We start from the raw sequence: 57,671 nt of genomic DNA on the forward strand, positions 1-57,671 counted from the left end.
CATCCAAGTTTTCAGGAAGAAAGTGCCGCAGCACCTCCCACTCATCCTCGACCAAAGTTCGCGGTTGCATCAGCCAACATAGCCAGCTCAATGCATACTTCAACCTTTAGGTATATGCTTATGGGCTTGCAGCCTGTGGCTGTGACAGGCATTTTGCCTGTCATCCCGAACGTCTCCCCGCCCCCAACCCTCCCCACCCCTCAAAGAATAAAAATCATCGTAATCATCAGCTTCACCGAGAGCGCCCAGCACACAAACACCTGCATCTTCGTGTAACCCCGTTCCCCGCTAGTCTCCATCCTCCCCGGCGACTTCATCCCAAACCAGCTTTCGTGGTTCCTGATCAAAAACCATCCAAAGACCAACAATCCGATCAACGCACCAATAGCCGCAATTTTCAGCGGAAAAGTAGACAAGTGAATCATCTGCCACAGTGCCTCACATCCGCCACCTCCACCAGACACAGAACCGCCAATTGTGCACCTGCACAGATCATTCTAAGAGTTCACACAAGTGATCAAAATCTCGACGTCGAGAACCTCATTGCAACCGGCTGCGACATGCACAATCTCAACGAATGGTCAGCCAAATTGAACCTGACAGATATGCTGACACGGGTTTCTCCGTAAAGGACACGGCCCCAAAAATCAATGCGCTGATCTTCCACCGCATGATGCAAAAAACGCCAAGCGAGCGCATGCTCATGGGAATGGACATGTTGGCAACCGCCCGGCAACTCGTCTGGTCCACCCTGCCACCAGAACTGACCGATCAAGCCCGCAGAAAAGCCTTCTACGAGCGCTTCTACAACGAACCCTGCCCGCTCAAAAAGTAGAAGACTCGTCCCGAGCCTTGAGATGCTAGCCATCCATCAATCAAATCGCCCGCGCCTCACCCCAGCTTCCCTCTCAACAGCTCCCCCACCACCTTCGGATTCGCCTTGCCACCACTCGACTTCATGATCTGACCCGTCATCCAGTTCAGCATCTTCTCATTCCCCGACTTGAACTCCGCCACCTTGTCCGGATTCGCTGCAATCACCTGATCACACAACGCCTCCAGCGCCCCGGTGTCACTCACCTGCTCAAATCCCTTCGCCTTGATGATTGACCCCGGCGCATCCCCACTCTCAAACATCTCCGCAAACACTTCCTTCGCCTGATTGTTGGAAATCTTGCCCGATTCCACCGCGCCCACCAGCTCATTCAACGCCCCCGGCGTCACCCGACTCTCCGTCAATGTCGACCCCGCCTCGTTCAACTTGCCCAACAGCTCATTGATCACCCAGTTCGCCACCTTCTTGGCCGGAACCTTCGCGTCCGTTCCCGCTGATCTCTCAAACCAGTCCGCCAGACCAAGATCACTCGCCAGCACCCCCGCATCATAAGCACTCACCGCATACTCCTGCTCAAACCGCTCCCGCTTCTGATGCGGCAACTCCGGCACCAAAACCCGCATCCGCTCAACAATCGGCAACGTGCGGATCGGCAGCAAATCCGGATCAGGCAAATACCGGTAATCATGCGCATCCTCCTTCGTCCGCATCAACTGCGTCTCCCCGCGGTCGTCATCCCAACGACGCGTGCTCTGCACCAGTTTCTCGCCCTTGTCGAGAGCTTCCGTCTGCCGCTCAATCTCGAAATGAATCGCCCGACGCACCGCTGATACCGAGTTCAAATTCTTCAACTCAATCTTCGCCCCCAACTCCATCTGCCCCTCCGGCCGCAAACTGATGTTCACATCACAGCGCATCTCCCCCTTCCCCATGCCCGCACCCCCCCCCCCGCCATAAATCAAAATCTGCCGCAGGCTGTTTAAATAAGCCACCGTCTCCTCCGCTGAATCCAGATCCGGATCACTCACGATCTCCATCAACGGCGTCCCCGCGCGGTTAAAATCCACCAACGTCCCCGCCGCCGTGTGCGTGCTCTTGCCCACATCCTCCTCAAGATGAATCCGTGTCAGCTTCACCACCTTGCCGGGATTCTCAATGCGCTTCTGCCAGTCTTTCGGATAAGCCAGATCATACAACGGCACCCCGCCTCCCAAACACAGCGGCAGATCAAACTGACTCAACTGATAATTCTTCGGCATGTCCGGATAAAAATAGTTCTTCCGATCCCATTTGCTGATTTCCGGCGTCGAACATCCCAGCATCAACCCCGTCAAAATCGTTTTCTCAATCGCCGCCAAATTCAGCACCGGCAACGCCCCCGGCAACCCCAAACAAACCGGACAAGTCATCGTATTCGGCTCGGCCCCATACTCCACCGGACAAGCACAATACATCTTGCTGCGCGTATTCAGCTGCGCATGAACTTCGAGACCAATGGTGACAATATATCGGGGCATGAGAACCCCCAGCCTACCCAAAGACCGCCCGCATGCAACGTCCCGCTCATCTGTATTGCAAAAACCCTCCCCAATATTAGCCTTATCTCATGAGCGCGTGGCGACGCAAAGCTTCAGAATATCTGCCCGAACTGCAATCCACCATTGCCAGCCCGGTCATCGACAACCCGATGTATTTGTGGACAGAACTACAATCCCATTTTTCCCGCTTGTGCACCGAATCGCCTCCAAACATTGACCTCCTTACGCGCTTCTGGCATTACTCTCAATGGTGTCTTCGCCACCCTAATCCGAACATTCAAACCGCCGCTGCCATCGGATTCTGCGGGCACCTTCTCGACACCCACGATACACGGTCCATCCTTCCTAAAATCATCTCCCGCGAAGAATACATCTCACTGAAATCCCTGCTTCTATACCACAACACCGAAGCCGATCACCTTTCCACCCTAACCACATTCCCAGACAAATAGCCCTTCATTCGTCATTTCTTTAACCCGCTCCCGCCAGCTTTCGCGCATACTCCAGCGAATCAATCTCCTCCACCCCCTTGTCCGTTCGGATCGCCTTGATCCTCGGAAACCGTAGAGCCAGGCCGCTGTCGTGCCGCTTGCTCTCCTGGATCGAATCAAACGCGATCTCCAACACCACCCGCGGCGTCACCGTCCGCACATTTCCCTTCTGCGAGATTGTGTCTTCCACAAACACTGCCGTTAATTCCTCAATCTCCGCATCGGTCAGACCGGAATACGCTTTCCCAATCACCCGCAAAGCGCCCCGCTCGTCCCGCACTGCAAAGGTGTAGTCGCTCAACACATGACTGCGCTTGCCATGCCCCTGCTCCACCTTCACGACCACCACATCCAACGTCGAAAAGGCCTTTTTCAACTTCAACCACGTCTTCCCGCGCCTTCCCGGCGTGTAAAAACTGTTCCGGTCTTTCGCAATCAACCCCTCATTTCCCGCCCGACGCGCCGCATGAAACGCCTCTTCCACCGCCTCCGATGAACCTGCCTCCATCAAGGCAATTCGCTGCCACAACGACGGCAACACAAGCGCCTCCAACTGCCCCCTGCGCTTCTCCAACGGCTCCTGCAAAAAGCTCACGCCATTTCGCCACATCATATCAAACACCACATACTTCACGGTGATGTCCGAGGGCACAAAAAGATCCCCCTGCGACTTCCTTCCCAAGCGACGCTGCAAATCATGAAACGTCAGCTTCTTGTCATCTGCAAAAGCGATGATCTCCCCGTCCACCATCACCTCATCCTTCATCTTCAACGCCGCCTCCGCGATCTCTGGAAACTGACCCGTCACCAACTTCAAATCACGTGTAAAAATCTCCACCCGTCCCGCCCCCACATGCACCTGCGCACGAATCCCATCAAACTTGTCCTCCAGCCACACCGATCCCCGGTCCACCCCCGCTCCCAGCCGATCCCAAATCGCCTCGGCCGTCTCCTCAGGACTCGCCAGCATCACCTTGACCGGCACAAACAAGACCGGCTGCGCATCCTTCAATCGACCGCCCTTCGCCAGCAACGCCGCCCGGCCAATGTCGCCGCTCAACATCGCCGCCTCACGAACCTCCTCACCCGCGCACCCAAATGCCCGCGCCACCGCCTCTTCAATCAATCCCTCGCGCGATCCAATCCTTAACTCCCCCGTCAGAAGCCGCACCACATAACTCCCCTCCAGCGCTGACATTCCCATCAAACCCTCTTTCAGCACTGACGCCTTCGCCACCGGTCCACGAGCCTCACGCAACCTCACAAAAACCCCCGCCACATCAGTCAAAGCCACCCCGCCCGAATCATTGACTCCCTCCCGCCTCTGCAAGACCAAAAACGCCGTCCGACCCGTGTCATTCTGCGAACGTGCAATCTGCCGGTATTCCGCCTCACGCATTCCGCTCACACCCAACAACGCCTGCCGGATCGTCGCCCATCCCGTCTGCAACGGCGGGGCCTGCAAGGTCGGATCATCCAAGATCGCCGCAAACCACCTCACCGCCCGCTCTACTTCGCTCTCCGGCAGCTTCTGCAAATACTCCGCCAGCAACTCCTGCTTCTTCAACCGTGACGACTGCGCCGAAACCCGCTCACAAACCATCGCCCAAGCCGCAAATGCATCCACCGCCATTTCTCCCTCAACCTGCTCCACCACCTTCCCCACCTCATCTTCCTTCTTCACCTCGCCTCCCAATCCCAGCTCCAACTGATTGCTCGCAATCAACGACCACGCCTCCACTCCCCTCTCCCTCAAATCCCGCGCAAACTCCGTGGTCGATCCATGCACCGTGTAAACCAGCTTCGGCCTCACCCTTTCCACACAATCCAGCAACTCCCCATAATCCGCATGATCACTCAACGGAAAAACCTCATCCACCTGATACCGAAACTTCGCCCCCGGCGTCAATGCCCACCCGCTCAACATCGCTGTCCGACAGACCTTTAATTTCTTCACGACCAGCGAACGCGCCGCGCTCGGCGGAAAAATCAAAGCATGGCCCGCTGCCTCATCCGCCTTAAAAACCCGCCATCCCGGCAGCTCATACCCCAACTCCTCATACACCTTCGTCAGCTTCACCATCGACGCGTGCAACATCACCGGCACCCCCGCCCCATTCAGCGCCGCCAGCACCTCCTGCGCCTTGCCCAGAGAATACCCCAACAGCACCGGAATCCCCCGATCCTCAATCGTCTCCTGCACAAACGCCACCACCGATGCGATCACTTTCTCCGACGCTGGAAAGCGATACATCGGCAATCCAAACGTCGTCTCCATGATCAACGTATCCGCCTTGATCAACTCCGCCTGCTCGGAGGACAGCCCCACCCTCATCTTAAAGTCCCCCGTGTATAGCAGCGTCGCTCCATCGCGCAAGCGCGTCATATGCAACATCGCCGAGCCGAGGATATGCCCCGCCGGCAGCAACCTCAGCTCAAATCCGCGCTCCACCACCACCTCTTTCCAATCCGGCATCAACGCCACTTCCAACGACCCCTCCCCATACCGACTCCGACTCAGCATCCCTGTCACCGGACTGCACAAGGTCCACCCATGCCGGGCAAAATGATCGCTGTGCGCATGCGAAACAAACGCCCGATCTTTCCCCATTTGGGGATCGAGCCACAGATCCAGTTCCGGCAGGAAAATCCCCCGGTCATAACGCACCTCAATCACATCCAGCTTCTGCATCACCAATAGAAACGAACCAACCCCTCAACACGAACGCACACGATTCAAAGAAGCTATCTGTGTTTATCTGTGTCCATCTGTGGTTAAAGAGAATTCCAAAACCACCGATAACTCACCGGGCCACGTCTAAACAAAAAAGCGGAGCATCGCTGCTCCGCCTTTAAATTTTTCTATTTCGTTAGCCTGCCCAACCTAGCTGCGCTTCTGCTTCAAACGCATCCAGGTCGGCACATCAAGATCTTCTCCTTCAACGATGGTCTTGGTGGTTCCCTTGAACCGCCCGGCTTCGTCTTGATTCAGATTAAAATTGCCCTGTTTGAAACCCGCAGGGGTTCCCGCCCCCTGAATCGGGGCTGCCGATGCCATGGCGGGTTCACGCCCCCGCCCCTCTGCCGTCGGAGCCGCCGCTGCTGGTTTGGGAGGGTGAGCATACTTGTCTGCCCAGGGGGTGTCGCTGTCCTCAAGATCAGCTTCATGGCCCTGCTGATCTTCCTCCTCCTCATCATCATCGTCGTCATCAGCGTTGTCGATCACCGAGAAAATCGATTTTGCTGGCGCAGCAGGTGCGACCACCGACTGCTGCACGACAGGTGCCGCCTGCACCTGGCTTTCCACCACAGGAGCAGGAGGAGGCTCAACCACATGGGCTTCCATCTTGGGGGTCACCGGTTCTTCCACCGCTGGCTCCTTTTCGGCCACCTGTTTTGGAATGGTGATCCGCACCTGCGCATGCGTGGTGCTGACCACCGCCTGCTGCGGTTTGGGTTCCGTTGCCGGGGCAACCGACTCCACCAATTCAGCTCCGAAAAGATCACGCTCGACCATTGCCGACGTCACCACCTCAAACTTGGGAGCAGGTGCAGGCGCAGGTGCGGGTGTTGGCTCTACCGCTGCAACTGGAGCAGGAACAGGAGCAGGAGCTGGCGCAACCGCGACTGCCACCGGAGCAATCACCACCGCCGGTTCCTGCTTCACCTCAACCTCAGCTTCAACCTTCGACTCCGCCATTGGCAACGCAGGTGCTTCAGGCGCTTCTTCACGCTTCACCTCTGCCTCAACAGCCGCTTTTTCCGTCTCGAAAGGCAGCGCGGGAGCGTGATTCTCATTCCTCTCAGGCTGCGGCTGTGGTTGCTTCAACTCCTTCTGCCCAGCATCCGACTCGGTTGACATCTCCTGCGCACTCAGCGAGCTCACCAGAGTCACCGAAATGGCATCGCCCATGCGCGGATCAACGGCCAACCCGAACATGATCTGCGTGCTCTCCGGCACACATTTGCTCAGTTGCTTCATCAATGCTTCGACTTCCGAAAGCGTCAGGCTCTCGCCGCCAGCGACATGCACCAGAAGGTTGCGCGCATTCTGCAACAACTGCCCCTGGTTCACCAATGGACTCTTCAACGAACGCTTCAACGCATCCGCCACCCGGTTCGCCCCTCGGGCCTCACCAAATCCAAACAAACAACGCGCATTCGGACTGTTCAACGCCGTCATCAGATCGGCCAGCCCCATACGAACAATCCCCGGTTGCGTCACCATCGTCGCAATCGCACGGAGGCTGTGACCAATCAACTGGTCCGCCTGACTGAACGCTTTCTGAATGCCTTCTTTCGGCAGCACCAGTTCGCCCATGCGGTTGTTCTCAAACAGAATCAACGCGTCAACATGCCCCTGCAATTCGTCCATCGCGGTCTCCGCCTGTTTAAGCCGACGACGCCCTTCAAACACAAACGGCGTGGTCGCAAACACAAACACCAGCGCCCCGCTCTCCTTCGCAATGCGCGCCACCACCGGGGCCGCACCCGAACCGGTGCCACCACCGAGACCACAACAGATAAACACCATGTTGTGGCCGCTCACCACCGCGCGAATTTTTTCCCTCGAAGCGATCGCCGCCTCGCGCCCCAGTTCAGGATCGCCACCACTGCCAATGCCGCGCATGATTTCAGCACCCAGTTGAATCTTTGCCGCCGACATCGAATGGGTCAGCACCCTCACATCCGTATGCATCGCCACCACCGTGGCATCCAGCATCCGGTCCAGTGAGATGCGATCCAGGACATTGAGGCCACCGCCACCAATGCCTACCACGCAGATCTTCAAGTTGTCGGCCGGTGCGGGCTCGCGTTCAAGGGTGCGGTCGAATTCTACCATAGGAGTGCGGGGTTGAGGGTGGTTGAGGGATCCAAAAAGAGTTGAGTGAACCAATAAATCGTGACGAACTTAGAAAGTCCAGGTGCTGAACACTTCTGCCATGCGACGCCCCAACTTGGCAAGCGGAGAAAGCCACGGTTTTTCAGCATCCATCAGCTGCGCGTAGCGGATCAGTCCGATAGGTGCGGAATAACAAGGATTTTCATAAGTTGCCGCCACCCCGCCCGAGGCCGAAGAGCCCGAACGAGTGATACGCACCCCAAACACATCTTTCGCCACCTGATCAATGCCGCGCATCTGGCTCACCCCACCGGTCAAATAAACCCCTGCACCAAGTCGGCCCATGTGCGGAGCGCAGCGTTCATAGACCTGCTCAAGAATCTCACGCGTCCGCATGTGAATCACTTCATTCAACAAGGCACGCTCAATCTCTCCGACAAACATGCCGTTCTCATCGTCCACACGAATCATCTCCCCAGGCTCAAGCTCGACATCAGCCGCCGATCCCTCTTCCACCTTCAAACGCTCCGCCCTTGCATGCGGAATCTGGAAACAAAGGGAAATGTCATTGGTAATGTGATCCCCCCCCAGCGGCACCGAACCCGACGCCGTCAGCATGCCCTCCGCATACAGCACGTAATCTGCCGTGCCACCGCCGAAATCGATCATCAAAGCCCCATGCTGCTTCGCTTCCTTGGTGAGCACCACCTGCGCTGCCGCCAGCGGAAGAAACACCGCATCCTCCACCTCCAAGGGAACCTGACGCACCAGTCGGATCGAATTCTGCACCCGGCTGCGCACCCCGTGAATGATGTGAAACTCCGCATCCAATCGTTCCGCCGTGCGACCAATCAACGACCGCACCTGCTCCTGTCCATCCACGCCATACTTGCGCGCAATGCGATGGAGAAAAACATGATTCTGTGGAATGTCCACGTTGCAGGCAATCTCCCGCACGTCTTCCAAATCGTCTTCCGTGATCTGATTCTGATCCGGCGGCAGACGATACACCCCCGCATGATTCAGACTCTCAATGTGCGAACCTGTCACTCCAAGAAACACGTTGCGGATCATCACATCGCTGCGGTCCTCCGCACGCAGCAACGCATCGTTCAAACAAGTCTGCGCAATGTCAAAATCCACGATCTCCCCTTTGCGAATGCCGCGCGAAGGAGCCTGGCCAACGCCAAGAATCTTGATGGCACCATCCTTCTTCACTTCGCCAACAACGACGCAGATCTTGGAAGTGCCTATTTCTAGTCCCGCATAAATAGTGCTACGAGCCATGGTGTTTCAATCGAGAAGGTTGGAGTCTTGGGATTTGGTTGAGAGGAAAGCCGCTTAAGGTTCAGTTGCTGCGAGCCAGCGTTTCCCGACGCAACGCCGGTTTGTGCAGAGGATCATTCACCACCGAGCCATCATGAAAAGTCACCGGAACATTGAGCTGCACCAAAAGATTCACGCTCGCCAGATTCCAGTCCTTCTCTTCAGACAGCTCAACAATTCGCGCCATGCGCTGCATCTGGTCCTGCAAATCGTGACGTGGAAAAACCGCAGTCACCTGATTCTCAAAAACCGCCTTGAATGCATAGGCTCGCGAAGCATCCACCCGCTTCAAACGGATCAAATGACTCAGCCCGGTGACATGATGCTGTTGGATAAAGTTTAAAGCCGCCAGCACATCAGGCGAATCAATGCCCTGACCCGGAATCAAGCGTCCCACATCCGCCACCTCAATCACCGGCAAAGCCCGCTGCTCATCCGACAACTCACCACTGGGCACCACAAATCCTTCCGCATCAAGCAGACAACCCCGACCCGCCACTTTGGCATCGACATTCTTCCCTTTGCACTCCAACCAGGCCACCGGCGTGCGTTGCATCACCTCAAGAAACACAATGCCGGGATATCCGCGAGTCACTTTCGCCGACTTCACCTGCGGCAGCGCCGTGAGCTGCTCCTTCACCCGCACGAGCGAAACCGACAGCATGTTCACCCCCTCATGAAGACCGGAAGCCTCCACGATCTGACCCGCAGACAAACCCGCCGCTCCATCCGTCACCACCGAAATGTGTTTCAACTGAAACCTTTCGTTCTCCATGAAGGCCTGCTTCACCACAATCACCCCGGCGCTAAACAGTCCCATCACAAACAGCAATCCCGCCGCCACCTTAACGCCCGCACCTGCCGTGCGCAGACGCTTCTGACGCCGCGTGGCATCCGTCTCCGGGTTCAGCTCCATGCGATGCCGCACCTCCAGACGTGTCACCTTCGCTTTCTTGCGACGGAAAACGAAGTTGCCCTGCACCTTTTTGGTCTTGCGACGAATGTTGCCGGAAAAGAACATGGTTAAGCCAAAGTTACCTCCCTGGCACCCCGTGCCTGAAGGGACAATTCAACAATTCGCTCCATCAACTGTGGAAACTCAATCCCGGCCGCAAGCGCGGCCTTGGGCAGCAGACTGCTCACCGTCATCCCGGGGATTGTGTTCACCTCCAGCACAAACGGCTCGCCGTCTTCGCGCAGGATCACATCCACCCGGCCATAAACTTCAATCCCAATGGATCTCATCGCCGCCAGCGCAGCCGACTGCACCCGCGCTGTGGTCGCCTCATCAAGGTCTGCTGGACAATGATAAAGCGTTTTGCCCGTGCCACCCATCCAGGGATATTTGTTATTGATGTCGTAAAAACCGCTCACCGGCTCAATATGAATCACTGGCAGCACCTGCTCGCCGAGCACACCGACTGTCAGCTCTTTACCGTCGATCAATTCTTCGACCAGCGTTTCGTCTCCAAAGCGCTTCGCGTCGTCCAATGCCACCGCCAGCTCGTCTTCCGTGCGCACTAAATGCACACCCACACTCGACCCCTCACGCGGCGGTTTCACCACCAACGGCAACGACAGTTTCAACTCATCGCTGCCATTCAATTTTAAGGTCTGACTGCGCGGCGTCGGCACTCCAGCCGCCAAAAACTTCTCTTTGCTCAGCAGTTTATCGAACGCCACACGGCTCGACTCCACCCCGGCGCCAGTGTAGGCAACGCCTTGTTTTTCTAAAGCCTCCTGTAATTGCCCATCTTCACCAAATGTGCCGTGAATCATGTTCACCGCCACCAAAACTCCCTCAGGAACGACCACATCCGTCGAGGTAACATCCACTTCAACCACTTCTGCACCAAGCGATTGCAACGCTTCCGACACACTCTCCGCTGATTTCAGCGAGACCGCACGCTCTGAGCCAGGTCCGCCTTTCAAAACAGCAATAGTGTGATTTTTCAGATTCATGAGAACGAAATCGGCCTAACTTATCCCAAAAATTGCTCAGGATTATTGAAATCAAACTACCTAAGCAATCTAAAATATCAAGAATTTAAGAGACAAGTCGTCGCATTTTTTATAATCAAGAGGAATTTCAAGGCGGTTTCTATCAAAACTGATTGAACGAACACCCCCTGAAATTTTCGTTTCGCCAACATTGGCAGGAAATTCAGAAATCAATTCCCCCACTTCTCATTTTTCCGACGATCGGGGTCACCAAGGCCGATGAACCTGCCATCCGCCAATCTCCAATGCCAGTGGCTTATGAAGTGTGTGAGCCTGATTATCCTCATTAACAGCTTTCTCTAGCTTCCTTCCCAAAACGGCCCTCGCTAATTCCGTGCGCCGCAGCATTTTTTGCGGTTGAACAAGCAAAAAATGCGCATTTAAGCGCTACTTACACTTGATCTTTGCATCACTTTGGCTAATACATCCACTGAATCCGCTTAATGTTGCTTATCCCCCGGGGCGATCACATAGCAAATCTCAACGGACTCATGATCTCACAACGTGCACGAGGATTGGCTACGCTGCATGCGACCGCACAAGCGGTGGTGTCACTAATAATCTTCTGGTGTTGGGCCGGTCTCCATTTCGAGCTGCGTGCCTCAGCGGTGCAGCCCGACTACGCCCGCTATGCCCAATATTCATTGCTCGTAGTGCTCGCCCACTATCTCGATCTGGCGTTGTCCAACCGCAAGGACGTCAACCTTCTCTATCTGGACATGGCGGTCAACTCACGCATCAGTCTCCGCCAATGCGCCAACGTCTCCTTGGTCCTCATGGCCTACCTCGTTGCAGTGAAGGACAGCATGATTTCCCGCGCCTTTTTGTTCAGCTGGATTCCCCTCCTCTACTCTGCGCTCTTCATTACCAACAAATACCTGCCCCGGCTCCTTGCCTCTGCCGCTTTCTACACTGCCCGCCGCCACCGCATCCTGTTTGTGGGTTCCAGCAAACACACTGATCGTCTCAAAATCTGGGCCGACCGACGTGCGCTCTATGGGTTTGAAACCATCGGCATTGTGCCAACCGATGGCGAAGTTCCAGACGACTCCTGTCTCCGTATGCTTGGCAAACCGGAAGACCTTGCAAAAGTGCTTCTGCGTGAGCGCCCCTCTCATTTGATCCTGACCGAATTTTCCACCCAGTCAAACGAGGGCCGCAAAATCGCCGACCTCTGTGAGCGCAACGGAGTTCGGCTTCTGATCGTGAATGACCTTTCCGATTACCTCGGTCGTCCGGTGGCTGTGGTCGAGCACGATGAGTTTTGCCTCATGGGCCTGCGTCGCGAACCACTCGAAAGTCCATTCAATCGAGTCGTGAAACGTGCGCTCGACATCATCATCGCGATACCTGTCGTGTTTATCGTCATTCCCATCACCAGCGTGTTCGTCTGGCTCGGGCAACGTATTCAATCCCCTGGCCCGGTATTCCACCGTCAAACCAGATCCGGCATCAACAACCGCGATTTCACCATCATCAAATTCCGCACCATGCACGTGCATGACGGCAGTCAGGATCAGCAAGCCACCCGCGGTGATGCCAGGGTCTATCCTCTGGGGCGGTTCCTTCGCCGCTTCAGCCTTGATGAGTTGCCGCAGTTCATCAATGTGCTGAATGGCGAGATGAGTGCCGTCGGCCCACGTCCCCACCTGCCCGCCCACAACGACTGGTTCATGGAAGAGGTCAACCACTACAACGTGCGCACCTTCATCAAACCCGGCATCACCGGCCTTGCCCAGGTGCGTGGCCATCGTGGTGAAACCAAGTGCAAGGACCAGATCAACGCCCGTATCGACATGGACCTCCACTACGTGGAAAACTGGTCGCTCACCCTTGACCTGATGATCGTCCTCCGCACCATGCGCCACATGGTGCTGCCTCCCAAGTCGGCCTACTAACCGGCGAACGCCTTCTTCGGCTCACAGTCGTCGGAACCGGGGCCTCCTTCAGTCAACACCGGAGAGCTCCTTCAACGCCGCTTCAAATGGCGGCATCACCTGGACCGCTTCGAAACGCTCCACATATCGACGCCCCACGCGCCCCATCTCCTCTACTTGAGCGGGACTGGCCGCCAACTCCTCCAGCTTTGCCACCAAAGCAGCGGAATCCCTCGGTGGCACCACCACTCCGAAGCCCCCCTCCCGCACCGCACGCGATAGCACGCTCTCTTCATCCGCCACCGCCACCACTGCACGACCAAAAGCCAGCGTTGTGAGCAACTTGCTCGGAAAAAAACATGCACCTGATCCCGGTTGTTGCGTGATCATGCAGGCGTCCGCATCCACCAGCATCTCCTCATACTCACGTCGAGGCTGCAACGGCAACAACAGCAAATTTTTAAGCCCCTGCTTGAGCATCTCATCCTCCAGCTTCAACCGCCTCGCTCCATCCCCGCAGATCACGATTCGAATCCGCTCCGACTTCAATATACGAGCCACCGCATCCAGCACATCAAGCCCCTGTTTCTCCCCCAGATTTCCCGAATACAACGCGACAAATTCGTCATCACGAATCCCATGCCGTTTCCGAAAATGCCCCCGCCCGGGCAACGACTCCAGGGGTGGAATCACCGTGCTGTTGGGAAAACAAATCGTCTTGGACCTCGCAATCCCCTTGGCCACATAAGCATCCGTCATGGCCTCACTGATGCCACTTACGCGGGCAGCCGAGCGATACGCAAAGCTCTCAAGCCCATAAAGAATCTTCGTCAGCCATCCCGGCTTCAACAATCCCAACGCCACCGCCGCATCCGGCTGCAGATCCTGCACATGAAAGACAAACGGCGCACGTTTCATGAGCGACACCAGCCACGCGGAAACCCCCAGCACCAGCGGCGGGGAAACCACCATGTAAACATCCGCCCGAGGCAGCATCATCTGCTTCAAAAAAGACGTCTTCACAAACGACGCCTCATGCAGCATGCGCTTCACCACCGTTGGATGCTCCGGCACATAATGCCAGCAACGATGCACCTCCACCCCGTTCACCATCTCCTTGCTGGACCACCTGCCCCGGTCTTCCTCCCGCTTTTTCCACGACGGATAATAGGGAAACGCCGTCACCATCACCACATCGTGACCCTGCGCCTTCAGCCACTCACAAAGCGCCGTATTGCACGGCCCGATCCCAATCATCTCAGGAGCATAATTAATCCCACAAACAATCACTCTCATCACACATCAAGTCTTAAAATTTCACCACCTTCTTGCTCTGTAGCGCCTCATTTTTTCCACCTGTCCTTCACCGCCACACAAGGATTGCCCGAACAAACCATCGAAGACGGCAACGAATTGGTCACCACCGACCCCGCCGTGACCACCGCCTCTTCGGCAACCGTCACCCCAGGGGCCACCCAGACACAGGCACCAATCCAAACTCCATCCTCCACCACGATCGGACGATTCCGATAGCTGAACGCAGGATCGCGAAAATCATGATTCCCGGTGCAAAGAAACGCGCGCTGTGAAATGCAACAATGCGCCCCAATGCGGATCGGTTCAAAATTCAGCAGGAACACTTCCTCGCCCAACCAGCTATGCGCCCCCACCTCCAGCTTCCAAGGAAAATGCACATTCACTCTTGGCTTGATCACCACCCCCTCACCAATGTCCGCCCCAAACCATCGCAGCAGACGGCACCGCCAGGTTGATGGCCAGGGCAACGGACTCAGAAAAAACACGCACTTCACCAGATACCAACACGCCTCCAGCCACTTCGGTCGACCGCGATCCAACCCCTTGCTGCCATCAAACAAATCCTGTCGCATCCGCGTCATGATGATCTCGATGCCCCCTCCTGCAACGCCTTCATAAAACTCTCCGTCGCCCGGCCGATTTCAAACCTCTCCGTAAAACACTTCACCGCCCGAACCTTCATCTGAGTCCGCTCATCCACCGTCATCCCCAGCCATTCTTCCAGAAGCCGACGCGTCCCCTCCAAAGTGTCCGGTGCCACCAATCCAGCCCCATCGCCCACAATCTCCCGCCAGATGTTCACCTGATCCGAGATCAACACCGGCACTCCACACGCCAGCGCCTCCACCACCGCCACTCCAAAATTTTCCTGATGCGAAGGCAACACAAACGCCTCCGATGCATGCAACGCCCCCCACTTCAGATCCCCCGTCAACATTCCCGCCCACGTCACCCGCTCCCCTTCAAGACTTTTTAGCTCCTTCAAATACTCCTCGTCCTTGCACGGCCCCGCCATCACCAACTGCCAATCGGGTTCACGCAACGCCAACTCCCCAAAAGCCCGCAGCAAAAGATCGCATCCCTTCTTCTCGTGAATACGACCCAAAAAAATCAAACACCGACGACCTGCGCACTCCGGAAACGCCTGCAAAAAGGCCTCTTTTTGCAATACTGCATCTCCCGTCGGCGCACTTGTTCCATAATTGATCACCTGCTCCCGACATCGGTAAAGCCAGAACGATTCCCGCGCCAACCGACGCTCCTCTTCACAGGTGAACAATACTGACGTCGCATCCCGCAACACCCGATACTCCGCCCACGGCCAATACAGCCACTTCTTCAAGTGTTTCAGCGGATAAGTTCGCTTGAACCATGGATCCAGCATCCCATGCGTGAATACGTGATACGGCGTGCCCGATCCGCGTAACGCCTGCCACACCGCAAAGCTGTGATACTGCCACACCCCATGCACAATCACTCGGTCATACTTGCCAGCATGCTCACGCAACCAAGGCAACAGGTTATCACTATAACGATAAGACGTTTTCGCCGGTCCCAGGGCGTTCACCGGCGGATTCCAACCCTCCAACCACTCCTCACCGGGAGCATCCGTGCATGCCACATCCACCACATGACCCTGCTTCTGAAATAGGCTCCGATACTGCCTTAACCATTCCACCGGACCACCGGAAGCAGGATTCGCCGAAAAGATCACACTCAGCAACCTCATGCCCTTCATTGATTCGATGCATGAATCATCTGGTTTGAAACTTGCTTTTGCATAAGCTCCCATTATTCAATCACTCCTCCGATTCAATCTCCCAAGCAAGCTTTTTGACTCACCTTATCCATGAATTACCGCGGTCGTTTTTATCCTGAAAGCAAGTTTGGCAATTTCACCGATGTCGATGGCACGATCGCCTTCTACACCCGGGTTCATTCACTCCTCCAACCTAATGACGTCGTGATCGACGTTGGTTGCGGACGCGCCGAGTATCAGGACGATCAGGTGAAACTGCGCCGCGACCTGCGCATCTTCCAAGGCAAGGTCAAGACCGTCATCGGCATTGATGTCGATCCCGCTGCACAGACCAATCCCTTCATGGACGAGGTCCGCATGATTGAAGGCTCCAACTGGCCCCTCGAAGACGCCTCCGCCAACTTCGTGGTGGCCGACTTCGTCATGGAACACCTTCCCAACCCCAGCGAATTTTTCTCCGAAGCCTTCCGTGTGCTCAAACCCGGCGGGCATCTCGCCCTGCGCACCACCAACCGCTGGAACTACTTTACGCTAGCCGCCCGACTGATCCCCACCAACCTCCACATGAAGGTCCTTGGCAAGGTCCAGGAAAAACGCCTGGAGGAAGACGTGTTCCCCAAGCACTACCGCTGCAACACCGTTCCCGCGCTTCGCAATGCCATCAAACAACGAGGTTTCGATGGCATCGCTTATGGCTACGAAGCCGAACCTTCCTACCTCTCGTTCTCCGTCATCGCCTACTGGTTCGGCGTCCTGCACCAGCGTTTCGCGCCCAACTGGCTGCGCCCGGCGATTTTTGTCTTCGCCCGCAAACCCTAAGGTGAAGTTCGCCTACTTCACTACACCAGTCGTCCGCGTAAAATAAGCCGCGTCCGGTGGCAATGCCTTCAACGCCTTCGCCGGCACGCCGCCATACAACGTGTGCGTCGTCTCCAACCTGGATTGCAACAACGCCCGCGCTCCCAACACGCAAAAATCCGGCAACTCACTGCCCTTCAAAATCACCACCCCGGTGCCCACAAAACAATAAGCACCAATCGTAATCGGACCCGAAGTCTGACGCCCCTCCAACAAATCAATGCTGTGCGTCAGCAACTGCGAATTAAACCCCGCCAGCGTGCTGAACCGACCCACTCTCACACAGTTGGTGCAATCAATGATATGACGGGTCGTTACCGCCGCATGCTCCTCCACGATCAACGCCGACTTCCGCCCAGTCTCCCCCTCAAAATAACCTCCACCCCCGTTCTCCGGATGCCCACCGATCCAGTTGCCCGTGCCGATGGTCGCACGCTCGCGCAACTCCAACAAAGTAATGCCACGACACACCGTTCCGTGGCCAATGCGCGAATGCGGCCCCATCACCAGTCGCTGCGGATAAACCAACGCCAGCCCAATCCGTGCCGTGGGATGGATCTCATATCCAAAACACCAGCACAACACCCGGCGGCGCAGCCCCCAAGGCAGCACACAAGCCGCCACATGCACCATCAACGCCCCGATTTGTCGCATAGTTTTTGGTAAAGTTGCAGATAGTCATCCATCATCCGCTGCGCCAAAAAACGCGGTGCATTCTGCAACCCTCGTTTGATCAAATCCGCTCGCTGCGCCCCATCTTCCAGCTTTAACACCGCCGCTGCAACCGATTCCACCTCATCAATGTCCACCACCAACGCCGCATCGCCCGCCACTTCCGGCACCGAAGTCCGATCACTACAAATCACCGGGCAACCACAAGTCTGGGCCTCCACCACCGGCCAGCCAAAACCCTCAAAGCGCGACAAAAACAGCAGCGCATACGCCCGGTTGTAAAGTGCCTCAAGCACCTCATGCGAAGGTTTGATGATCTTCACCACCTGTTCCCCCACCCCAAGTTCATCCTTCAACTTCTCCAACCCCTCATCCAACGGTTCTCCGGCAATCACCAGCCTGCCATGCCAGCGCCCCTTCAAACGCGCCATCAGACGCAACATGCCATCGCGATTTTTGCGCCGCAGATTCCTCCCCACACAAAGCAGATACGGAACCTCTAGATCCAATCCCTCCACCTCTAGCAGCCTTTGCCGACTCTCCTCCTCCGTCAGCTTTCTGAACGGTTGATTCAACCCCAACAACACCACCGAAGACCGACTCACCCGATCCTCATCCGTCAATCGTCTTAAATCATCCTGCGTGTAAGTCGAGTCACACGCAATCCACGTCGCCTTCCGCAATCCCGCAAGAATCCAACGCTGTAAAATCCTCCCCGCATACGAGGCCGGACAGTCAGTGTCCTCGCCCAAGCCACCCCTCACCGCCAGCAGATCATGACACGTCACCAGCACCGGTGTGCTCCCTACATCCGCCGTGTAAAATGCATTGGAGTGATCGCACACATGAACCACATCCGCCCATCGCGCCGCCTTCCTCAAGCGCCACGGGAACAGCAGAAACTTGTCCAGATACCCCAGCCACTTGCCCACTCCATAAGCTGCCGGTTTCAATCGGCCAAACACCGGCTCCGGTCGGATCATCCGCACCTCAATGCCAACCCCCGACGCAACAAGACCGGCTTCCAGCAATGCCGCAAAACGCTGCATGCTTTCCTGCCGGTCCGTCCGGTAGTTACCAACCAGAAGAATCTTCACTTCAAAGTGCCTGTGCGCTCCTGCCGTCAGGTCCGATTGGTTCACCACTCACCACAAGTTGGGTATCATCCTCCACCTCCACCTCTTCCTTTTCCTCGTCTTCGTTCTCATCCTCCACCGTGTTCAAACTGGTCAAACAGAGCCCGCCCATGAGCACGGTAAAACCCAAGGTTGTGGCCGGACCAAACTGCCCGATCAACAATAGCAGAAACGCCGTCGACCAGATGAACAACGGCAGCAAGTGCCCCTTTCTCGCCGCCATCAACGAACTCCAGCCCAACCAACCGGTGAGCGCGATCCGCCAGAAGATAAAGGCCGTTCCAAAGATCGGCCCACTCTCCAGCATCACCCGGTCCCACTCCGCCTCCGCATACAAAATGAAGGCACGTTCCCCAGTCAAAATCTTCGCTCCCGCATTGGTTCCCATCCCCAGCCCATGCCCAAACAACGGTGCCTCAAAGAACAACTCCACCGGTCGCGTGAAGGCCACCATGATCCTTCCTGCCGTGCCCATGGCTCCGCCTTCCGACGCATTCGCCATCATAAACCGGTCACGCAAAACGTCATACCCCTCCTGAACCACAGGCACTTGAAATGCCACCACTGCCACTATGGACACCAACAATCCCATCTTGAAAAACTTGGCCAGCATCCAGGGCTGCCAAAGGGCCGCCAGCAATGCCCCAATCACCACACAGCCGCACGACGCAACCAGCGATCGACTTCCCGACACCGCAAGCGCCGCCACCAAGGAGGCAGCCGATGGCAGCAGCAGCCACATCGAATAGACCTTCGGCTTGAAGAAACCATACGCCAGAAATGCCGAGACGACCCCGTAAAACAGCGCCGGTCCGGTGGCAAAAGCAAAGGTCCCCGCTGGACGAATCCTGCCCTGCGCTGACCCGAGCTGAACCCCTTCCATCCCGCCCGCACCAATGTTTAAATAGGAAAACGGACCCGCCTTGAACTGCAGCACCATCAGCACCGCCATCGGAATGGCCAGTGCCAGGAAGAACGTGCCGATCGCTTTGATGTCCTTCATGTTCATCACCTTCGCCATCAGGAAGATGAACGGCAGGTGGAAGAAGTTGGAATGAGCGCCAATGATGGCCACAAACAGCGTGTTGAACTGCGGAATCAGCCCCACGAAAAAAGTCAGTCCGCCAAGAAACATCAGCGAACACACAAACGCATTCCAGGGAAACACCCCCACCCTGAAAGCAAACGCATAAGCCATCAGCACGACCGGTGCACGGATCGCAAAGAAGATCGCGGCCAGCTGCGGCAGCACCCATTTGCGCAGCGAACCTTCAAAGATCAATAGCAGGATATAAGTCCATATCAGCAGTTTGATGCCTTTGATGTAAGGGTTGTTGGGACTGATATACACCGGATAAGAAATGGAAAGTTTGACGCTAATTCAGGCCAGCGCAACTTCAATGAAAATGCCCACCAGCCGCATTGCTATTTTTTGATGCCAAGCAACGCCACATGACTGGCGGACCGGTAGGGATTGATGTCACCGGGCGTGGTATTAAGAAGATGCACACTCCGGCATTGCTGCTTGATCTGCCGGTAGTTGTTGAACACCGAATAAGAATAGGAGATCCCATCACCCGGCGTCTCCACATAGCCTTTGCCTTTCGACAACACCAGCGCAGCCAGCTTCCATAAACCCAGTGAGTTGATCGACTGCTTCATTAAACGCCCCAGCCGCGATCCACGCCCAAAGTTGTTCGCATCAGAGATGAAAATCGCCTTTCCGGCCACCCGCAGCATCTCCGCGATGGCCAGCTCTGGCTGGCGGATGTGATGCAGCACTCCGAACGCACACACCACATCAAACTCGCCCGCAGCATACGGCAGCTTCGTTGCATCCCCATCGAGCAGGCAATCCTTCGGAATGCCCTGGGCATATCCCACCTCGCGCAATTCCTGCACCGGCTCAATGCCTGCCACGCGCAGTCCCGGGCGATGCCTCATCAGATAACCCATCGCGCGACCAGTTCCCGATCCTACATCCAGCACCGAATCCGCCTTCAAATACTCCAGCACCCCCTCAAGAAATGACAGCCCAAAAAAATGCTCATCATCCTCATGAACATGTGCATCGTCATATCGCTCCGCCTTGTCCGCATAATAGCGACGCTGCATCTCCACCTCGTCATTCATATCGTTGATCTCCATCTCTTTAAATTCAATCGGTTCCCATGGTCGCCTCCAGCACCTTGCGACCGTATTCCTGCCAGGTGTAAAGCGCCGCCTTCCGTCGTGCGGCCTCGCGCATGCCCTTCAATTCATGCCGATGACGACAAAACCACTCTAGACGCTCCGCAATTTTCTCCGGCGCACGGATCGGCACCACAAAACCCGTCTCCCCTTCGTCAATCAAATCCTCACCCCCGGTATTTGGCGTGATGATCAACGGCAGACCACAACTCAACGCCTCCTGCTGCACCAGCGCCCGTCCTTCCACCAAGGAAGGCAGCACAAACACATCGCAATTCCGCATCAGCTCCAGCACCCCCTGGCGCGAACGGGTTGGCTCATGCCGAAACTGCGGACACTGCTGCTGGTAAAAACTCAACGGTGCCACCGGCTGTCCGAGCACCACCAACTCCACCTTGTCCCGGCCCAACAACTTCGCTGCCTCAAACAAATCCGCCAGCCCTTTGCGCTGCGTCATCGACCCCGCAAACAACACCCGCAACGGACGCCGCTCATTCTCATCCTCATTCTCATTCTCAGCGCGCTCCCCACCCGCAGCATCCTGATCCGAACCAAACTCCGCCACCACACAACGCTTCCCCTGCCTCGCCCACTCCGGCAGCGAATCCAAAACAAAACGGCTGCAACAAACCACCACATCACTCAACCTCAATTCGGCATCCTTGCGCTCCAGCTTCTCTCCCGAATCATGAACCCCCTGCATCGTCGGTGCCCAGTCCGGCCAGCGCTGCAGCTCCTCCCTCATCAAGCGCTGACTCAGCCCCCAATACGCGATGGGTAAATCATAAACACATTTCCAGCCACGCTGCTTCGCCACCGCGAACGTCTGCGAAGCGCAATCTTCATACGCATACGCCACGTCCACCTTCCCCGATTCTTCAACCCTCAAACTTCCAGCCACATGCCGGTCCAAATCCTTGCAAACCCGCGTCACCCATTCATTCGCCGTGCCAAACCCATGCCGCCCAATGCTCAATCGCATCAACTCAAGCCAAGGACGCTGCCGGATCTTCGTCGCAGGCACCGGAAAGGTCCGACGCCGCATCTGCGCCGCCAGCCGCTTCGGCAAATACGATCCACCACGCTCCGAATCCGCCGCCACCGTGGTGTAAAACTCATGCAAACACCCCGCCCGCTGAAACGCATCAAGCACGGCCCGGACATTCGCATTCCCCACCGGATGACTGACAACAACCATAACTCAACAACCCACAACCACACCCGCACCCGCTTACTTTGCCAGCCATCTCCCCAACCCAAAAGACTGCCAGCCCCGGGGTTCAATCAGCCTCTTCGCCCTCGCCACATCCGCCGTGGCGAGATAACACGGCGAATCATAAGAACGCCGTTGGTATTCCTCCGCCACCGGCTTCAGACCCACGCCGGACAAATGCTCTTCACAGGCAAAAATCGTATACCCCGCCTCCTCCAACAACCGGTGCGTGGCCGCCGGATACGCATCCCACTCCTCAAACACAATGTCCCGGACCATCTGCTTCGAAAGAAAATCTCCGAACCCCTGCAACACCGGTAACTCGTGTCCCTCCACATCAATCTTCACCAGCTTCACCTTCTGAAAATCCTGCGCAAAATGATCGAACCGTTCCATCTTCACCGAAATCTGCCGCGCTGCATTGGCAACATCCGCCTCCTTCAACTTCGACGTCCCGTTGTTCACCGCAAAATCCTCCTCCATCGCCAGCGCCGCCACCCCCGCACTGCTGCTCAACGCCAGCGGCATCGCCGTCACCGGTGCGGTGCCCGGAACGCCTTTCCAACGATCCACATTTGCCTGCAACACCTTGAAAACTTCCGGATGCGGCTCAAAGCTAAACACCTGCCCGCTCGAACCTGCCTTCTTCGACAGGATCGACGAAGTGTAACCAATGTTGGCACCAATGTCCGCCACCACATCGCCCGGCTCCACCAGCCGCCACAACACCTCCGTCACCACCGTCTCATGCACGCCCGTCTTGGCAATCGCCCTGCCAATTACCTCGCGCGGATCCACACAAAGCGGCAAACCCCATGGCAGTTTGATCACCTCCGTATCCCCCGCCTTGTTGCCAAAAAAATGCTGGCACAGACGCGAAACCACACGGTGCGGCTGAAACAAGTATTGGGGCTTCGCCAGCCCGTCCAAAATGCTGATGTCGTTCATGAGTTAGATAGCAGGAATAAGTTGTTAAGTTCCATAACCACGTTGTTGATGAGTTAGCTTCGATGCCCCGCCGTGAAACTCCGTCATCAGTTCACGATAGCTGTCCAGATACACCGACAGCGGCTGCAAATACTCCATCAGTTCCGCACGCGTCACTTCCGACAGCTTCACATACTCATCCTCCGGCATCGCCGCCGCCTGCTCCAACAGTCGCTGCAATCCCGCCACATCTCCCGGCTCGCAGATCAAGCTGTGCCGACCGCCCGCCTCAGGAAGTCCGCCATCCCGCGTGATGATCGCCGGCACCCCCACATGACGCGACTCAATCGGCGTCAGCCCCAGATCCTCCTTCGTGTTCGGCGGCGTCACCATCCACTTGGCGCGGCGGATCATGTCATTGCGCTCCGCATCACTGACGAACCCCGGCCGGATCACCCCGCGCAGTTGATGCTTGTCGATCAACGCCTGCACCCGGTCCTCCAACGGTCCAAATCCCACCAGGGTCAAGGGCCAGACCGCCGGATCCAACCCTGCTCGCGCATACGCCTCCAACAATTCTTCAAGGCCCTTGTTTTCGATCCAGCGCCCCACAAAAATAAATCCCCGGCGTTCATGCGGTGGAACGCTCTCCGAGGGCAGATTCGAGATGATCGGCATCTTGCCACTTCCCGTCCTGCGCCGACCCGGCTCCCAGGTCGACCAGACAAAATCCGAGATATACCAACGTCGATGGGCACAACGTGCCGCCAGCTTCCACAACACCCGGTGCATCCATCCGCCACGTCCAAATCGGTTGTAGATCGTCACCACCAACGGCTTGCCCGCCAGCTTGGCAAACAACGTGGCATCTGGTGTCGGATTATGCAGGTGCACCACGTCAGCCCCGGCAATCAACTGCTTCAACTCATCCGAACCACGATCAATAAAAGTCGCGTTGACCGGCGACGCTTCAATCGCCCCCGTCAGCGAATCCAGCAGCTTAAAGTTCTTTACCCTCTTGAATCCCACCGAAGCAAATTGCCCCTGCGAATGCAACTCCTCCGCCAGCCTCAAAGTAAAAGCTTCAATGCCACCAAATCCACCGTGACACGGTGCGACATGCAAAATTTTCAACGGACTCATCAAAATTCTTCGAAATTACCACGCCCACTTACAACTCCAAAGGTGCCACCGGCATCAATCGCCGTGCCCGAAGTTTGAACTCTGGATCATACCCATAAGCATCGATCAAATCTTGATGCTCATCCGTCCCCGCAAACACATTGGAAACCCGGAACGCCCCGTTTTCAGGTGGATAGAGACAGTGTTCCATGGAATAAAACTTCGTATACCCCGCCTCCCGCAATGGCTCCACCAGCTCACTCGGACGAATCCCTCGCTCCTCCAGCGCCGGCCGGTTCACTTCAAACACCAAGGGAGGTCGGCGCATCGCGAACAACGCTTTCGCTCCACGGAAAACCTCGCGCTCAAACCCCTCCACATCCACCTTCACCACCGCCGCATTCTGCCATTGCGTTTCTGAAATCAACGAAGACAGCCGGTGCACCGGCACCTTGATTTCCGTGCTCCCCGGCAGGGGTTGACCACCGCTGTAGGCAAGTTGCTCGGGATGAAAAAAGAAACTGATCTCCCCATCCTCCTCGCCCACCGCCACCGGATGCAGCCGCACCCGCTTCTCAAGGCCGTTGAGTTTTTGATTCTCCTCAAACCACCCCTTCAGTTCCGGCACCGGCTCAAATGCAATCGCCTCCCCCTCCGTGCCCATCAAGGTCGAAACCGTGATCCATCCCAGGTTCGCCCCCACATCCACCAGGACCGGACGCCCCGCGCAAGGACGCTGCATCGCCAGCTTCAAAAATCGCACGATGTCCTGCTCATAATCACCAAACGTAAACATGTGCAAACTCAACCAGTCCGCCCGCGGCACCCGCAGTCTGGCACCCGATTGCTTCATCATCGCGGTCACCAGATAGGCCCCCTTCGGCAACAACTGGTCGACCAGCCGAACCAGCCTGCTGCGTCCCTTCTCCCATGGATAGCGACGGCAAAAGAAAAGCAGAGCGTCAGCCACCACTCCAAGTGGCCGATCAGGCGAATTAGTTACTTCCATGGTCAGTGATAAAAGAAAAAATAAAACAGAATCTGACTTGTTGATCCACTTAGCTCGCCACCGCCGGAACCCTGTGTCCAGGCCTCAATCCCTCACTCATCTTCGCCGCAATGGCAGGCCAGGAAGCCGTCGACGCATGCCAGTCTCGCAGCGCTTGCGATCGTTCAATCAGCCTGCCGTCCAGGTCACCATCTTCCGCCAGCAACTCCTCCACTCCCGTCAGCCATGCAAAGGGCGCCCGCGTGTCCGATCCCGCGAAAGGCGACAAAATGTTCAGCCCATGGGCCGCATAAGCCATGAACGTCGTGGACTTCTCCACGCTCGACCAATCCTGTCCGGAAATCCCGAACTCCGCTCCGTCCAAAATCGCCGACAGCTCACCTTCCTCCACAAAGCCCGTTGCCTCCACCTGCTCCAATGGCAGCACCTCCTTCAACAACTCCCGCTCCGCCCTGCCGCCATCATCACTGCCACCCAGAATCACCAGCTTCTTCAAGCGTCCCGCCTCACTCAACCGCTGCAAACCGGCCAGCATCGGACGCAACGACATCAACCTCGTCCCTTGTTTCCCAAACACCACCATCACCCCGCGCTCCCGAACTTTCCCCGAAGACGCCGACGACGACACACTCACATTCGACCCCACCGGAGCCACCGTCACTGGCGTTTTTAAACCGAACTGCCGCAACCATCCCGCATATCCTTCCGTGTTGGTAAACACCGACTCCGATAGCGCAACCAGCCGCCGCACACTATGCCGATGCGCCCTCATGCGCAGCACCCGCGGGTCCCACCATGGTCTCAGGCTCCAGAGTTCATGAAACATGATCGCCAGCCGCCTGCCCCGGCCTTTCGCCTGCCACCGCTCAAAAGCATCGGGCATCCACAAGGGGCAACCACGCCGGTCAAAACCAAAGCCGCTGTATTGCATCATCACCAGGGAGGCACCCACTCGATCCAATGCCGCCTCCAGTCCATCCCCGCTCAACTCAAACCCCTCAACCACCTGTCCTGGAAATACCGCCCGGCTTTCTTCCACCCCCCTCGCCAGCAAAAAACAAAACTTCTCATCCCCGGGCCACGCCGCCACCAGCCTCGTCGTGTAGTCGCCGATCCCACAAACCGCAGGAGGCAGCTGCGGTGCGATCATGGTAATCGTCGAGTCCACATTCATCACTCAGCAGATCTTCGCCACCCGTCCCGCAATCCGTCCCCAACTCGCATGCTCCTGATACCACTCATGCAACCCCTTGGCCTTCGAAGCAAGAAACCCATCATTACCATCTCGCTCCCACAACACTTCCGGCTTCACCAAAAACTCCTGCGGCACCTCGCCGGAATCATCATGGCGGCTCGACACCACCACCATCTGATGGCTCGCAAATGCCATGAACGCCGTCGACTTCATCAAGCTCTCCACCGGCTGCGCCAGCAACGCGAATGCACAGTGACTCAATAACTCCGACACCTTGTCCGCCGCCAAAATTCCATGCATCTTCACTTGTCCCCCGGGCAGGAAATCCTTCAACAAGCGTTTTTCTTCCGCCGCCCAGCGCGGATCACTCGGACCAATAATGTGCACCTGTTTCAGCAACCCTTTATCAGCAAGCTTTCGCAACGCCTCGCCCATCTCCCGGAATAACTGAACCCGCCCGTATGGCGCGGTCAAGACTGCAAACTCACCCTTGGCGCGCTCCTCAAAACGCGGGAAACCATCCAACGCGGGAAGAATGTTCGAACCCACCGGCACACAGTCCATCATCTCGCCACCAAACGCCCGCTGCAACCTTGCTGCATGATGCGGGGTATTCGTCACCACTCCATCCGCCAGACGCATCAATCGCTTTGAAATCCATCGACTTGCAGCCTCGGTCAAAGCGAACTTGCTGGTCCAGGGCACCTCCCCCCACAACTCGTGAAAAAAGACCGTCAGCCTCCGCTCAGGATGTCGACGCCGCCACTCACGCAAAGCGCCCAACAACCAAAACGGACATCCCAAACGGTCATAGGCGCGCCCCGCATACTGCAACAAAATGTCCGCATCCGGATGCTTGTTCAACTGCTGCAACATCGACCGCTTCGTGCGCTCCATTTGCAGAATGTTCCCAAGTCCAAGATGCCGGGCCGACTCTTGAGCCTCTGCATCCACCAGATGAAAAACCCGGGTATCTTCCGGCCAGTAACGTCCAAGCATGGCCGTGTAACCTCCGATGCCACACGGACGTGGGGGCAGTGGCGTGGAGATGATGATCAATTCCCTTTCCATTTCATAGCTCGACCGTCTCACCCCCTTCAATACCAAACAGAACTAAGGTTCTGCCAGAGGTCGACTGATCGTCGTCCCTTCACCCAAATCCTCACCCGCTGCCTTGCGTTTGGCCTTTTCAGTAATCCTCTTCGACACCACCCGCCCCAAAGATCGCGCAGGTTTCTCAACAAAATTGAACACCACCACGGTGATGATTACCGTGAAAACCGACAACAACACCACAAACACCGTCAACATCACAGGGAATGACAAATCCTTGGGAAGATAACGCGTCATCACCCAGGCCGCCATCGCCATGCCAAACATTTGATACAGGTAAATTCCGTAAGTCCAGTCCGCCAGCAACCGAACCGCCCGTGTATCCGCCAGCCATTTGACCCCACGTGAAAAGTAACCATGATGATGGGTGGTCAGCATCACCACAATTGCAAAAGCGGTGCAGACCATCGCCGACCGCCAGGTGAACAGATACAAACCACCCAACAAGGACAACGCCAGAAGCATCCGGTTTTGGCTCGTATTGTCCAACACCGCCCGGCACAACATCGCCCCTATGCCAAACAGAAACAAACGATTGGGCAGGAACGACGGATAGAAATAGTCAAACAACAGCCCCGACTCACCAAACACCCCAAACAGCTTGTTCGCGACGAGGTTGACCACGAAATAGATGCCCAGTCCCACCAACGGTTTGTTCCTCAAGATCGGAATCAACAAAGGTGCCAGCAGATAATACTGCATCTCCAGACAAAGCGTCCAGGAAGGGGCGACAATTTTGATATTTTCCCAAGGAATGAAGCCATTCAAAAACAGGAAGTTCAGCACCACCGACCACGGTCCTATTTCCAGATTGACCCCGGGGATCTTATAGTCACTACCCAGCAGGCTTTCGATTTCGCCGAGGTTGGTGACGTAAAACTCCCGAAAACAAATGTAAAGAATCAGCGCCAGATAAAACGACGGGGCCACCCGAAAAAATCGTCTTACATAATAGGCCTTGATTGCCCCAGGCTTGCTCGCCCGTTCGTCCAAAAGGAGCAAATACATCAGGAACCCCGAGAGGGCGATGAAAATCTCCACCGCCAGCCAGCCCGCACTAATGAAGTAGATGGGCGTTCCGCAAATGAACGTGATGTGGGCGATCAAAACCCAAATCGTGGTAATGCCCCGGAACAAATCCAGCACTGGAAATTCTAGGGGTGCCTTTTTGGTGGGTGTCTCGTTCATGATGATTAAGTCAATGCTGGGCAAATATTGGGACTCTCAATTACAGAAAAGCAATCGCCGGGCTATCTTCCCTCGGTAAGCAGGATAGCGTTTCACCTAGCGTTCCGGTTCGCAGAGCAGGTTGCAGTAGATAGGCTCCGCCACGGGAGTCAGATCAATCAACTCCTGCATCTCCGCTGTTCTCAAGGTTTTGTTGGACTCGTCAAAATACAACACCTTCAACCCAATTTCACGCAGCAGCTTGAGATAGTCCATCGGATCCACCCCGGCACGCTTCAATCCAAAAGGCCAGAACTCGGTAAGCAATTTCACCTTTGGATTGGTTGCCAGCACCTTCTTCATCCCTTTGACGGCAAAAAACTCCGCCCCCTGAATGTCCATCTTGATCAAATCGATCTGCGCCTTGATTTCCGAGAAATAATCATCCAGCGCCACCGCAGGGATGGTTAGCTTCTGACGTCCATCTCCCGAATCGTAGATACGATGGTCCGCAGGACAGCCCGGTGAGACAAATAACTCAATCTCGCCACTTTTGTCGGTGACTGCCTTGTTCACCATGGTCACATTTTCATGCCCATTAAGTTTCAGGTTCTGAGTCAGCAGGGAAAAGTTGCCCGGATCAGGTTCAAAACCAAACACCGTTCCTGTCGGCCCCACTGCCTTGGCGAAAATCAAACTGTAGTATCCAATGTTTGCCCCCACATCCACAATGGTATCTCCCGGCTTGATCAGTTTCTGTAGAAGTTCCGTCTCCGCGGGTTCATAGATCCGGTTCAATGCAAGGTTCAGGGCATCATTGGTATCAAGCAGCATTCGTTGTCCGAGAATTTCCACCGGCTCCTTCCGCAAGCTCTGCACCAATCGGCCGCGCATGTTTTCAACAAACGAATAGTGGCGCATCTTCAATGTTGGCAGGAGCCGCTTTTTGGCCCGGTATAGAAAGTAAAGAATATTGCTCATAATTTGGATGCCGACGGAGATCGCGAATGGGACATTGAAACGGTTACAAAAAGATAGACAGGCCGGGCGATCAACAATGGTCGCTGCTCACTCGGTTTCACCCCGCAGCGTCAAGCGCTTTCCGTTCTCACCATCAAGCGCGGATTGAACAGCTTTGAACAGCGCCTCCCCGACCGCCTCCTGTCCGGCGGACGTGAGATGAATGTTGTCCTTGTAAGTCTCGGTGCCTGCTTCGCGAGTGGATGCCATTGCGGGTCCAAGTTGAATGACCTCGGTCCCACAGCTTTTTGCCACGTCTGCAATTACCCCATGACCCGGCATAGGTTTGTCCTCAAGCTCCCGCTTTTCCAAATGCTGGGCCACCATCACCTCCGCACCCGAGGCCTTGGCCAGTTCCAACAGTTCACGCAACGCTTGCATGGAGGTTTCCACGGACGACTTCATCAACCTCTCCAACTCTTCTGGATTGAGGGTATCCGGCTGTGGCAGATTTTTGCGCATGGCGGGAACGTATCTCGGCAGATAGCGGGTGAACAGTTCCTCTACTGCAAGGACGGGTTTGCGCGCTGGAAAATCGGGATGCACCCCAACAATGGGCATGAAGGTTGGCACATCGGCCACATCATGACTCGACACCACCACAATGCAGACATCGGCATCAAAAAATCCGTATCGCTTCACGTATTCAAGCATGTTGGGCGGCCCCCAGCTTTTCGCAGACGCATTGCCCACCAACACTGGAATCTGCGTGCCTTGCTGCAGCAATTTCCGTAAACGCTCCGTCGCAATATCCTTCTGATCCACCAACCCCCCGCCCTCCACCACGCTGTCACCGATCACCAAAACACGCAGCTCCTCACGCGCCGTTTTACGCTGCGAAAAATCGTCGCTCCGCATGGAATACTGATTGTAGCGCACTTCATGACCGAACCGCTGGTAGTTGCTTGACGGCTTGTAAAGATATTCAATTTTTGAATCCTCCATCATGAGTGGGGGATCGCCCAAACCCAAATGAAATCGGGCCACCAGTTCGGCCCCAATCCCGCCAAGGACCAAACACACCAAGCCCGACAGAACACCCTTTCTCAACCACTGTTTAGTCGGCTTGTTCATCGATTTATCTGATCCGAACTTTCTGGCCCCAACCTCACAGCGGACGCGCTGAACAAATCACATTCTCCGAGTGTTCCGTTGCGTTAAGTTCCTCCTCAGGTTGATTGAGAACCGTAAAATCGCCCCGGTAAAAATTCCGGTAACCCAATGCGCGCAACGGAGCCAGCAACTCCTTCGCGCCATAACCAAAGGCCTCCGTCCAGCTACGGTAAAATTCCAGGTGCAACACCGGTTGAAACTTGCCCAAGGTTTTTTCTCCACCACGCAAGGCAAGCAACTCCGCCCCCTCAATATCCATTTTGATAAAATCGAGCTTCTTCAATTCCTTCTCCGCCGCATACCCATCCATCGTCTTAACCCGGCAGGACACGGATTCCGTTTGATCCTTCGCCCACGACCCGGTCGAGTGCCTGCGCAACGAAGCCTGCCCGTGATCTCCAGCCGGAATGTGCATGACCATCTCCCCCTCGCTCTCCCCCATCGCCGCCTGGTTCAAAGTGACGTTGGCAAAGCGCTGCTCCTTTGCCAGCCTGTCTTTCAGCATATCCAAGGTTGAACGCACCGGTTCAAACGAATGCACCTGCCCGCGTGATCCGACAATATGCGAAAACAACACGGTATAGGAACCCTTGTTCGCACCAATGTCGAATGCCACATCCCCGTCTTTCACCAGTCGAAGGAACGTCTTCTTCTCAAGGTGCCTGCTGCGAACCACCTCCAGCAGCAGCCGGTAAAAGGCAGGTTGCCTTGCGAGAATATAATTGGCGTGATGTTTCATGAACAGTCGATAAAAAGCTACAGTTCCATGGGGGTCAGCGGGAAATGCCGATGCGGTTTGGGACGGAAATTCGCATCACAACCATAAGCCTGACGAAGCGATTCATGCGCATCGGTCGTGGCCACCACATCTACCAGATAACTAACTCCGTTCTCCGGCGGATAAAGCACATCGCCCAGCGCATGAAAATGCTTGTAGCCCGCCTGTCTCAGCGGTTCGGACACATCACGTGGCGTCTGCCCGCGCTCGGCCAGGGCGGCGAAATTCACCTCAAAAACCACCGGCGGCAGGGCGGTTTCAAACAAACCCGTAGCACCAAGGAACGCCTCGCGTTCATAACCTTCAATATCCACCTTCATCACTGCCGCCTGCAACCATTCATCACGGGAAACCATTTCGTCCAGCCGCTTGATTTGCACATGGACCTTCTGTGAATCCGGCGTCTCACGCATGCTGGAACTCGCAGGATGACGATGGTTCACATAGAAAAACGTTTCCCCCGAGCTGTCTCCCACCGCATGGGGAACCAGCCGCACCTGACTCTCCAACCCATTCAGTTTGGCATTCGCTTCAAGAAAATCCTTCACTCCCGGCTGAGGCTCCACCGAGATGGTCTTGCAACCCGTTTCCGCCGCCAGCCTGAGCGAAACCAAACCGATATTGGCACCGAGATCCACCAGCAGCGGTGCCTTCTGCGAAGCCGATTTCATCGCCAGACTGAGAAACCGAAATACATTCGGCTCCGCATCCGCCAGGGCATACAGCAGCACCCCGAGCTTGTCAGAACGACGGAAACTCAATCTCACCCGGCTGTTCTTCAACCGCGCATACATGATCTCGTCGCTCATTGGCAGCAAATGCTCCACCATGTCGACCAGCCGGTAACGGCCCTCAAGAAACGGCCACTGTCGGGAGAAAGTCGCCACACCAGCCGCCATCCATTTTCTTAACCGGTTTGTCATAAGTCAGTAAGTGATTCCTATCCCTGAATCTCAATCATCGATCTTCAAGCCACTTCAAATAGACGCTCTCAAGCTGACCAACCACCGTCGGCCATTGGAGTTGTTGCGCGCGTGTCCATCCTTCTTGAGCAAGCTTGATTCGAAGCTCGTCGTCGTGCAAAAGTTTCTCCACATGTTGTTGCATGGAAGCAACATCACGGAAATCGCATACCATCGCCTCATCTCCGTTCTTCAGTTCGCCGCCATATCCCGTTGGCGTTGTCACCGATGCACACCCACAAGCCATCGCCTCTGCCAATGCAATCCCAAAGCCTTCATACTGGGTCGGGAAAAAGAACACCTTGGCCCGGCCCAATCCCTCTGCGATTTCCGCATTGGTCAGTCGCGCATACACCTTGATTCTTGCCCGCAACACTTCGGGAAACAAAGGCAGGATCACCGCCTCCTTGCCCGCCGCTCCATAAATGTCGAGCACAAGCTTCTCGTCCTTCAGCATCAACGCCGTCATCACCTCGGTCAGCAACTCAACCCCCTTGCGCACATTCCAGGTCCCAGTAAAAGCGACACGATGTTCTCTTTCCAGCACCAATGGCCGCCCCAGATATTCCTCATCCAAACCCGGCGGAACCGTAGCGGTGCGTTTTTGAGGATACAAACCTTCGCCGACAGCATGCCGGCGATCCAAATCACACAGCGAAACAAACGCATCCGTTGATTCAAAAGCAATGCGCGCAAAACGCTCGTGCGTTTGCTTCACCGTGTATCTTCGCAACTTGTCCCGCACTCCGCGCGGAGGCGATGCCATGGCTTTCTTCCGCTCAATGTTCAACAGTTCAAAACCATTGGTGTGCGCCACGAGAAACGGCCTTTTCGTCTGCGACCTCAACCAGCGCGTCGCCAGCCAAAACTCATCGCCAAAGAACTCCACCAAATCGTAGTTCCCCTCACGCATCCGCCGCTTCAACATTTTCCATCCGCCAACGGCCTGCCGGAATTTTGGAGCCCTCCCACCACGCCGACCCAATTCAAATTCATCAGGTGCAACCACCTCCACCTCATGACCTAGATCTCTCAATCCCTGCGAATACATCATCACGGTCTTCCCCGAACCCGTCGTTGGATCCAATGCACAATTGGTAAATGATAGAATCCTCATTCGACACCCTCAACCCACCCCTTGCAACACCGGCACGACAACCGACTTCACTTGAGGTTCCGTATGAATCTCCTCACGCACCACATCAAGATACTGATGCCCAAAACGCCGGTCCGGTTCCAAATAGTTACCCTCCGCCCATTCGTTCCAGGATTTCACAAACACAATCCGCTCCGCCGCCGGCAATACTTCAGCATCCTCCAGCACCTCGTTCAAATGTTTGCGAAACAATTCCGGCGTCGAGTTATGCAAAATGGTCCGTCCTCCGCCCGACCTCGGCGAATGATCCCAGTTAGGGACCACCGATGGATAAACTCGAGGAGAACCACCTGCCATTCCCCGCAGATACGGCAAAGCCTCGGCGTAATCAAAGACCTGCAAAGGACGTCCCTGCGCCCTGCGAATCACTTTGCGCAAAGAATGCATCGTTGCCGATCTGGCCACGGTGGACTGATCAACCCCACCCGCAAGCTTCTCACCATTTTTCCAAAATTCACGTCGCAGAACCTGACGCAGCCCAAAGCTCGCAATCCGGTTTTCATGGGAGTATGTAAAAGCAGCGAACCCCTTGGAAAGCGACCTGGGCAGGGTGTATTCGAATTCAAACGAGCATCGTGCCACAAAATGAATGCCGTCCAGCCCATTCTTCACCGCCAGCTCCTGCCAAAATTCCAGAAATTCATCGGCATCAGGAAGCTCCCAAGCACTGAATACATAAAACAGCGGCTTGTTATCGACCCGAATGTAGCGCGGATCTTGAAAAGCAGGCAGCAAGTTATAAAAATGTGCCTCATAATCCGCCTTGCCAGGATAAGTCTGTTCAATCAGACAACCCTGCTTCCCATACCAACTGTGGTTGGCCCACGCAAGGCAGAAAGGGAAATCCGGCTCACCCGATTTTAATACCTCATTGAATGGCCTTTCCATGATCCGCCGCCCGCCAAACCAATAGTGCCAGTAACAAAAACCTTCGATCCCTGCCTTGCGCGCCAAGTCCGCCTGGGCAGCCCTGGTCTCCGGCAAACGAAGATCATAAAAGCCAAGGTCCGCCGGAATGCGCGGTTGGTAATGCCCTGGAAACAAGGGCTTGGCTTTGGCCACGTCCGTCCACTCGGTGAACCCCTTCCCCCACCACTCATCGTTCTCCGCAATCGGATGAAACTGCGGAAGATAAAAGGCCACCAGCCTCGCTCGTTTGTTTTCAGCAGTCATGCCGTCAGTGCTGGTTATCTCTAACATTTCCAAAAACCGTTGAATTATACCGACTGCTATTGTTCCTCAGCGGATATAGATGCTCATTTGACTCCATGCCGCTCAGTGCTGGGAAACGGCAACCACACCCTGCCTCGCCGTATGGCGGTTCAAGTGATTACCCCAACGTTTTCCCAGATCCATGCCAGGCTTCTCAATGTAATGGTTGAGGAGTGCCGTGATGATCAGAGAACTGATCAACGACGGTAGGAGCAAGAGGGGAAACATTCCCTCACGACTAATTTCTGGATACATCCGGTGAAGGACCCACTGGCAGACATAGATGCATGTCATGTGACTCAGATACATCGAGAACGAGGTATCCCCGAGATACACAAGGGTTTTCCTTTTCAACACCCAGGACATGCCCGAACCCAGCCCCCTCACCTGGTCCCTTTGACCGGCGAAGGTCGCCATCAACAGCACGAACCACATCGTCATGGCCGGAGACGACGTAAGGAAATACACCAAGGGAAAAAGCCAGATTAGCAGATCCGCACGAACCACCGCTTTTCCGTCCTCGCCACTCCAGCGCTCCCAAATGAACCACGAGAGAATACCCATCGCAAAAAACTGCACGCGGATCGGGAGAAATGACGGAGCGTAGTATTTGGAGCTAAATACATAGAATCCCACCATGGCCACCACAATCGTCAAAACCACCAAGGCTGCGGTCCACCAGCGGTTCTTCTTTTTTAGCAGCGCAAACACCACCGGGGCGATGAGATAGAACTGCCATTCCAACGAGATGCTCCAAGACGGGGCCAGCAATGCCAGCGTGCTAAACGGGAACTTGGCGTCCGGAATTACCCCATGGAGAAGCGTTAGGTGGGTTGCCAAATGCAGCCAGAACGATTCATCCTCACTCTGCATCATCGCGACCTGCATTCGTTGAGCACGTTCAACAGGGTAAGGCAGCTCTTGTAGCAACTCCCACATCAATGGTCTCACCGCAATGGCAAACGCCAAACACACCAGGAACACCGGAAACATCCGCATAAAACGGCGGACGATGTAAACACGATAAGGTTCCGATTTAAGACTCAGCAGCCTGAAAATCACAAAGCCACTCATGATGATGAACACGTCCACCGCCTCCTGTCCGTATAGAACCGCGCGATAGGCCGGATCGATGGTGTCCAGCAGATAGCCCGACAGATAGATGACATGCACAAGCAGCACCCACATCGACAAGATACCCCGCGCCCCGTCCATCTCGGCCAGGCGCCTGCCAGTGGAGGCCGCCCGCGCCAACATCGGAGGTGAGGATGCAACAGAATCGCTCATCGCGTATAGTCAAAGAACACCAACTCAGGCGGATCGGCGCCAGTAGGAAGACTGGGGATCAATCGTGATGATTTCGTCTTCGATCCCATGTTTCGCCCGATAATCATGGACTGCCTGCTTGCAGGCAGGAACCGCCTCGTAGTCGTCAATGATCACATATCCGCCCACCGACAGCTTCGGATACAGAGACACCAATGCGTCCATGGTCGACTCATACATGTCTCCATCCAGTCTCATCACTGCAAGACGCTCGATCGGAGCATGAGGCAATGTCTCGCTGAACCAGCCTTTGAGAAACTTCACCTGGTCGTCCAAAAGATCGTAACTCCTGAAGTTGGCCTGCACCTGTTCAAGACTGACCTTCAATTGCTCAAAGGTGTGAAACCGGTCACCGCGGTCCGCTGGATACTTCTCCTCGTCCGGTGCTGGCAGACCTTCAAAGGAATCTGCCACCCACACCTTGCGATCCGTCACTCCCCAGGCCTTCAGCACGGCACGCATCAAGATGGTCGCGCCTCCGCGCCACACTCCGGTTTCAATCACATCGCCAGGCACGCCCTTGACGATCACGTCCTCAATGCAGAACTGCACATTGTCGAGACGTTTCATGCCAATCATGGTGTGCGCTGTGGCAGGCCAGTCCAGCCCCACATCGCGTCCATTGGGACCTACGTGAATTTCTTTTACCAGCAGCAATCCGGCGCTTTTCACCGCTTTGGCGACCAGACGATTGACAGGATTCGCGCCGATCACCGGTCGGATTTCCACCTGACCATAGATCTTGTTGAGCAGGATGTTTTTCATCAACTGCAAGTAAGTCTCCCTCATGGTCGACACCTCCTGGTTGGGAACTTCAAGTGTATTCATTTCGTTCATAATTTTCGCATCATGAGATGGCATGGCCTCATCCTTCCCGGCCCGGGTTCACTTCGGAATAACGTTCGACAAACTGCGCAATGTTGCCGGACAACAATAAAGGCAGCGCCTGCCTGACCTGCTCAAATGGCCAGTTCCACCAGGCAATTTTTTCCAGCGCCGGGATGAATTGCTCCGGGATTCGATAACGTATAAACTTTGCCGGGTTACCTCCGGCGATGGTGTAAGGCTCGACATCCTTGTTCACCACGCTCCCTGCCGCAATGACCGCACCGTTTCCAATGGTAACTCCCGATAAAATCATCGCGTTCTGCCCGATCCACACATCGTTGCCTATGGTCACCCCCCCCTTGGTCCAACCTGTGCTCGGCAGCGGCCCGAACTCAGGGAAAAATTCGACGAAGGGGTAACTGGTCACCCAATCGACGCGATGGTTGCCGCCCATGAGAATGGTAACCCCAGGAGCGATGGAACAATAACTCCCGATGTTGAGCACCTTTCCCTGCTCGGCCCACAAAACCAACGGCAACCCGTAGGTGTATTTGCCAATGTTGTAGGCCGCATAGTCAGGATTGTCCGCCAGCCACCGCAGCTTATACCCTGTATGGGGTTTGCGTGGGAAGATTCTGCGGTAAATTTTCCTCAACATCATGCAGGAATTTCCAGCGCGGAACGCCATCCACTGTATCCGAGGCGGTCGGCAAGCTTCATCGCCTGGTGAATGCACACATCCGAGTTGAAATACTGCCACTGGCCCCAGCGACCAAGACCGATCACACCGTTTTCCTCACCCCAATCCAGAATCGTCTTGATGGTGGCCGCCCAGTTCAGAACTGGAATCGGATAAGCATAGTCATTCTTGTGGGCATACACCGTTTCCGTGTTTTCATTCCAGCGCTTTACATTGGTCTCCCGGTAAAGGCCGTTTGCCTGACTGTGAGGAGCAAAGTTACGGATAAAAAACTCACGGTGACTGTCTTGATTCACATCGGGCACATAAGTCCAATGGGCATTGGTCGTATACTCTTCTTCGTGCAACGAAACCATGAGCGTGTTGTGCTGCAAACGCATCGCACAATCTTTGATTTCCTGCGGCATGATCGGCGAACGGGTCAGCGTTTTCCACGGCACCGTCACTATCACCTTCCCGGCGAGATAGCGACCATTGACCAACAAGTCGTCACCCGACTTCTCAATCGTCTCCACCGGCGTGTTGCATAACACATGCTCTGCCACGGGCTTGAGAATGGCATCAAAGATCTCCTGAAAACCACCGGATTTCGGATAATAAAACACTTCGTGGGAGGGCATCGTGTCCTTGAGCACCTCACGTTTCAGACATTGCTGCACGATTTCCTCCACCTTGAGCCGTGGGATCTTGCTGAGCCAGTCAACATCCATCTCCGTAGGCTCCACGCCCCAGATCTTGCGGTTGTAGGGAATCATGTAGTTATCCGTGACCAGATCTCCCAACTTCCAGCGCAACCAGCCTTCGAAATCCGATGGCGGCGGTGCGCCTCGGGCCTCCGCGTTCCTCACGATGGAAATCAGGTAATCGGCGCACTGCTCCACAGGAAGCTGCCAGATGTTCGACTCCAAAGGATAGTCCACCTCACTCCCGCCTATACGGATGGTTGACACCCGGTTGAAATAGTTGAACTCCGATTTGGCGTAGTGCGAGAAGATAAAATCGTAGACTTCGGGATGCTTGGTGCACAAGAAGTGTCCGCCGCCGGTATCCAGATAGTGATTGCCGATCTTCTTGGTCTGGCATAGCCCCCCCGCCTGATCTTCCGCTTCGAGCACCAGCAACGATTTCACTCCAGATAGCTGGAGCAACCTCGCCATGGTAACACCGGACATGCCGGCACCAATAATAACATAGTCGAATTTTTCGCTCATGATTCTTTAATTTCTTCGAGAAACTGCAACATGGCCGGATCACGAAGATCGCTGATACCCTCACAGATGAATTCCTGACAATTGCACTGCACCTTCATTGACTTGAAGCCAAACAACTCCATGGGCGGGCGGGCATAGTTGTCCACCGCTGGATACAACACACACATCGGCGCAGGTGCTGCCGCAGCAATGTCACACAATCCGCTGCGCCAACCGACAAAGGGAACACCGGCAAGACGCAACCTCAGAAACTCCTCATGCGAACACAACAGCGGAATGGTGTCGGGAGCCGCTTCAAATGGATCGAGAACATTGTGCAAAACCGTAAACCCGGCTTCCGAGAGCATGCGCACCATTTCATTGATCAACTCGGGGGTCGGTGCCCGCAAAGACTTGGCACCGGTCCCCAGCAGAACATAACGTGAGCCTTCCATCGGCTTCAATCGTTTCGCCGGTGCAGGTTTCGCCCACTTGCTGAGTTCATGCCGCACATGTTTGATGGCGATGGGCAGATGCGTCCGGTCAAACATCGCGCGCCTCGCCACCATCATCACGCCATTCGCCAACGTGGTCAGTCGCTTTTTGACCAATGGATAAGTCAACCCATGTCCGGTGCAGGTTCGCAGCACCTCTTCAATCGAACGCCTGGGTCCCGGGACATCAAGCCAGAAACGCACGCCCTCCTCCGGCACACCGCCCTCGATTCCCGCGATCAACCAGATCACTTCCACCGCGTTGTAAGTCTCCAACAAATCAACATCCTGCCTGACGCAGTTGGGGTAAATGACTGCATCGGCGCGGCCTGCAAAATGTTCAACCAGCCAGTTGCGGCTGAAGTTATGGACTTTTGCCGATGGCAGCAGCGCGATCTCGTCAATATACGGACACAATTTGGCAACCCCAAAGGTCACCTCGTTCGTAACGAAGGTAACATGGCAATCGGGATTCTGTTCTTTTACATGACGCAGCAAGGGCGTGGTCAGACAAACATCGCCACTAACCCCTGGAACCATGACAAACAACGAGCGCAGGCTTTTGATGTCGAGGAATCCCCCGACGCGTTTTTTTATCTCCGCACGCCATCTCTCGCGAGTGGTTACGGAATCATTGGCCATGGTGGCAACGCTATTACTCATCATCGGACAAACTCGGCTACTGGCTGCACATAGGCTTCTTTGATGGCCTGCAACGAAGCGTCTGCAAGGCCATGGAAAATCTTTCTCGCCTGAGCAACACCGTTGACGTATTCCGGTTGTGAGCCCAGTGAGATATACTCATCCATCCATGCGGGGCGGATCTTCCAGCAAATGGTGAGATAGTTTGAGGTGTCGAAAACATGGGCATCCCAACCGCTGGCCAGCAGGAAGGAAAGCGCGTCGCGCACATCGGCACCCCAGCAGTCATGCAAAAAAATCACGGCGTCGGGAGTGATCAACGGCAGCACACCGATGAGGTCCTTGAGCGGCTGACCGTCCATGTGCCAGCCATCGACAAATGCCCAGTCCCATCCGCCTTCAGGGGCGATGCTGTCCAAAACCTGTGGCGATTTTTCTGCTGCGAGACGCACCTTCTCCTGCGCCCCACCTGCTTTGATGTTGGCCAGGAATCGCGCCTCGGCATCCAGATCCTTGGTCTCATGCAAACCACCCCCTTTGAGAAATGGATCCACACATGTCAGGGTCGACGATGCGGGCAATCCAGCAGCAATGTGCACCGTGCTCCAACCAATGTAGCTGCCAATCTCCATTGCTGCTCGCGGCTGCGCCAGTCGCGCGGCATGATGAAGCAAACAAGCCTCCGCCTCGGTGCAGGCAATGCCGGTTTTTACGTCGGTGTCCTGATAATGAAGATCGGGATTTCCAGATGGATACCCATGCGCCACCAAGGTTGGCAACTTCTCAAGAAGATCACGGGAAAGCGGGAATTTGGTTCCCTGCAATGCCTCCGCGCGCAGACGCTGACGACGTGCGGGTGTATCCTTTGGCTTGCGCAGGGCAAACCCGTGGTAGGCCTTCATCAAAGGAGCGGGCACCCACTTGCGAATGGATTTTTTCAGTTCTGTCTGCGCATTCATATCAAACTAACACTGAAGGACGCGACTGGCTGGCTGGCAGTTCGGCGTCGGCGGCATGGTGGTTGTGATTGGCGTTGGCGTTGGGTTCGGAGGAGGTCACCAGCTTCCATGAGTAGTCAAACCTCATCATTCCAGGTCGGGAGTCCGGCATTTTCCCGTTCGGACCAACGGCAGGTTCGACTTCAAACTGGATCACATCGGAAATGGCGTCACTGGCGGAACCGCCAATCAAAAGCCCACAGCGCAAGCTATACCTGCCGGGCAGCAGATTGTTCGGCGCGATCCACGATTCCAGCGCGCTGGCACCTTGCGGAAGTTCGTCACAATCAAGAGTGTCGTTGTGATGCGAGGTGAACAAGGTGGTGCCTCTCATGTCCACCACCGAATAACCTATAAGGATATCCGAAACCGGCTCCTGACTTTCAATGGTCAAACGCAATCCAATTTTTTCGCCAATCAGGAAGGCGTTGCCACGACGTTCCACTTCGGCTTTTTCATGCAGGAACTCGCACGACACAAAACGCGCCACCCCCGACCCGGAACGATCCAGGCGATCACGCAGACAAACCTGATCCCGGTCCTCGCCCGACGCCGACATCTTCATGTAAGCCGCAATGCCGCCCTCGACATCGCCATCCATCATCAAGGTGCCGCGATCAAGCATCAGCACCCGGCTGCACATGGCCTGCACGGCTGCCAGTTGATGACTGACAAACAACACCGTGCGTCCCTGCCCCGCCACATCTTCCATCTTGCGGATGCACTTTCTCTGGAACTGCATGTCCCCCACTGCCAGCACTTCATCCACAATCAGAATTTCCGGATCAAGATGGGCCGCCACTGCAAATGCCAGACGCAGATACATGCCCGATGAGTAACGTTTGACGGGGGTGTCGAGAAATTTTTCCACTTCGGCGAATTCAACGATCTCATCGAAGCGCCGGTTGATGTCGCGTTTGGTCATGCCGCAGATGGCACCGCTCAAGCTGATGTTTTCCCTGCCGGTCAACTCAGGATGGAATCCCGTTCCCACTTCCAACAGGGTTGCCAGCCGACCTTTCATCCGGATCCGCCCCGTGGTCGGCTCCGTGATCCGGCTCAACAACTTCAACAAGGTGGACTTGCCTGCGCCGTTGCGCCCAATGATCCCCACCACCTCACCTTGCTTCACCTCAAATGACACATTCTTCACCGCCCAGAACTCTTCCACCGAGCTGGCGCTCTTGTTTTTTGAAGGGCGGATGATCCCCGATGCCTTCTGCGCAATCAGATCACGCAGGGTGCTGTAACGCTCCCGGTTTTCATGCCGGACGCGATACGCCTTTCCCAAATCTTCTACCTTGATAACAGTCATGTCGGCACTCTTAAAATCAGATCACGTCTGCGAAGCGGCGCTCGGTCGCACGGAAGTAGCGGAGGCCAGTGATCAAAATGACCACCACCAACCCTCCTGAAAGCAACAGACCGGGAAGGTGCAGATGGTTCCCTCCCCCCAAAATGGCCCACCGGAAACCATCAATCACTCCGACCATCGGATTGATCGAATAGACGAGCCGCCATTCGTCAGGAACCACGGAACTGCTCATCCCCACCGGCGAAACATAGAGCCCGAACTGCACGATGAACGGCACAATGTAGCGGAAGTCCCGATAGGTGACATTCAAAGCAGCCAGCCAAAGCCCCACTCCAATCGCCAGCCCGAGTGCCATCAACAAAAAGCCAGGAATAAAGACCACCCTCCAGCTCGGCATCCATTGAAACCACACCATCAGCAGCACCAGAAACATGGCAGCGATCAAAAAGTCCACCAACGCGGTAATCACTGAAGCCGCAGGAATGATGAGTCGCGGGAAGTAAATTTTGCTCACCAGATTGGCATTGCCAACCAAACTTCCGCTCGCCTCGCTCATCGCGCGGGAGAAGAACTGCCAGGGCAGCAAGGCCGCAAAAACAAAAAGTGGGTAAGGAACGCCATGAGATGGCATGTTTCCCAGCTTGCCAAACACCACGGAAAAAATGATCATGGTAAGCAGTGGTTGAATTAATGCCCACGCAATTCCAACCACCGTTTGCTTATAACGCACCAAAATGTCCCGCCAAGCCAGGAAATAGAACAATTCACGAAACCGCCACAAATCTCCCCAATAATGACGCTCCACCTTCCCTGCTTGTATATCGAGATCGAAATCGATGGTGACATTGGAAGGTTCACTCATAAATCTTCTAATTCTATAAATATCAACGAGATGTGACTATTGATGGTGCCCTTGTGAACAATAGGCACTCTTTTTTGATGGACACGCTGCCGCCACCGGTGGAGCAGTCACTCTCCATCGCTTCATCTGACATCACGAGCATGCAAAAACACGCTTACAGTGATTTTTCCTTATACAAGACCTCTTATACATTAGCAAAGCAAATGCCACATTAGTCACAAGATTTTGCTTTAAGTCATATGCGGATTTAAATTGACGGGCGAATCCCGCCGTTTGGACTATGTTGATTGCGCCAAAACACCCCTGTTAATGAATCAAAACAAAGCCGACGCACTCCAGGAAATCCGCAATCGCATGCTCGCCACGAGCGGGGCCAGCCATTCCACGCCTCACGTAGGACGGTTCGCCACCGGATTGAAGGCGTTGACGGGATGGGCGCTGGCAGGTGCCCTTATCCTTGCCCCCTGGCTTTACGGCGGAACCCGCCCGTGGACCGTTGGCCTGCTAAATATGATCCTGCTCGGCATTGTCGTGCCATGGCTGTCGATTGCGGTGATCTCCAAAACCTTCTTCAAACTGCCCCGTGTGCTGCTGGCAGCCGCATTCCTGCTGCTGCTGCAAGGTTGGTGGATGACTTTGAATGCCCACTTTGTGCATGACAGCGAATATTCCACCTTCGCCCCGGCCGCGACGTGGAGCGAGAACGCCCCTGGTTCCGTGGACAAGATTTCCTCATTGGACATGATGTTGCGCATCAGCGCGCTCGTCGGGGTGGTTTTGATGGGTTGCGATCTCTCCCGATCACGCCGCTGGCGCATGCGTTTATGGTGGGCTTCCTGCATCGCGGGCATCTCGGTGATCTTGCTCGGTCTCATCCAAAAGCTCGCGGAGGCGCCGATGATTTTCTGGCAGGGAGGGCGAACCGGGCATCATTTTTTCGCCACCTATCTTTATCACGGCAACGCCGGGGCTTTTATCAACCTGGTTCTGCCTTTGGTGGCCGGACTAAACTTCATGGTTTTTCAAAAGGGCCGCACCACGGCCATGACCTTCATGGCATCCGGACTTCTGATCTGCGTGGCGGGTGCCTTCTCTCACGCCTCCAAAGCGGGTGCCGCCGTCAGCGTCTTCCTGATGCTGGTGCTGATGGTCTGGCAGGCACGGCTGTTTTTGGGCTACGGGAATTTGCATCAACAGCGCGCCTCCAATCTGCTGTCGTTCGGCATCGGCATTGCCGCCGTTATCGCCGTCGTGCTGGCGGTTGGCTGGCAGTTCGCGGCACAACGGTGGCATTTGTTTGATGTCAGCCGGGATGCCCGGATGTTCACCTACAACATGTGTCACAGCATGCTCCCGGATGCCGGCGCTTTCGGATTCGGGCCCGGCACCTTCAGCATCATGTTTGACCGCTATGCGCTGGCGGCCAATCCTGCCATGCAGGTCTTCTACCGCTACGCCCACCAAGATTACATGCAGGCACTGATCGAATGGGGTTGGGTGGGGGCCTCCCTGATGGGGACGATTTTTTTCGGCGGCCTGTTGGGCAGTTTCTGGCGGTATTTTGCCAATTCCCAAGACTGGCGCAGTTATGAGCGCGTGCTCGTGTTCAGCATCGGACTGGCATTGCTCGGCGTCGCCATGCATGCTGCGGTCGATTTCCCTCTGCAGATTTACTCCCTGCAATTGTTCGCCGCCGTCTACCTTGGCCTTGCTTGGGGCAGCGGATCATGGACCCGCCCTCCCGGCAACCGCAATGAAGGACGACGCAGGGCGGCGAAGGAAAGAATCAAGCGCCGTTCGCACCCCGAGTCCGACCACAAGACTCCCACGAATAAACCTATCACCGAGAACTCCGCCACCGGAGAACAAAGCGCCAAGAAGTCCGCCACCGAAAAGCGAAGCGCCAACAAGTCCCCCACCGAAAAAAGAAACTCCAAAGCCAAACGGGGTCGATAACCAGTTGAACCACCGACTTCTCGCAGAGGCGCGCCAATCTTCCTTTTTTACAGAAGGCAATCCATTCGTTGATCCGAATGAATGACATTGGTTTGGGGGCCCTGATATCGCCCCTTAGGCCGGTTACGTTTCCTGATGCAGAGTTCGCATCAAGCGGGTCAAAAACCCTTGAGTGGGAACAAGCAGACTTCCCTTATTCAATTCAAATCATGAGGCAACTGGTTTGCCGTAAACGGGCTTGCCATAGGAGCCGCTATAATAATGGTAATACAGACCGCTGTTACGACGGGCAGGGAGCATGTTGAGGATGATGCCGGAAGGAGCCTTTCCAGCCTCTTCCAACATTTGTGCCGCGCGAATCACCGCCTTGCGGGGGGTTTTCGAGCAGCGCGCCACCAGACAGACAAACTTGCAGAAACTGACCATGTGCAGCGTATCGCTGACGGCGTGGATCGGCGCGGTGTCCAATACCACACGATCAAATTTGCCCTTGAGGGAGTCAAAAAATTCAGCCAATGCCGGGGACGCCAGAAGTTCCGCCGGATTGCGAATTTCCGTGCCTGCGGAAAGGATGAACAGGTTTTCCGTGTTCGACACATGCAGCGCCTCTTCCAGCGTCACCTTGCCCTGAAGAACGTCTGCCAATCCCACCGAAACGCGGCCTTTGAAGAACAGCTCATTGACCATTGGGCGGCGCAAGTCCGCGTCAATCAACAGCGTGCGCTTGCCCAGGTTTGCCGACGAAATGGCATAGTTGGCTGAACAAAAGCTCTTTCCTTCAGACGGGATCGAACTGGTAAACAGAACCACTTCATCCTTGTCATGATCCTCCATCAGCTCCAGCGAACTGCGCAAAATTCGGAACGATTCCGCAATCGGAGAATTGGGGTCCTTCACCATCACCAGCGAATGGGCCGGAGACTTGAATTTTGAACTCTGCGGCAATGCGGCAATCACCGGAACATCCGTGGCTGCCTCCGCCTGGTCGACGGTGCGCAGGGTATCATCGAACGCGTGAATGCCGAAAGCCAGAGCCAAACCGAACACCAAGCCCACCCCCAAACCAATCAACCAGGTCCTCATCTTACGAGGTTTCGAAGGATCTTCTGCCACCTGCGGAGTTTCAACCACCCGCCACGGAGCAAACTCGATGGTCCGGGTAATGTCCGTTTCCTTCAATCTCTTCTGAACGGAGGCATACAGTGCCTGGTTGGACTCCACATCGCGGGCCAGCGCATTGTATTCAATGGCGATCTTGCCCAAATCGAGCGCCAGTCGCTCCTGCTCGGCCAATCCTTGGGCCACCTTCTGCTCCGTGGCCAGTGCGGAGTTGTAGGCATTCTCCATGCCCTCGGCCGCAAGAGCAATGTTCTCCAACTGACTGCGCTGAAGATCCTTCAAACGATCCTGCATTTGGATAAACCTGGGATGTTTCGGACGGTAACGTTGGGAGAGATTTGCCATCTCCGATTCAGCAAGGCTGATCTGACTGCGCAATTCCGCAACGGCACGCTGGTTGGCGATGCTGGGAATGCTGAGCAGTTTGTAAAGATCGTTGCCCGCCGTCTTCACCTGCTCACGGTCGTTTTCCAGCCGGATGCGGTCCGTCTTCGACTGCGTCAAACGAACGTTCAGGTCGCGGAGTTTTTCGGTGACGATGTTCTGTTTCTCTTCAAGAGACACCGCCTGACGTTCATCCTTGTAGTTTTGCAAGGCGAGCTCGGAATCTGCCAGCGCCTTGGCAAGTCGCTTCGATTCTGCCGCCAGAAACTCATTGGCCAGGGTCCCCGCATTGGCACGCGATTCAATGTTTTGACCGATTGATTCTTCGATCAGCATGCCCGCGATTTTTTGCGCCCTTTCAGGAACCTGATCCTCGACGGACACTTCAATCAAACGGGTCCCCTTGCGGATGGTGATGTCGATTTCCGACTCCAATGCATCTACCAGCTCCGGCTCGGTCATGATGTAATCGCGCACCTCGGGGAAGGTCATGTCTTTGCCCAATTCCGCCCTGCGAACCACACGCAGCAACAAATCGCGGTTCTTGAGGTTTTCCATGATGGTCGCGAGAAGGTCGTTCATCCGCAAATCCTGCGGGTTAACTTCCTGCACACTGTCCAGAACCTTGGTCTCGGACTGCTCGACCTGAACCACCACCCGCGACTGGTAGAGCGGGACGGAACGAACCAACATGGCAGCAACAATGAAGGCTGCCACCAGCAGGCAAAGAACAATCAACCAAGCCTTGTCGCGTAAGACATGAAATATGTCACTGTAAGTAAAGGCGGTGGTTGAATCGTATTGGATTTTTCGACTCGAAGCTGGAGATTTGCGCATGTGAGCAGCTGTAAGGGGTAATGTCGGCTATGAATTAAATTAAAAGAAGGTGGTCGGCACGTTGATCGTATCGCCAGCCTGGATGATGAAAGGCTGCACCCCTTCGCGGGACATGCGCTTGGCATCCAGAGTGATCACTTCTTCCTTGCCGCCAACGTTGCGTTTGACGGTGACCTTTCCGGTGCGTGCCGTGCGGGTGAATCCACCTGCCGAACCAATGGCATCCAGCAGGGTAACATCGCTGTCACGGGGCAGGTTGTAGCTTCCAGGACGCTGGACCTCGCCAAGGATGGTGAAACGTCCCATCGTGTATTCAATGATCTTGAGGTTGACCTGGGGATTCACAATGTAATCTGCGTCCAGCTTGCGGCGGATCATCTCCACCGCCTCGTTCACCGTGCGACCGCCGATTTGGGTCACGCCGATCAGTGGAAAGTTGATGGTGCCATCCTGGGAAATCCTTGCCTCCGTCGCCAAATCGTTTTCCTGAAAGACGGTGATCTCCACGTAGTCGTTGGGCGACAGCACGTAGTTGCCTGCGGGCTGCTCGCCAGGCGACCGGGTTGGAGCCTCCTGGCTTTTAAGGGCAGAGGTTGCATCCACCGATTCCCAGCTGGGCAATGGGAGAATCGAAGAACTCTCCGTCGCCTGCCCCAAAGGCGCGACCACCACGTCGCTCGACTCCAAAGCCATATTGCCTGTCGCCGCAGAAGGAGACGCAGCGGTGCGGCGCATGGCCTCGTTGCTTGCCTGATCAGCCTCTTCCGGCGTCAATTGCTTGAATGCGTTCGTCTCCTTGATGGAGGCATCCATCCTTGTCTCGCGGGCTCCTGAACTTTGGTCTTCCACAAGGGTTGCCTGCGAGGCCGGGGCAGCAACGGCCTGGGGAGCGGGTGTCTGACTCTGCGCTTGCGGCGCACGCTGGCGTGCGGAGGATCTGGAAAAGATGGAACTGCTCTCACGAAGATCCATGGACGGCATCTGAGCCACTCCCCCCTGGGGAAAGACACTGGCAACCGCGAGGATCAAACACCCTGTCAAACGCAGGGTCGATGGCACAGAAAACAATCGCATAGGATAATTTCAACTAACTTAAGATGAAAGCATCAGCAATGCCATCTAATAGACGCCATTGCTGATACCCAAAATGAGACAGGCTTAAAATGTGAGGCTGATCTGCAAACCGACCTGGCTGTTGTCGAATCCGGTGCCATTGTCGTCAGAGGTAAGATCGCGGAACAGATAATACAGTTCCACATCGAACCAGCGACCGGCGTAGCTAAGGCTTGGACGGACAAAGAAGTAGTCGTAGTCAGCCGCAATTGTCCCTGGCGCACTGGCAATGTCATACTCGACGTGATCGTAGCCACCTTTCACCCCGAGGGTAAAACGCTCGAACAGACGCTGGCTGAATCCGGCGGACGCTCCGGTAAGGATGGTGTTCACGCCTGGGAAGATCGCAGATGGCTCGATGTTGCGGTGACCTTCGATGGCGAAGTTGGTGCCGTCACGAATGTTCCACTGACCAGAAAGCCCAAATACGAAGTAAGTTTCATCATTCCCGACGTCGAGTTGACGGAATTCCGCACCGAGACTGGTGTTCAAGGTCACCCGACCGGTCGCCAGGTAATTCATCACCAGCAACACTTGCTGGAAGTCTTCCTGACCACGCTCATCAGCGTCCACCTGCCCATACACGCCGGTCAGACCTGCTTGGATTTTGGGGGTGATGCTGGTCAGAATCCCGGCGCTCGTTGTCCAGGCTTGAGAATCGATAAACTCATCGTAATCGCGATCCGAGTAGCTGCCCGAGAACACAAACAGGGTGCGGTCGGTGTAGGCGAACTTGGCATTCACACCGGCCTGGAAGCTGGTGAGATCCACGCGATCTCTAATTTCCACCGCGCCGAGATCGGAACTGGTGCCCTCACGAATGGCATAACCAGCGCTTCCACCGAACGTCCAGCGACCTGTCACCACCTGCGCTTCAACCGCCAGCTGATGGGAGAAGTTGTCTTCACCTTCAAGCTCTTCGACATCATAGTAGGTGTAGGCAGGCGAATAATCGAGGGCGAGGTAATTGCCGCTGCGTGACTCATAATCACCGAGAGCCACGTTGATGCCAAGCGTCTGGGTGAAGATGAAGGACGAGATTTTGTCGTTCTGGCGAAGGAAAACGTTGTCATCATAGACGACTCCGGTTGCGGCGCGGACCGTGACGTTCACGTTCAGATCACTGAGCGGGCCGCCGGCCATGTTTTCGACGCCTTTGGGGAAGATGCTCTCTTTGGCGCTTTTGTGGCTGGAGCTGTAGTGACGCGTCACATTGCTAAGGTGACCACTCGACTTGGCGTAGCGACCCGAAGGCACGCGCACCGTAGGATTGGTGATTTTTTCCTCGACGGTTTCTTCCTTGACCACTTGCTGGCTTGCGGCAGGGGTCATGTCAGGCACCGCAGGTGGAGGCGCGTCCCCAGAAGCTGGGACGGGTGTAGGCAGTTCCTTTTCCTTGGCAGGCTTGGAGCCCACTGGTGCCGGTGGCACAGGAGGTGCGTCCGAGGCTGGAGGGGTGGATTCAGGTGCCTTCGGCTTGGGTGCCTCAGGAGTTGAGACAGGTTTTGGTGCAGGAGTCGGCGCAGCAGGAGTCGGCGTTGGCGTGGGCGTTGGCGTTGGCGTAGGGGCCGGGGCTGGAGGCGGAGTCGCCATGGGAGCCGGTGTCGGCGTTGGCGTTGGCGCAGCTGGCGGAGGAGTCGGCGCTGTTTCAGGAGGCGCTGGCAAGGTCGGCGCCATGTTAGGATTACCGGCGCGACGTCGCTCCATCCGCTCCCTCGCGCTCAAGGGCGCTTCATCGTCATTTTTCGCATCTGCACTCGTCTCTTGCGAGCGGGCTGGAAACCCAACTGAGGCGACCACCAGAACGGCGCAGGCACCGACGATGTTGGAAAACTGTTTCAATGGGCGTGTCTTGCGTCGCATAGGATGGCAGATTGGGAGTGGTTGCGGTTGATGATGCTGGGATGATTACTGTTCGGGAGAAACGATAGGGCGGCCCTCTGGCGGGCGTCTGACTGGGGGGGTTCTGGGTTCTACTGGGGGCACGCCTGGCGGCAAAGCTGAAAACTCACCATAAATACGCTCAAGCGTGTCAATGCAAACTAATCCCAAAGTATCTGCACGCTCAATGGTTTGTTGCAAATTGATCAAATCCGACTGCGCGTCACTATTTCCCTCTGCTGGCTGCGGGGCAGACGAAGGGGAGGCACCCGAAACCGAGGCAAATTCACCCGCTGCAACCACAAACGTTTCCCCCGACGCATTGGTGACGGAGACCTTGCCAGAAAACACCGTCAGGGTCGTCTCGCCAGAAGCTGACACCGCCGCAGAAAACACTGCTGCATTGGAAATGCTAAGCACACCCCCTGGAATGCTCACCCTGCCCTGCATGCCCTGCATGATGAACGAAACCTGACCGCGTGACAAGGTGAACTCACCGGCACGGGCAGTCACCCCGGCGGCCTTGCGGACCAGTTGCAGTTTGTCCAAGGAAAGCGATGCATCAGCCCCCAACTCCAGCGATGAGCAAGGCGTCAATTTCATCACGGCACTACCATCAGCACCAGCGACCAATAGGCCACCAGGACCAACACGAGCCCCTTCAATAACGTCGACTTGCGCCAACCCACCAACGGAGGTCCCGGTCGACACATTTCCCTGAACTTTTAATATGGTTCCAAAAATCGTCTCCGCTTTGGCCGACGTGGCTGCGAGCATGACAACTAGGAGAATGGGTAAGATTTTAGTGCGCATATCGGTCATGCCTAATATAAGTTCATCTGATTGATTAGGTTGCGCGGAGTAAACTATCCTAATGCACATCTGTCAAACAAACGAACACATAAACAAACAAAAAAGTTATTTTGGTGTTGCGTGTGCTGATTCCTTGAGTGTCAATCCGTAATCCCCACCCCTACCCCCTTCATATTCATTCGCTCATCAAACCTTGTCATCGCTATCGATCATGAAATTCCGAACCATTGCCAGCCTGCTCTCTGCCCTCACCTTCCTGGGATCTTCGGCATCCCTTGTCCACGCTGCAGTTCCTGTCGAACTCGATGGAGCCATCACGGCGGTCAAACTGAACAATGATGGCAGCGCAACCTTGACGGTCATGGGAGTCACCGTCACGCTCCCCAAAGGAACGCCGGTCACCTCCCCCAGCGCCATGCTGACCCTCCAGCAGCTCGCCGACACCACGCCCCTTCCCGGCCGCACCGAGGCAGGATTTGTGGGAGGCACCGCCTTCATTTCCGGCACGGGTGATCCTGCCACGGGCAGCGTCACCGCTTCCGACGTTTTCGTCGAGGCCGCCAAACACATCGTGGTGGGCTTCGTCACCTCAGGTGAACCCCTCACCGTCAACAACATGCCCGTCTCCTTCTCCAAAGACCCGCGTTTGCCCAGCGCTCCACCAAAAAATAAATATGGATTCCCCGTCAAGGTCTCGGCCCTGAAATCCGGCACCCCGGTGGTCGTCGAAGGTTACTGGGACGGAAAAAGCTTTCGTGCATTCTCCACCGCCATCAACGGCAAGGCAGAGGTCATGAGCATCTACCCCCAGGTCGCCATCGTTGCCTCCAAGAGCTGGGAACGCACTCCTAACAATGAGAAAGGCGACGATGTCGAGATCCGCGGCTCCGTCACCATGTCCCACGCGCCAAACACCATCACCACCCAAACCATCCGTATTTTCCGCGTAGATAAAGGTGTCGACACCATGCTTGGTGACGCCATTGCCAACCGCGACCCCGAAGATCCCGACTACGGCACCTTCAATTTCAAGGTCACCACGCCTCCGAGCTCGGATGCCATTCTCGGTTCCGCACCGACCCGCTTCAAGGCGGTTAACATCAGCGCGGCCACCATTGAGGCGGACACCACCGAGTTCGTTCGCTGATCTGATCGTTCATTCATTGCCTGTAGCGAATCAAATCAACAGGCATCTTCAACGGGCAGGCTCCGGCCTGTCCGTTTTTCTTTTCCCTGAACCCCTCTCACGGGTGTTTTTCTGTCTCTGAAATTTAATCCTTCGTTTGTTCTTGCCTCTTTCCGCCTTTTTAGAGACAAAAGAGTCGGCATCAACAAACCTTAATAAAATGGACGCCTCTTCTCCCTCCTCTTCCACATTTCGGCGCTTCGAAATTCAAAACGGACTCGTCATCAGCGAAACAGGTCAGCAGGACGCCGACGACTTTGCTGCCGACTTCCAAGGCCTCCGACATTTTGCCAACCGCGTCGGAGCCACACTTGAGCTAGGCGATGCCACCCATGCCACTCTCCACGAGGCTTCCTTCAGTTTCATTTTCACCCTGAGCGAAGCCCCGGGCCAGCCCGCCAAGGCCGTCGGCGGCATGGTCGCCAGCAACGTCTCCAACAACGACCTGCTCAACGCCCTCTAGTCTGCGCTCCCTCCCCGGCAACCTCACCTCACTTCATCCACTCACGCTCCATGTCCACCGCCATCACTCCCTCCCTTCGCGCCAGTCTCGAGCGAATCAAACACGCCGGTGCCGTCAACGGCATCTGCCTCGCCTGGAGACGACAGATCCTGGTCAGCCTGATGCCTTATGAAGATTTCCGCGTGGAACAACTGGTGCAAACCATCAGCGATGCGCGCGAGCATTTCCAAAGCGGCGGCGAGAGACACGTTGACTCGCTCTGGATGGGCTTTGCCGATGTCAATGCGATTACCGTTTTTGCCGGTGAAATCACCGTCATCATGCTGCACGCCCGGGCTGATGAGTCCGACTTTTTGAACGGCATCATCAAAACGTTCCTCGCCGATGCCCAACTCACCATCGCCGCCGCCCTCACCCCGGACGACAGCCACGATCAAGGTCAAAGCTACGAGCGGCACGAATCACCCGGGCAAGAATCCACCCATTCCGATGAAGATCTCGAATGGCAGCCTGAGGCACCCGATCTCGATCCCAACAAAACCAACGTGGTCAGTTGAAGCGGTTGATCTGCTTGCGAATCCTGCCCCGAATCGCCCGGACGGTGGAAAAGCACCGTTTTTCCGGTGATTCTTTTTGATATTTTGCGGTTCTCACCCCGCCAAGACATGAACGATAGACAACGCCAGTTGCCTATGATACTACCGACCACTTATGAGTTTCGCCCACTCTCACCTCATCACCATCAGCCTCCTCGCATCGCTCCCTGCGCTCAGCGCCAAGGAGATTGACAAACCGGACTTCAACGCCCACGTCCGCCCCATCCTGGAGGCCGCCTGCTTCAACTGCCATAACGAGAAATCCGACAAGGGCGGACTCAACCTCACCACGCTCGAAACCACCATGGCCGGTGGCGACAATGGTGACGCCCTCGTCCCCGGCAAACCTGCCGACAGCCTGCTCTATTCCACCACCATCCTCCCGGAAGACGATGACATGGTCATGCCTCCGCCCAAGGAGGGTCTGCTCACCAAAGCCCAAACCGAAATCCTCCGACTCTGGATCGAACAAGGCGCCAACTGGCCCAAAGACGTTGTGCTTCAGCAGAAGCCGCGCATGAATTTCGCCAAACACATCAAACCCATCCTTGATGCCCGGCTCGCCAGCGGCGGCCCCGTCAAAGCCGACGAAGCTTACATGCTCCGACTCTGGACCGAACAAGGTTCCGTCTGGCCTGAAGGCACCGCCGCTCCCGGCACCGAAGCTCCCAAACCTGCCGCCCCCGCCGCCAAACTCGACGGCATGGAACTCGTCAAACGCATCCACGCCCACATCGTTGCCACCTCCAAGGAAAAAGCCGAGGCCGACATGAAACCCTACGACAGCCGCGGCCCCAAATCCGACGCCCCCTACAGCATGCTTGTCATCAAGGGCGGCGAATTCCTCATGGGCAGTCCTGAAGGAGAAGCCGAACGAAAAGACGACGAAGGCCCGCAGGTCAAAGTGAAGGTCAAACCCTTCTGGATGGGCAAACACGAAGTCACCTGGGACGAATACACCCCGTTCATGGTCACCGAAGTGGGTCGCAACAAGGACGGCTCCAAACAAAGCGGCAAAGCCGACGAGCCGATCACCGAAATCATCAGCCAGCCCACCACCCCCTACACCGAAATGTCCTTCGGCATGGGCACCGATGGCTACCCCGCCATCAGCATGACCCAGCATGCCGCCAACAAATTCTGCCAGTGGCTCAGCGCCCAGACCGGTCATTTTTACCGACTCCCCACCGAACAGGAATGGGAATACGCCGCCCGCGCTGGCACCACCACCGCTTATTATTGGGGCGATGACTCCGCCGGGGTCGCCGACTACGAGTGGTATTACGACAACGCCCCCAACTTCCAGTATTCCCAAGTCGGCAAAAAGAAACCCAACCCCTGGGGCCTTTACGACATCCTCGGCAACGTCGCCGAATGGACTCTCGACCAATACACGCCCGACTATTACAAAAACCTCAAGGCCATGGCTCCCGACAAAATCGCCGGATACTACGTGCCCTCCACCACCCCCTATCCGCACACCGCCCGAGGTGGTTCGTTTGATGACGACCTCGTCCGTCTTCGTTCCGCCTCCCGTCGTGGTTCCGCCCCCGATTGGAAACAGCAGGACCCGCAGCTTCCGAAAAGCATCTGGTATCACACCGATGCCAAATTCCTCGGCTTCCGTCTTGTCCGCCCCCTCGAAATCCCCTCCCCCGAAGAGATGTTTAAATATTGGAACAACGGCGTCGAAAACGAATAACCCATTCCGTCCTCAGACTTCTTTAAGGCCCGATCCCACAAGATCGGGCCTTTCCTTTTCACACACCCTCTTCAAGTCGCATCTCCCTCGGACTTTAGCCCTTATCCTTTATCCTTTCCATATGACCCGCCGCACCTTCCACACCCTCGCCCTCAGCAGCGCCGCCACCTCCCTGCTCCCCGCCGCCGCTCCATCATCCTCCGGCAATACCAAATCCAAAATCAAGATCGGCCAGATCGGCACCAAACATGGCCACGCCGCCGGCCAGCTTGAAACCCTCCGCCAATGCTCCGACTTCGAAGTCGTCGGCATCGTCGAACCCGATCCCCAACAACAACAAGCCGTCAAAAACCAACCCGCCTACGCCGGTCTTCCCTGGCTCACCGAAGAACAACTCCTCAACACCCCCGGCCTCCAGGCCGTCTGCATCGAAACCGATGTCGCCAACCTCCTCACCCATGCCGAACGCGCCGCCAGTGCCGGACTTCACCTCCACATCGACAAACCCGCCGGCTCCGACCTCGCCAAGTTCAAATCCCTCCTCGACACCTGCACCGCCAACCAGCGCCTGGTCAAACTCGGCTACATGTTCCGCTACAACCCCGCCTTCGAACTCATGCTTCAAGCCATCCGCGAAGGCTGGCTCGGCGAGGTCTTCAGCATCCACACCGAAATGAGCAAACAGCTCAGCCCCACCGAACGCAACCTCATGCTCCCCTACCCCGGCGGTTCCATGTTCGAACTCGGCTGCCACCTCATCGACTCCGTTGTCCACATCCTCGGTGCCCCAGAAAAAGTCACCCCCTTCATCCGCAAGAATCCGACCGATGGATTCGCCGAAAACATGCTCGCCGTCCTCGACTACCCCAAAGCCACCGTCAGTGTTCGCAGCGCCATGATCGAAGTCCAGGGCGGAGCCCGCCGCCAGTTCACCGTGTGCGGCGACCAAGGCAGCTTCGAAATCTTCCCCCTCGAACACCCCGTCGCCCGCCTGATGCTTGATCAACCACGCGGACCCTACAAAAAAGGCGTCAACGCCCTCACCTTCGAAAAAACGCCACGCTACGCCGCCGACTGGACCGATTTCGCCAAAGCCATCCGCGGCGAAACCGCCTGGGAATTCACCCCTGATCACGACTACACCGTGCAGAAAACCGTCCTCCAGGCCTCCGGCCTGATGTAGCCTCTCCTCCGATCTCCATCACCACTTGCCGCTCCTCCATTCCTCGATAAAGTAGCCTCCCTACTCCTCATGGCCAAACTTACCGACGAACAGAAACAAGCAATCACGCAATGGGCGGCCGACGGCGCCACCCTCAATGACATCCAGGCGCGGTTGAAGGAAGATTATTCCCTCGTCTACACCTATTTCGACACCCGCCTGCTCGTCATGGAACTCGGCGTCACCCTCAAAGACAAAAAACGCGACGTCCCCGCTCCTGAACCCGAACCTGAACCCGCCGCCTCTGGCAATGCCTCCGAAGATCCCAACGCCGCTTTCGATGACGAATCCGGCGACGACTTCGCCTCAGACATTCCTCCCGGCGGCAACAGCAACGTCAGCGTCTCCCTCGACACCCTTGCCATCCCGGGAACCATGGTCAGCGGCAAAGCCACCTTCAGCGATGCCGTCACCGTTTCCTGGTATCTCGACCAGCAGGGCCGACTTGGTCTCCGCGACGCCCCTCCCGGCTACCAGCCACCGCCGCAAGACATCCAGAGCTTCCAACTGCAGCTCCAGAAGCTCCTGCGTTAACGGTCGCCTCTTAGATCATTTCACTGTTTAAATTATCGGAACTTTCGCCCCAAAGGGGCATCCTATGGTAGTCCAGGGCAGAGCCCTGGGTCCGTTCCCACCGCCGATTGAGCCCTTTAAGGGCGCCTTACCCTCGCGCGGCAACCAGGCCCTGATTAAATCCTTAAATCCCCGCCTGAATTTCGACAATTAAAAGAGCGGAAAGGTATTACTTCACCGGCAGCTCATAACACACGACCTCCCGGTCATTGCGCACCAGCAAATATCGCCCTGCCAAGGTGGGGTGATTCCACGTCTTGCTGCTCAACGCCTCCAGCTTGCCCAACTCCTCAAACCCCTCCCTCTTCACCGAGGCCAGATACACCGGACCCGGCTCACTCTGGATGATCACCAATCCATCATTCACCATCAAACTCTGACCCGAGCCAAAACGACCCTCCTTCCACAAACGATCTCCGTTCGCCGGATCAATGCAGGCCATTCGTCCGTCATCCAATCCAAACAAAAACTCCCCGCCAAACGACGCACTATTAAACTGCGTCTTCAACTTCAACCCCCGCCACAGCTCCGCCACCGCCAGCTTTCCTTCCTCGCCAGCCGCCGTCACTTGCACCATCTGGCAGCCCATCCCGTAACCCCCCGACAAAAACAACCGATCACCCGGCATCACCACCGGTTGC

General features: G+C 55.9%; 52 protein-coding genes (1 of these 52 running past the window's edge). 13 read left to right on the forward strand and 39 right to left on the reverse strand.

Features of this window, described 5'->3' with window-relative positions; all coding sequences use genetic code 11:
* Both FEM03_RS24865 and FEM03_RS22610 read left to right on the forward strand, forming a co-directional pair.
* Positions 1-276 (forward strand): hypothetical protein (locus FEM03_RS24865; protein ID WP_206171112.1); only part of this gene is annotated, 276 nt, incomplete at its 5' end.
* 301 nt (positions 277-577) lie between these two features.
* Positions 578-835: a hypothetical protein gene (locus FEM03_RS22610; protein WP_138088594.1), complete on the forward strand. Its 258-nt coding sequence runs from the start codon at positions 578-580 to the stop codon at positions 833-835.
* Between the two features lie 56 nt (positions 836-891).
* Here FEM03_RS22610 and gatB read toward each other — a convergent pair whose 3' ends face one another.
* A complete protein-coding gene (gatB, locus tag FEM03_RS22615; protein WP_138088595.1) occupies positions 892-2,352 on the reverse strand; it encodes an Asp-tRNA(Asn)/Glu-tRNA(Gln) amidotransferase subunit GatB in 1,461 nt (486 codons plus the stop codon).
* Positions 2,353-2,441: 89 nt separating this feature from the next.
* Here gatB and FEM03_RS22620 point away from each other — a divergent pair, with 89 nt between their 5' ends.
* Positions 2,442-2,825 (forward strand): hypothetical protein, encoded by a 384-nt coding sequence (locus FEM03_RS22620; protein WP_138088596.1) that lies wholly within the window; start codon positions 2,442-2,444, stop codon positions 2,823-2,825.
* Between the two features lie 19 nt (positions 2,826-2,844).
* On the opposite strand, the gene FEM03_RS22625 is transcribed toward FEM03_RS22620, so the two are convergent.
* The 5 genes from FEM03_RS22625 to FEM03_RS22645 all read right to left on the reverse strand — a co-directional run bounded on the left by FEM03_RS22625 (position 2,845) and on the right by FEM03_RS22645 (position 10,995).
* The gene (locus tag FEM03_RS22625; RefSeq protein WP_206171113.1) at positions 2,845-5,556 is read right to left on the reverse strand and encodes an ATP-dependent DNA ligase; all 2,712 of its coding nucleotides are present in this window, start codon (positions 5,554-5,556) and stop codon (positions 2,845-2,847) included.
* 192 nt (positions 5,557-5,748) lie between these two features.
* On the reverse strand, positions 5,749-7,707 hold the full coding sequence (locus FEM03_RS22630) for a cell division protein FtsZ (protein WP_138088597.1): 1,959 nt from the start codon (positions 7,705-7,707) through the stop codon (positions 5,749-5,751).
* Positions 7,708-7,776: 69 nt separating this feature from the next.
* Positions 7,777-8,994 (reverse strand): cell division protein FtsA, encoded by a 1,218-nt coding sequence (ftsA, locus tag FEM03_RS22635; RefSeq protein ID WP_138088598.1) that lies wholly within the window; start codon positions 8,992-8,994, stop codon positions 7,777-7,779.
* Positions 8,995-9,055: 61 nt separating this feature from the next.
* Complete coding sequence (locus FEM03_RS22640) at positions 9,056-10,054, reverse strand: cell division protein FtsQ/DivIB (RefSeq protein ID WP_138088599.1); 999 nt, start codon at positions 10,052-10,054, stop codon at positions 9,056-9,058.
* 2 nt (positions 10,055-10,056) lie between these two features.
* On the reverse strand, positions 10,057-10,995 hold the full coding sequence (locus FEM03_RS22645; RefSeq protein WP_138088600.1) for a D-alanine--D-alanine ligase family protein: 939 nt from the start codon (positions 10,993-10,995) through the stop codon (positions 10,057-10,059).
* A 530-nt stretch (positions 10,996-11,525) separates the two neighbouring features.
* On the opposite strand from FEM03_RS22645, the gene FEM03_RS22650 reads away from it, so the two are divergent.
* On the forward strand, positions 11,526-12,932 hold the full coding sequence (locus tag FEM03_RS22650) for an exopolysaccharide biosynthesis polyprenyl glycosylphosphotransferase (protein ID WP_166443082.1): 1,407 nt from the start codon (positions 11,526-11,528) through the stop codon (positions 12,930-12,932).
* A 48-nt stretch (positions 12,933-12,980) separates the two neighbouring features.
* Here FEM03_RS22650 and FEM03_RS22655 read toward each other — a convergent pair whose 3' ends face one another.
* Genes FEM03_RS22655 through FEM03_RS22665 form a run of 3 tightly spaced genes read right to left on the reverse strand, consistent with a single transcriptional unit; the run spans position 12,981 to position 15,957 of the window.
* Positions 12,981-14,207 carry a WcaI family glycosyltransferase gene (locus FEM03_RS22655; RefSeq protein ID WP_138088602.1) on the reverse strand — a complete coding sequence of 409 codons (1,227 nt, stop codon included), beginning with the start codon at positions 14,205-14,207 and terminating at the stop codon, positions 12,981-12,983.
* A 47-nt stretch (positions 14,208-14,254) separates the two neighbouring features.
* Complete coding sequence (locus FEM03_RS22660) at positions 14,255-14,809, reverse strand: WcaF family extracellular polysaccharide biosynthesis acetyltransferase (protein ID WP_138088603.1); 555 nt, start codon at positions 14,807-14,809, stop codon at positions 14,255-14,257.
* Entirely contained in the window at positions 14,806-15,957 is a 1,152-nt protein-coding gene (locus FEM03_RS22665; protein ID WP_138088604.1) for a glycosyltransferase, read from the reverse strand. Before FEM03_RS22665 ends, FEM03_RS22660 begins: the two co-directional genes overlap by 4 nt.
* 120 nt (positions 15,958-16,077) lie before the next feature.
* Between FEM03_RS22665 and FEM03_RS22670 the strand changes: the two genes are divergently transcribed.
* Positions 16,078-16,806, forward strand: coding sequence for a class I SAM-dependent methyltransferase (locus FEM03_RS22670; RefSeq protein WP_138088605.1), 729 nt, complete (start codon positions 16,078-16,080; stop codon positions 16,804-16,806).
* A 12-nt stretch (positions 16,807-16,818) separates the two neighbouring features.
* Here FEM03_RS22670 and FEM03_RS22675 read toward each other — a convergent pair whose 3' ends face one another.
* The 25 genes from FEM03_RS22675 to FEM03_RS22795 all read right to left on the reverse strand — a co-directional run bounded on the left by FEM03_RS22675 (position 16,819) and on the right by FEM03_RS22795 (position 43,185).
* The gene (locus FEM03_RS22675; RefSeq protein WP_138088606.1) at positions 16,819-17,499 is read right to left on the reverse strand and encodes an LbetaH domain-containing protein; all 681 of its coding nucleotides are present in this window, start codon (positions 17,497-17,499) and stop codon (positions 16,819-16,821) included.
* A complete protein-coding gene (locus FEM03_RS22680) occupies positions 17,478-18,614 on the reverse strand; it encodes a glycosyltransferase family 4 protein (RefSeq protein WP_138088607.1) in 1,137 nt (378 codons plus the stop codon). The genes FEM03_RS22675 and FEM03_RS22680 overlap by 22 nt, the downstream gene beginning before the upstream one ends.
* Position 18,615: 1 nt before the next feature.
* Entirely contained in the window at positions 18,616-20,004 is a 1,389-nt protein-coding gene (locus tag FEM03_RS22685; RefSeq protein WP_138088608.1) for a hypothetical protein, read from the reverse strand.
* A 74-nt stretch (positions 20,005-20,078) separates the two neighbouring features.
* Positions 20,079-20,801, reverse strand: a complete 723-nt coding sequence (locus tag FEM03_RS22690) for a class I SAM-dependent methyltransferase (RefSeq protein WP_138088609.1) — start codon at positions 20,799-20,801, stop codon at positions 20,079-20,081.
* Between the two features lie 10 nt (positions 20,802-20,811).
* The gene (locus tag FEM03_RS22695; RefSeq protein ID WP_138088610.1) at positions 20,812-22,041 is read right to left on the reverse strand and encodes a glycosyltransferase family 4 protein; all 1,230 of its coding nucleotides are present in this window, start codon (positions 22,039-22,041) and stop codon (positions 20,812-20,814) included.
* A 33-nt stretch (positions 22,042-22,074) separates the two neighbouring features.
* Positions 22,075-23,004 (reverse strand): FkbM family methyltransferase, encoded by a 930-nt coding sequence (locus tag FEM03_RS22700; RefSeq protein WP_138088611.1) that lies wholly within the window; start codon positions 23,002-23,004, stop codon positions 22,075-22,077.
* 24 nt (positions 23,005-23,028) lie between these two features.
* Entirely contained in the window at positions 23,029-24,126 is a 1,098-nt protein-coding gene (locus FEM03_RS22705; protein WP_138088612.1) for a glycosyltransferase family 4 protein, read from the reverse strand.
* Between the two features lie 28 nt (positions 24,127-24,154).
* Positions 24,155-25,114: an FkbM family methyltransferase gene (locus FEM03_RS22710; protein WP_138088613.1), complete on the reverse strand. Its 960-nt coding sequence runs from the start codon at positions 25,112-25,114 to the stop codon at positions 24,155-24,157.
* A 49-nt stretch (positions 25,115-25,163) separates the two neighbouring features.
* Positions 25,164-26,264: a glycosyltransferase family protein gene (locus FEM03_RS22715; RefSeq protein WP_138088614.1), complete on the reverse strand. Its 1,101-nt coding sequence runs from the start codon at positions 26,262-26,264 to the stop codon at positions 25,164-25,166.
* A 27-nt stretch (positions 26,265-26,291) separates the two neighbouring features.
* The gene (locus tag FEM03_RS22720; protein WP_138088615.1) at positions 26,292-27,380 is read right to left on the reverse strand and encodes a glycosyltransferase family protein; all 1,089 of its coding nucleotides are present in this window, start codon (positions 27,378-27,380) and stop codon (positions 26,292-26,294) included.
* Positions 27,381-27,422: 42 nt separating this feature from the next.
* Positions 27,423-28,610, reverse strand: coding sequence for an acyltransferase family protein (locus FEM03_RS22725; protein ID WP_138088616.1), 1,188 nt, complete (start codon positions 28,608-28,610; stop codon positions 27,423-27,425).
* Between the two features lie 96 nt (positions 28,611-28,706).
* Positions 28,707-29,570, reverse strand: coding sequence for an FkbM family methyltransferase (locus FEM03_RS22730; RefSeq protein WP_138088617.1), 864 nt, complete (start codon positions 29,568-29,570; stop codon positions 28,707-28,709).
* Positions 29,571-29,657: 87 nt separating this feature from the next.
* On the reverse strand, positions 29,658-30,557 hold the full coding sequence (locus FEM03_RS22735; RefSeq protein ID WP_138088618.1) for an SGNH/GDSL hydrolase family protein: 900 nt from the start codon (positions 30,555-30,557) through the stop codon (positions 29,658-29,660).
* Between the two features lie 160 nt (positions 30,558-30,717).
* Positions 30,718-31,461 carry an FkbM family methyltransferase gene (locus tag FEM03_RS22740; RefSeq protein WP_138088619.1) on the reverse strand — a complete coding sequence of 248 codons (744 nt, stop codon included), beginning with the start codon at positions 31,459-31,461 and terminating at the stop codon, positions 30,718-30,720.
* Between the two features lie 17 nt (positions 31,462-31,478).
* Positions 31,479-32,423, reverse strand: coding sequence for an FkbM family methyltransferase (locus FEM03_RS22745; protein WP_138088620.1), 945 nt, complete (start codon positions 32,421-32,423; stop codon positions 31,479-31,481).
* A gap of 34 nt (positions 32,424-32,457) precedes the next feature.
* Positions 32,458-33,579 (reverse strand): glycosyltransferase family 4 protein, encoded by a 1,122-nt coding sequence (locus FEM03_RS22750; RefSeq protein WP_138088621.1) that lies wholly within the window; start codon positions 33,577-33,579, stop codon positions 32,458-32,460.
* A 9-nt stretch (positions 33,580-33,588) separates the two neighbouring features.
* Complete coding sequence (locus FEM03_RS22755; protein WP_138088622.1) at positions 33,589-34,791, reverse strand: glycosyltransferase WbsX family protein; 1,203 nt, start codon at positions 34,789-34,791, stop codon at positions 33,589-33,591.
* Positions 34,792-34,893: 102 nt separating this feature from the next.
* Entirely contained in the window at positions 34,894-36,117 is a 1,224-nt protein-coding gene (locus tag FEM03_RS22760) for an acyltransferase family protein (RefSeq protein ID WP_138088623.1), read from the reverse strand.
* A 24-nt stretch (positions 36,118-36,141) separates the two neighbouring features.
* Positions 36,142-36,984: a TylF/MycF family methyltransferase gene (locus tag FEM03_RS22765; protein WP_240772881.1), complete on the reverse strand. Its 843-nt coding sequence runs from the start codon at positions 36,982-36,984 to the stop codon at positions 36,142-36,144.
* Positions 36,985-37,021: 37 nt separating this feature from the next.
* Entirely contained in the window at positions 37,022-37,585 is a 564-nt protein-coding gene (locus FEM03_RS22770) for a CatB-related O-acetyltransferase (protein WP_425501980.1), read from the reverse strand.
* A 56-nt stretch (positions 37,586-37,641) separates the two neighbouring features.
* The gene (locus FEM03_RS22775; protein WP_138088624.1) at positions 37,642-38,895 is read right to left on the reverse strand and encodes a protoporphyrinogen/coproporphyrinogen oxidase; all 1,254 of its coding nucleotides are present in this window, start codon (positions 38,893-38,895) and stop codon (positions 37,642-37,644) included.
* Positions 38,892-40,010, reverse strand: coding sequence for a glycosyltransferase family 9 protein (locus FEM03_RS22780; RefSeq protein WP_138088625.1), 1,119 nt, complete (start codon positions 40,008-40,010; stop codon positions 38,892-38,894). The genes FEM03_RS22775 and FEM03_RS22780 overlap by 4 nt, the downstream gene beginning before the upstream one ends.
* 20 nt (positions 40,011-40,030) lie before the next feature.
* Positions 40,031-40,969 (reverse strand): class I SAM-dependent methyltransferase, encoded by a 939-nt coding sequence (locus FEM03_RS22785; protein ID WP_138088626.1) that lies wholly within the window; start codon positions 40,967-40,969, stop codon positions 40,031-40,033.
* A 1-nt stretch (position 40,970) separates the two neighbouring features.
* On the reverse strand, positions 40,971-42,323 hold the full coding sequence (locus FEM03_RS22790; RefSeq protein ID WP_138088627.1) for an ABC transporter ATP-binding protein: 1,353 nt from the start codon (positions 42,321-42,323) through the stop codon (positions 40,971-40,973).
* A gap of 16 nt (positions 42,324-42,339) precedes the next feature.
* Entirely contained in the window at positions 42,340-43,185 is an 846-nt protein-coding gene (locus FEM03_RS22795) for an ABC transporter permease (protein WP_138088628.1), read from the reverse strand.
* 309 nt (positions 43,186-43,494) lie between these two features.
* Here FEM03_RS22795 and FEM03_RS22800 point away from each other — a divergent pair, with 309 nt between their 5' ends.
* Complete coding sequence (locus FEM03_RS22800; RefSeq protein WP_138088629.1) at positions 43,495-45,141, forward strand: O-antigen ligase family protein; 1,647 nt, start codon at positions 43,495-43,497, stop codon at positions 45,139-45,141.
* Between the two features lie 207 nt (positions 45,142-45,348).
* Here FEM03_RS22800 and FEM03_RS22805 read toward each other — a convergent pair whose 3' ends face one another.
* The 3 genes from FEM03_RS22805 to FEM03_RS24585 all read right to left on the reverse strand — a co-directional run bounded on the left by FEM03_RS22805 (position 45,349) and on the right by FEM03_RS24585 (position 49,926).
* The gene (locus tag FEM03_RS22805) at positions 45,349-47,481 is read right to left on the reverse strand and encodes a GumC family protein (RefSeq protein WP_138088630.1); all 2,133 of its coding nucleotides are present in this window, start codon (positions 47,479-47,481) and stop codon (positions 45,349-45,351) included.
* Positions 47,482-47,520: 39 nt separating this feature from the next.
* Positions 47,521-48,555, reverse strand: coding sequence for a polysaccharide biosynthesis/export family protein (locus FEM03_RS22810; RefSeq protein ID WP_138088631.1), 1,035 nt, complete (start codon positions 48,553-48,555; stop codon positions 47,521-47,523).
* Positions 48,556-48,639: 84 nt separating this feature from the next.
* Positions 48,640-49,926 carry a porin family protein gene (locus FEM03_RS24585; RefSeq protein WP_166443080.1) on the reverse strand — a complete coding sequence of 429 codons (1,287 nt, stop codon included), beginning with the start codon at positions 49,924-49,926 and terminating at the stop codon, positions 48,640-48,642.
* 86 nt (positions 49,927-50,012) lie between these two features.
* On the opposite strand from FEM03_RS24585, the gene FEM03_RS24590 reads away from it, so the two are divergent.
* Positions 50,013-50,159, forward strand: coding sequence for a hypothetical protein (locus FEM03_RS24590; RefSeq protein WP_166443081.1), 147 nt, complete (start codon positions 50,013-50,015; stop codon positions 50,157-50,159).
* Between the two features lie 343 nt (positions 50,160-50,502).
* Here FEM03_RS24590 and FEM03_RS22820 read toward each other — a convergent pair whose 3' ends face one another.
* Positions 50,503-51,297: a FecR family protein gene (locus tag FEM03_RS22820; protein ID WP_166443086.1), complete on the reverse strand. Its 795-nt coding sequence runs from the start codon at positions 51,295-51,297 to the stop codon at positions 50,503-50,505.
* Between the two features lie 202 nt (positions 51,298-51,499).
* Between FEM03_RS22820 and FEM03_RS22825 the strand changes: the two genes are divergently transcribed.
* The 6 genes from FEM03_RS22825 (at position 51,500) to FEM03_RS22850 (ending at position 56,991) form a co-directional block, all read left to right on the forward strand.
* Positions 51,500-52,435, forward strand: coding sequence for a hypothetical protein (locus tag FEM03_RS22825; RefSeq protein ID WP_138088633.1), 936 nt, complete (start codon positions 51,500-51,502; stop codon positions 52,433-52,435).
* 199 nt (positions 52,436-52,634) lie between these two features.
* Positions 52,635-52,937 (forward strand): hypothetical protein, encoded by a 303-nt coding sequence (locus FEM03_RS22830; RefSeq protein WP_138088634.1) that lies wholly within the window; start codon positions 52,635-52,637, stop codon positions 52,935-52,937.
* 50 nt (positions 52,938-52,987) lie between these two features.
* Positions 52,988-53,494 (forward strand): hypothetical protein, encoded by a 507-nt coding sequence (locus FEM03_RS22835; protein WP_138088635.1) that lies wholly within the window; start codon positions 52,988-52,990, stop codon positions 53,492-53,494.
* Between the two features lie 154 nt (positions 53,495-53,648).
* Positions 53,649-55,235: an SUMF1/EgtB/PvdO family nonheme iron enzyme gene (locus tag FEM03_RS22840; RefSeq protein ID WP_138088636.1), complete on the forward strand. Its 1,587-nt coding sequence runs from the start codon at positions 53,649-53,651 to the stop codon at positions 55,233-55,235.
* Between the two features lie 121 nt (positions 55,236-55,356).
* Positions 55,357-56,418 carry a Gfo/Idh/MocA family protein gene (locus FEM03_RS22845; protein ID WP_138088637.1) on the forward strand — a complete coding sequence of 354 codons (1,062 nt, stop codon included), beginning with the start codon at positions 55,357-55,359 and terminating at the stop codon, positions 56,416-56,418.
* 69 nt (positions 56,419-56,487) lie between these two features.
* Entirely contained in the window at positions 56,488-56,991 is a 504-nt protein-coding gene (locus FEM03_RS22850; RefSeq protein ID WP_138088638.1) for a hypothetical protein, read from the forward strand.
* Between the two features lie 208 nt (positions 56,992-57,199).
* Here FEM03_RS22850 and FEM03_RS22855 read toward each other — a convergent pair whose 3' ends face one another.
* A protein-coding gene (locus FEM03_RS22855; RefSeq protein WP_240772883.1) for an outer membrane protein assembly factor BamB family protein crosses the window boundary here: on the reverse strand, positions 57,200-57,671 show its 3' end. It continues 1,130 nt past the right edge of the window; only the last 472 of its 1,602 coding nucleotides appear in the window; its start codon lies beyond the right edge, outside the window; its stop codon occupies positions 57,200-57,202.

This window comes from Phragmitibacter flavus, from assembly GCF_005780165.1.
Taxonomy (GTDB): Bacteria; Verrucomicrobiota; Verrucomicrobiia; order Verrucomicrobiales; family Verrucomicrobiaceae; genus Phragmitibacter; species Phragmitibacter flavus.

Excerpts from the sequence above, each read along its gene's own strand:
- FEM03_RS22610 (WP_138088594.1), top strand. The coding sequence starts at position 578 with ATGGTCAGCCAAATTGAACCTGACAGATATGCTGACACGGGTTTCTCC.
- gatB (WP_138088595.1), bottom strand. The coding sequence starts at position 2,352 with ATGCCCCGATATATTGTCACCATTGGTCTCGAAGTTCATGCGCAGCTG.
- FEM03_RS22620 (WP_138088596.1), top strand. The coding sequence starts at position 2,442 with ATGAGCGCGTGGCGACGCAAAGCTTCAGAATATCTGCCCGAACTGCAA.
- FEM03_RS22625 (WP_206171113.1), bottom strand. The coding sequence starts at position 5,556 with ATGCAGAAGCTGGATGTGATTGAGGTGCGTTATGACCGGGGGATTTTC.
- FEM03_RS22630 (WP_138088597.1), bottom strand. The coding sequence starts at position 7,707 with ATGGTAGAATTCGACCGCACCCTTGAACGCGAGCCCGCACCGGCCGAC.
- ftsA (WP_138088598.1), bottom strand. The coding sequence starts at position 8,994 with ATGGCTCGTAGCACTATTTATGCGGGACTAGAAATAGGCACTTCCAAG.
- FEM03_RS22640 (WP_138088599.1), bottom strand. The coding sequence starts at position 10,054 with ATGTTCTTTTCCGGCAACATTCGTCGCAAGACCAAAAAGGTGCAGGGC.
- FEM03_RS22645 (WP_138088600.1), bottom strand. The coding sequence starts at position 10,995 with ATGAATCTGAAAAATCACACTATTGCTGTTTTGAAAGGCGGACCTGGC.
- FEM03_RS22650 (WP_166443082.1), top strand. The coding sequence starts at position 11,526 with ATGATCTCACAACGTGCACGAGGATTGGCTACGCTGCATGCGACCGCA.
- FEM03_RS22655 (WP_138088602.1), bottom strand. The coding sequence starts at position 14,207 with ATGAGAGTGATTGTTTGTGGGATTAATTATGCTCCTGAGATGATTGGG.
- FEM03_RS22660 (WP_138088603.1), bottom strand. The coding sequence starts at position 14,809 with ATGACGCGGATGCGACAGGATTTGTTTGATGGCAGCAAGGGGTTGGAT.
- FEM03_RS22665 (WP_138088604.1), bottom strand. The coding sequence starts at position 15,957 with ATGAGGTTGCTGAGTGTGATCTTTTCGGCGAATCCTGCTTCCGGTGGT.
- FEM03_RS22670 (WP_138088605.1), top strand. The coding sequence starts at position 16,078 with ATGAATTACCGCGGTCGTTTTTATCCTGAAAGCAAGTTTGGCAATTTC.
- FEM03_RS22675 (WP_138088606.1), bottom strand. The coding sequence starts at position 17,499 with ATGCGACAAATCGGGGCGTTGATGGTGCATGTGGCGGCTTGTGTGCTG.
- FEM03_RS22690 (WP_138088609.1), bottom strand. The coding sequence starts at position 20,801 with ATGGAGATCAACGATATGAATGACGAGGTGGAGATGCAGCGTCGCTAT.
- FEM03_RS22695 (WP_138088610.1), bottom strand. The coding sequence starts at position 22,041 with ATGGTTGTTGTCAGTCATCCGGTGGGGAATGCGAATGTCCGGGCCGTG.
- FEM03_RS22700 (WP_138088611.1), bottom strand. The coding sequence starts at position 23,004 with ATGAACGACATCAGCATTTTGGACGGGCTGGCGAAGCCCCAATACTTG.
- FEM03_RS22705 (WP_138088612.1), bottom strand. The coding sequence starts at position 24,126 with ATGAGTCCGTTGAAAATTTTGCATGTCGCACCGTGTCACGGTGGATTT.
- FEM03_RS22710 (WP_138088613.1), bottom strand. The coding sequence starts at position 25,114 with ATGGAAGTAACTAATTCGCCTGATCGGCCACTTGGAGTGGTGGCTGAC.
- FEM03_RS22715 (WP_138088614.1), bottom strand. The coding sequence starts at position 26,264 with ATGATCGCACCGCAGCTGCCTCCTGCGGTTTGTGGGATCGGCGACTAC.
- FEM03_RS22720 (WP_138088615.1), bottom strand. The coding sequence starts at position 27,380 with ATGGAAAGGGAATTGATCATCATCTCCACGCCACTGCCCCCACGTCCG.
- FEM03_RS22725 (WP_138088616.1), bottom strand. The coding sequence starts at position 28,610 with ATGAACGAGACACCCACCAAAAAGGCACCCCTAGAATTTCCAGTGCTG.
- FEM03_RS22730 (WP_138088617.1), bottom strand. The coding sequence starts at position 29,570 with ATGAGCAATATTCTTTACTTTCTATACCGGGCCAAAAAGCGGCTCCTG.
- FEM03_RS22735 (WP_138088618.1), bottom strand. The coding sequence starts at position 30,557 with ATGATGGAGGATTCAAAAATTGAATATCTTTACAAGCCGTCAAGCAAC.
- FEM03_RS22740 (WP_138088619.1), bottom strand. The coding sequence starts at position 31,461 with ATGAAACATCACGCCAATTATATTCTCGCAAGGCAACCTGCCTTTTAC.
- FEM03_RS22745 (WP_138088620.1), bottom strand. The coding sequence starts at position 32,423 with ATGACAAACCGGTTAAGAAAATGGATGGCGGCTGGTGTGGCGACTTTC.
- FEM03_RS22750 (WP_138088621.1), bottom strand. The coding sequence starts at position 33,579 with ATGAGGATTCTATCATTTACCAATTGTGCATTGGATCCAACGACGGGT.
- FEM03_RS22755 (WP_138088622.1), bottom strand. The coding sequence starts at position 34,791 with ATGACTGCTGAAAACAAACGAGCGAGGCTGGTGGCCTTTTATCTTCCG.
- FEM03_RS22760 (WP_138088623.1), bottom strand. The coding sequence starts at position 36,117 with ATGAGCGATTCTGTTGCATCCTCACCTCCGATGTTGGCGCGGGCGGCC.
- FEM03_RS22765 (WP_240772881.1), bottom strand. The coding sequence starts at position 36,984 with ATGAATACACTTGAAGTTCCCAACCAGGAGGTGTCGACCATGAGGGAG.
- FEM03_RS22775 (WP_138088624.1), bottom strand. The coding sequence starts at position 38,895 with ATGAGCGAAAAATTCGACTATGTTATTATTGGTGCCGGCATGTCCGGT.
- FEM03_RS22780 (WP_138088625.1), bottom strand. The coding sequence starts at position 40,010 with ATGGCCAATGATTCCGTAACCACTCGCGAGAGATGGCGTGCGGAGATA.
- FEM03_RS22785 (WP_138088626.1), bottom strand. The coding sequence starts at position 40,969 with ATGAATGCGCAGACAGAACTGAAAAAATCCATTCGCAAGTGGGTGCCC.
- FEM03_RS22790 (WP_138088627.1), bottom strand. The coding sequence starts at position 42,323 with ATGACTGTTATCAAGGTAGAAGATTTGGGAAAGGCGTATCGCGTCCGG.
- FEM03_RS22795 (WP_138088628.1), bottom strand. The coding sequence starts at position 43,185 with ATGAGTGAACCTTCCAATGTCACCATCGATTTCGATCTCGATATACAA.
- FEM03_RS22800 (WP_138088629.1), top strand. The coding sequence starts at position 43,495 with ATGAATCAAAACAAAGCCGACGCACTCCAGGAAATCCGCAATCGCATG.
- FEM03_RS22805 (WP_138088630.1), bottom strand. The coding sequence starts at position 47,481 with ATGCGCAAATCTCCAGCTTCGAGTCGAAAAATCCAATACGATTCAACC.
- FEM03_RS22810 (WP_138088631.1), bottom strand. The coding sequence starts at position 48,555 with ATGCGATTGTTTTCTGTGCCATCGACCCTGCGTTTGACAGGGTGTTTG.
- FEM03_RS24585 (WP_166443080.1), bottom strand. The coding sequence starts at position 49,926 with ATGACCCCTGCCGCAAGCCAGCAAGTGGTCAAGGAAGAAACCGTCGAG.
- FEM03_RS22820 (WP_166443086.1), bottom strand. The coding sequence starts at position 51,297 with ATGACCGATATGCGCACTAAAATCTTACCCATTCTCCTAGTTGTCATG.
- FEM03_RS22825 (WP_138088633.1), top strand. The coding sequence starts at position 51,500 with ATGAAATTCCGAACCATTGCCAGCCTGCTCTCTGCCCTCACCTTCCTG.
- FEM03_RS22830 (WP_138088634.1), top strand. The coding sequence starts at position 52,635 with ATGGACGCCTCTTCTCCCTCCTCTTCCACATTTCGGCGCTTCGAAATT.
- FEM03_RS22835 (WP_138088635.1), top strand. The coding sequence starts at position 52,988 with ATGTCCACCGCCATCACTCCCTCCCTTCGCGCCAGTCTCGAGCGAATC.
- FEM03_RS22840 (WP_138088636.1), top strand. The coding sequence starts at position 53,649 with ATGAGTTTCGCCCACTCTCACCTCATCACCATCAGCCTCCTCGCATCG.
- FEM03_RS22845 (WP_138088637.1), top strand. The coding sequence starts at position 55,357 with ATGACCCGCCGCACCTTCCACACCCTCGCCCTCAGCAGCGCCGCCACC.
- FEM03_RS22850 (WP_138088638.1), top strand. The coding sequence starts at position 56,488 with ATGGCCAAACTTACCGACGAACAGAAACAAGCAATCACGCAATGGGCG.